A 56,884-nucleotide genomic window follows, 5' to 3' on the forward strand; every position below is an offset into this window, starting at 1 on the left:
GCCGTAGGCCTCGTTCTGCACGATCATCGCGACCTTGGTGTGGCCGCCGTCGAGGACGAGCGAGCCGAGGGCCGCGCCCTGGACGGTGTCCGGCGGGGCGGTGCGGGCGAAGAACGGACCGTAGCCCGACAGGTCTGCCGCGGTGTTCGCGGGCGAGATCTGCATGACCCCGGCCTCGGCGAACGTGTCGACGACGGCGAGCGAGACGCCCGACGAAGCCGCGCCGATGACGGCGGAGACGCCCTTGCCGATGAGGTCGGTCGCGGTCGAGCTCGCCACCGAGGTGTCGGTGGTGTCGCCGGAGTCGCCCCACTCGATGGAGACGTCGTTGCCGAGCACACCCCCGGCCTCGTTGATGTCCGAGACGGCGAGGCCGACACCGGCGATCTCGGGCGGGCCGAGGAACGCCAGGGTGCCGGTCACCGGGAGGATCGTGCCGATGGTCAGCGGCTCCGCGTCGCCACCCTCGGCGGCGCCGGTGGCCTCCGTGGTCGTTTCCTCGGCGGGGTCGTCGGAGGCGCAGGCGGTGAGGCCCAGGCCGAGGACCGCGGCGAGGGCGATGCCCTTCGCGGCCGTCATGCGTCGAATCATGTGTTTCCCCTTCGGGGTCGTGACCTGCACGGCACTCAATGCCGCATGTAGTGGCGCTGAACGTAGCCCGGTTGTGTGACGTGGATGTGACGCAGCGGCCTCCTGGCCCAGATCGTGACGAACCTGTTATCCACGTCACACGTCGTTCACGTCACTCTCGCCGGATCTGTCAGGAGCGAGCGGCATCGTCACCTCCTGGCGGGTGGCCGGGTGCGAGGAGCGCGAGCGCCGATCCTCCGGACCGCACGGTCCCGGCCACCGGGGGTCACCCCGCGGGGTTGCGGACGCGCCACGCCCGACGGGCGGGCACCCCGCCGGGCGACCCCGACGTCGTCGAGGCTCCCGCGCGACCGCGGCCCGCGAGGCGGCGCAGAGCCCCGCACCCGCAGCCCTCGCGCCCGCGTCCCGGCGGCGCGCTCGTGGCTCGGGTCCCGTCGTCCGGCCCGCGCCGTGCGGTGCTCGCCGCCGTCCGTCGTCGGACCGGCCGGGCCACGTCGGCCGACCCGGCGGCTCCGGTGCACCGCGCGTGGCGCACCCCCCTGACCAGGCGTTCCAGCGGTTCCGCCGCCGCGAACGCCCGCGCGGGCAGGGCCCCACCCGGGCCTACGGGTCCGGTGGGAGTCGCTTCCGCGCGATCGTCGCGGGCCACGCATCTCGCCGGGCCGGGAGGTGACGAGCCCCCGCCGGCACGCGGCCGGACGGCGTCGCGGCCGGGACGTCGCCCCCGATCGGGGCTCCGGAGGGTGGCGTGACCCGCGCTCCCGCGGGCGACCAGCGCCGCACCACCCACCGCGCGCCGGCCTCCGCCTGTCGACGCGCCCGGACGATCGGGCACCGCCGTCCCGAGGCCACGTCGCACGCGGGACGGCGTCGCCCGTGACGACGCCGTCCCGTCCCGCCACGGCTCCCCGCGGAGGGCCAAGGAGATCCACGACACCACCGGCGACGGGTGATACCCGGCTTTTCGTCCCGACATTCGGCCGTCCGTGCTGGTGCGACGTCCCGCGCTCGCGTACCGTGGTGGTCGTTGCAGTGTGTTGCTCGTACCGGACGGACCCCCGTCCTGCGTCGGCGAGGTGGCGTCGTCAGGATTGACGCCGCCAGTCGGCGGACCTTGGACCCTCAAGAGTTTGACGACGAACACCGTGATGCGCGCCTCCGACGGGCGGAGGCGCCACCTCTTGAAGGAGTACCCATGGCCACCGGAACCGTGAAGTGGTTCAACAGCGAGAAGGGCTACGGCTTCATCGCCCCCGAGGACGGCACCGCTGACGTGTTCGTCCACTTCTCCGCCATCCAGTCCCAGGGCTACCGCACCCTGGAGGAGGAGCAGAAGGTCGAGTTCGACGTCACCCAGGGCCCGAAGGGCCCGCAGGCGGAGAACGTTCGCCCTCTCTGACGCTCCTCCGACGTCACCCCTGAGGTGACGTCCACCGAGCCACGCACGGCCCGCGCCCTCCGCCACTCGGCGGGGGGTGCGGGCCGTCGTCGTTGCTGCGCCGGGTGCTCGACCGCCCGGGAACGCGGTCGAGCACCCGGCCGTTGAACAGTCATGGGATTCCTCGACCGACTCCTCGGCAGGTCCGACGACCGCCACCCGTCCGTGCCCGGCATGACGGGCGGCTCCGTCCCTCGCGGCTACTCGTCGCCGACGCAGGCTCCGCGGTGGCAGCAGGGCGCGCCTGCTCCGGCGGCGCCCCGCGACCCCGACGACGTGGCGATCGACCGCTACCGCTACCTGCTGCGCACCGCGCCGCCGGACGCCGTCGAGCAGGCGCACGCCGAGGCCTTCGCCCAGCTCACGCCCGAGCAGCGCCGTAAGGTCCTGGCCGACCTCGGCGCCACCGTGCCGCCGGCGGAGCGCGCGACGTCGGACGACCCGCAGTCGCTCGCCCGCATGGCGACCCGCGCCGAGATGCGCAGCCCCGGCACGCTGGAGCGCACCTTCCGCGGCGGCCCGGGCGGAGCGCCCGGCTTCGGTGCCATGGTCGGGTCGAGCCTGCTCGGGACGGTCGCGGGTGTCGTCATCGGCTCCGCCGTCGCGAACATGCTGTTCGGTCCCGCGTTCGGCGACCCGACGACCCCCGTGGCGGAGGACGACGCCGCGGCCGCCGGTGAGGGTGACCCCGGCGCCGAGGATCCGGGCGCCGCGGACGCGGGCGCGGACGTCGGTGGTGACGTCGGAGCAGCGGACGCAGGCGCCGGCACTGACGACAGCCTGTTCGGCGGCTTCTTCGGCGGTGACGGCGGCGGAGACTTCGGAGGCGACTTCGGCGGCGGCGACTTCGGCGGCTTCTGACCGTCGCCGACCCCCGGAGTCAGCGCTGACTCACGTCGATGAGCGCTGACTGGCGGGATCCCGCGCTGACTGGCGCCATCGTGCGCTGACTGGCGGGATCCCGCGCTGACTGGCGAGATCCCGCGCTGACTGACGCCATCGTGCGCTGACTCGCGGGGATGAGCGCTGGCTGACGCCATCGTGCGCTGACTCACGAGACCCAGCGCTGACTCGCGGGGAAGTGCGCTGACTCGGCGTCGAAGGTCGGTGGAGGGGGTCGCGCGTCGTCGTCAGACCCGAAGTGGAGGGCCCCCTGGGGCCCGTGAACGCGACGACGCGCGACCCCCCTCCACCGACCGGAGCCCGACAGCGCGACCGACCGGAACCCGACGACGCGACCCCTACGGGGTGATGACGGGCGGGCGGGTGAGCAGGGCGTGGAACGCGCCGAGCTGGTGGAGGTCCGCGACGGAGGTCGGCAGGTAGTCGGTGAGGTGCGGTGAGCGGACGACGACGGCGCACCACTTGCCGCGGGAGACCGCGACGTTGAGGCGGTGACGGTCGAGGAGGAACGCCATGCCGCGCGGGACGTCCTGCGGGGAGGACGCGGCCATGGTGAGGATCGCGACGGGTGCTTCCTGCCCTTGGAAGCGGTCGACGGTGCCGACGGGGACGTCGGCGAGCCCGGCGGCGGCGAGGGCGCGGCGCACAGCCCAGACCTGCGCGTTGTAGGCGGCGACGACGATGACGTCGCGTGGTCCGAGGGGTCGGGGGTGGGCGCCGGGTCCGGGGGTCCAGGGGCGGCCGAGGACGGCTCGGACCTGGGCGACGACCTCGGCGGCCTCCTCGGTGGAGGAGACGGCGCGGCCGGTGTGCTCGACGAGGATCTCGTGGACGCCGGGGGCGATGCCGTCGAGGTGGCGTCCGGCGGCGGTGGGGTGGGCGTGGAGGCGTCCGGAGTAGGCGAGGTCGGACACGGCGGCGCAGAGGGCGGGGTGCATGCGTCGGGAGGCGGGCAGGAAGTAGCCGAGGGCGGTCGGGAGGGTCTCGTGGCCGTCGGCGAGCCAGCCGAGGGCGGAGCCGGCGACGGCCGGGTCGGGGTGGGTGCCCTGGGAGACCTGGGGGAGCTGTTGGGGGTCGCCGAGCAGGAGGAGGCGCTGCGCGGCGCGTGCGACGGCGACGGTGTTGGCGACGGAGAACTGTCCGGCCTCGTCGATGACGAGGAGGTCGAGGCCGGCGGCGGGCCAGCGGTCGTGGGCGAAGTCCCAGGCGGTGCCGCCGACGACGCAGCCGTGGGCTTCGTCCTGGGCGGTGTCGGCGAACGCGGCGAGGGCGTCGGCGGTGACGACCTGCCAGGGGACGTCGTCGGGGCTGCTGCCGCCCTTCTTGGCGATCCGGTCGGCGGGTGTCCCGGCGGCGATCAGGCCGTGGAGGAGGTTCTCGACGACGGCGTGGGACTGCGCGACGACGCCGACGCGCCAGCCGTCGGCGACGAGGGCGGCGACGACGTCGGACGCGAGGTAGGTCTTGCCGGTGCCGGGTGGGCCCTGGACGGCGAGGTAGGACCGGTCGAGGCGGCGGACGGCGTCCTGGACGGCGGCGACGAGGTCGGGTTCGCCGTCGGGGCCGGTGGTGGGGACGGGGAGTCCGCCGCGGACGCGGGGGTCGCGGCGCTGGAGGAGGTCGGTCATGGGACCGGCGGGGAGCCGTTCGGCGGGTGGGACCCCGGCGGCGGTGGCGGTCCGCCAGGCGGTGAGGGCGGTCTCGGCGGCCTCGGCGGTGGCGCGCTGCTGCGGGTCGGCGGGGACGAACCCGTCGACGGTGATGCCGGAGGGGAGCTGGTGGTGGGGTTCGTCCTTCGCGCCGACGGCCTCGCGCAGGGTGAGGACGTCGACGTCGCGGCCGCCGTGGGTCTCGCGGCGGACGTCGGTGACGGTGACCTTGTTGTGGGCGCCGCGGACGGCGCGTGGGCCGATCTCCCCGATGACGGGCGGGCCGGGGGCCTCGTAGAGCAGGTAGGTCCGGACGCCGGGGCGCAGCTCGGACCCTTCGACGGCGGGGGCCCGGACCTCGAGGACGCGGGAGGGGGTGCGCTTGCCGGGTTCGACCTCCCAGTCCCGCAGGACGCGGCCGGGTTCGAGGGCGGCGGACGACCGCCGGCCGGGCCACTCCTCGGGGGGCAGCTCGAGGCGCGCGTAGTGCGCCTGCCAGTAGGCCTTGTTCTCGCGGCGGTGGTAGCCGACGGCGGCGCCCAGGAGGCTCAGGGCGCGGACGGCGGCACGGTCGGCGGGGGTGTGCGGGTGCTCGTGCTCGACGACCTCGCGCACGCGCGCCTCGAGCGCGGCTCGTTCGTCGGGCGGCGGCACCACGGTGACCTCGAGCGGTGCGGCGACGGCGACCTCGACGGGGCCGACGACGGTGTCGTGGGCGGCGCGCAGCCAGTCGAGCAGGCGCAGGGTGGACAGGCAGTCGTACCGGTTGTAGTCGAGGATCTGGGTCCGGTGGCGGGCGGCGGCCTCGTCGTCCCCGGCGGCCAGGAGGTCGACGTACTCGGCGTACTCGACGACGGACGTCGCGGCGTCGGTGACGCCGGCGCGCGCCGCCTCGTCGCCCATGTAGAGCGGTTCGAGCTTCTTGATGGAGCGGGAGCGGTGCGAGATCCGCAGGCCCGTCCGGACGGTCGCGTAGAGGTCGACGAGGACGCCGGAGCGCAGGAGCTCGTCGACCTCCTCCTCGTGGACGCCGTGCCGGGCCGCGATGGAGAGCAGGTGGGTGCGCTCGTACGCGGCGTAGTGGTAGATGTGCATGTCGGGCCAGCGGCGCCGCCGCTCGGCCATCTGGTCGACGAACGTGACCAGCGCGGCGGCCTCCTCGGTCATCGTGTCCGCCCACAGGCTGTGGAAGGTGGGGCGGCCCTCGGCGTCGAGGTCGCGCGTGACCCAGCCGAACAGGTAGTCGATGCCGGAGACGGCGGGGCCGACGTCGCCCGGCGGCACCCACAGGGGGTCGCCCTCGAAGTCGAAGAAGACGTCGCCCTCGCTGGGCGCGGGGAGGCGTTCGACGGCGCGCGGGTCGGTGAGCGCCCAGCGCAGCTCGGTGGGTCCGTCGTCCCCGTCGACGACGACCGCGCCGTCGCCCGGGTCGGTGCCGAGCTGGAGCCCGGCCTGGCGCCGCAGCCCCGCGAACCGGTCGGGACCGATCCCGGCCGGTGCCTCGGTGGCGTCGGCGAGCTCCTTCATCGTGGTGATCCCCGCCTCGGCCAGGCGGGCGCGCTGCGGGCCGTACACGCCCGCGACCAGCAGGACGTCCGCGTGGGCCTCGGCCGCGGCCGCGCAGTCCGGGCAGGCGCCGAGGCGCTGGCAGGCGCGGTGGCCGGGCGCGTCCCACGCCACGGGCTCGCCCGCCTCGACGTGCCGGTCCACGAGGTCGAGCAGCCGCGCGCGCCGCGCGCGCAGCACGGGCAGGACCTCCGCGAGGAGGTGGTTCGTCCGCTCCCCCGTGCCGAGCACGAGGTGCACGTGCTCGGTCGGGTCCACCCCAGCCTCCTGCAGCAGCTCCGCGTACGCCGCGACCTGGAGCACGGCCCGCACCTTCTCGCGGCGTGCCAGCTTGGTGTCCCACACCGCGTACCGGGGGCGCCCGTCCCCTGCGACGCCGTCGCGTACGAGGAAGTCGGCGCGGCCGAGGAACCCCCCGTCGAACAGCGTCCCCTGGGAGACGACGTCGGCGCCGGCCGCCATCGCGGCGAGCGTCCGCTCGTGCGCGGCCACCAGGTCGTGGACGGCCGTCCCGGCCGGGGGCTCCGGCTCCACGACACCGTCGCCGAACCGCTCGACGAGGCCGTCCAGCACCGTCCGCTCGTGGGCCGCCCCCAGGTCGACCGCGCGGCGCAGCATCTCGTCCGGGGCGCGGGGCACCGGCGGGACGCGGCCGAGCACCTCGTCGAGGCGGCGCAGCAGGGCGTGCTCGCACTCGGCGGCGACCACGAGGTCGCTCGCGGAGAAGACCAGGCGCGGACGGGCCCCCGGCCCGCCGACCGGCCCGCCGGCGTCGTCGTGCGCACCGAGGAGGAACATGTCCCAGGTCTACCAGCGGCGTCCGACATGGACCTTCGGGGAGGGTTTCCGCCATAGTGGACCGCGCACGCCGCCGAAGGAGAATGATGACCGCGCGCTTCAACCCCCCGCCAGGCTGGCAGGTCCCCCCCGGATTCCGGCCCGACGCCGGGTGGTCGCCCGACCCCTCGTGGCCGCCGGCACCCCCCGGCTGGGAGTACTGGGTCGAGGACGAGCCCGCCGCCGCCCGCACCACGGTCCTCACCGGGGCGGCCGCACCGCCGCACCCCGCGGACCCGTCCGCCACGTCGATCCTGTCGCCCGTCCAGGCACCCCCGAGCGGACCCACCCGGTCCGCGGTGTCCGCGCGGTCGTCGGCCACCCCCCTGCCGACGCCCCCGCCGCCCCCCGCTCCCCCGGCGCCCCCGCGCGACGCCCACCCCACGGAGCGGTCCACCGCGCCGCTCCCGCCGGACCGTCCGCAGTCCCGCGCCGCCTCCCGTGCCGACGGCGCGCCACCGCGCCGCCGGCGGACGCCCACCGGCGTCGTCGCCGGCGTCGCCGCCGCGTGCCTCGCCCTCGGCATCATCATCGGCGCCGTGTTCTCCATGGGGCAGACGTCGGACGCCCGGCAGGCCGTCGCCGACGCGGAGCGCGAGGTCGCCGCCGCCGCGGACCAGCAGGAGAAGATCGACGCCGACCGCGCCGCGCTCGACGAGCGCGCCACCACGCTCGACGAGCGGGAGGACGACCTCAAGGAGCGGGAGACCGCCGTCGCCGAGCAGGAGGCGTCGCTCACCTCCCGCCAGCAGGAGCTCGACGACCAGGCCGCCCAGCAGCAGGAGCAGCAGGAGCAGCAGGAGCAGGCGCAGAACGGCCAGTGGTTCTACTGGAGCTGTGACGACGCCCGCCGCGCCGGCGCCGCCCCCATCCAGAACGGTCAGCCCGGCTACCGCGGCGGGCTCGACCCCAACAACAACGGCCTCGCCTGCGAGGACGGCGAGTAGGAGCCGACCCGCCGCCCCGCGCCCCCGAACCCGGTCGGCGACGCGGGGCGGTGCCGCGTCACGGCACCAGCGCGACCTGCGCCGTCGTCCCGTCGGCGTACGTGACCTGCACGTCGTCGCCGAACGTGTCGTCGCCCGGCGCCCACAGCGCCCACCAGCCGCCGTCGACGGACGCCGCGACCTGTCGGCCGTCGTCGAGCACGGCCGTGACCTCGACGACGTCGGCCCCGGCCCGGCCGTACGCGGACGTCACCGCCCCCTCGGCGTCGTCGCCCGTCGACCAGGAGGCCGTGCCGCTCACCGCGACGACGAGCTCCCGCGCGGCGGGCTCCGGCAGGGCGGCGCCGACGCTGCTGGACGCGTACACGTCCGCGGGCCCGTCGTCGACGGCGGTGACGAAGCAGTCGCCCGCCGCGTCGTCGCCCGCCAGGACGACGTACGTGTAGTCGCCGCGGGTCTCCGCGAGCACGGGCGTCAGCGGCACCTGGGTGACGGTGGCGTCCGCGCCGTCGCCCACGATCGCGGTCGCCGACGTCGGGCAGGCCGCGTCGAGGGCGGTCGCGACCGGGTCGCCGACGGCGTCCGGCACCGGCGTCCACGTGGCGTACGCCGGTGCGGCGCCCAGCACCGAGCTGAGGGACACCGCGACGCCGACGGCGACCGCCGCGCCCGCCGCCGTCGCGGCCACCACGCCCGGCCGCGTCCGGCGACGCCCGCGCACGGCCCGCTCGGTCGCGAGGATGTCGTGCAGGGCCGCGTCGTCGGTGCTGCCGGGCGCGCGGACGTGCCGGGCCGGGTCCAGGCCCGAGAGCTGGTCCATCAGGGGCGACCTCATCGGGCCTCCTTCTGCAGGTTGCGCAGCACGTCCGCCGTCCCGCTCGGCACCTCCGACCAGGCGAGCAGCCGCTTGCGGGCCCGCGTCAGCCGCACCGAGAACGTCGACGGACGGCAGCCCAGCACGGACGCCGCCTGCACGGTCGACAGGCCGTCCCACGCCACCAGCGCGATGACCTCCCGGTCCGCCGGGTCCAGCAGCTCCCACGCGCGGCGCAGGTCCGCGCGCTCCGCCGCGGCGTCGTCCGTCCCCTGGTGCTCCGCCGTCGGCTGCTGCTCCAGGCGCACCCCGAGCGCCCGCCAGCGCCCGTGCGTGCGGACCTGGGTGGCCAGCACGTTGCGCGCCACCCCGAACAACCACGGTCGCGCGTCCGTCGGCACGTCGTCCACCCTCCGCCAGGCCACCAGGTACGTCTCCGAGACGACGTCGTCGACGAGGTCCGCCGTGGCGCGCCGCGCCACGAAACGCACCACGTCCTCGTGGTGGTCGACCCACAGCCGCGTCAGGAACCGGCGCGCCTCGGCATCGTCCACGATCGTCCTCTCGGTCCTTCACCGGGACATTGCCGGCAGGGGCAGGTCTGCTACACCGTACTGGGAGACAGTTGCCCCGAGCCATACGTTCGCTACCCTCGGGGGCACCGTGCCGCGGCGCCGCGGCCCCGACGACAAGAGGAGCTCGGCATGCGCAGGAACCTCGGACAGCGGCTCGCGGCGGGACTCGCGGTGGCCGCGCTCGCCGCCGCCGCAGCGGTCGGCACGGTCGCCCCGGCCGGTGCCGCGGCCGACAACCTGCCCGGCGTCCCCGCCCCCGGCAGTTCCGACGCCACCTGGCAGGAGTGGGCGCAGCAGGAGCGCGCGGAGGCGGAGGCCACCGACTGGGCGGCCGACGCCCGCACCCGCGGCTGCACCCTCGTCGAGGCGACCGTGGTCGACGAGGTCGACCCCGCCTACAACGCCGCGATGGGCGCCCCCGCCGACCTCGTCACCCACCGCGTGGACATGGTCGAGGACTGCCCCGAGACCCCCGCCGGCACCCTGGCCGGCACCCTCGACGGCGGCCTCACCCGGTCCGACCGGGTCGCCACCACCGCCATCGGCAGCGGCACGCAGTGCGCGACCACCCACGGGCCCGGCACGATCTGCGTCTACTCCAGCAGCGGCCGCATCTACGGCTCCTGGCGGTACTCCGGCGACGGCTCCGTCAGCGGGTTCCTGCGGATCTACCGCATCCCCACCTCGTCCGACGACTGCTACCGGGGCGACACCTGGCTCACCGGCCCGTCCGTGACCTGGTCGAGCGGCATGACGCGCTCCATCTCCAAGACGCGCACCACCTACTCGGGCTACTCGGCGCACATCTGGAAGAAGGTCACCATCGGCCACACCGACTGGGGTCGGGCCTGCGCGAAGCTCTGACCTGCTCGGTCGTGTCGTCAGGAGGGCGCGACACGGGCGGGGACGTCCGAACGAGGTGTGCGGGTGGGGACCTGCGGTGCGCCGCTCCCAAGCCGTAGCGGAGGCCCCCCAGGGCCCGTTCGAACGAGGTGTGCGGGTGGGGACCTGCGGTGCGCCGCCGTCAAGCCGTAGCGGAGGGCCCCCTGGGGCCCGTTCGAACGAGGTGTGCGGGTGGGGACCTGCGGTGCGCCGCCGTCAAGCCGTAGCGGAGGGCCCCCCGGGGCCCGTGAGCGAGGCGGCGCACCGCAGGTCCCCACCCGCACACCGCCTCACGGCCTCACCCGTCACAGGACGTGCGCGAGGAAGTCCTTCAGGCGGGGCTCGGACGGTGCGTCCAGCACCTGGGCGGGGGTGCCCTGCTCGACGACGACGCCGTCGTCCATGAAGACGACGTGGTCGGCGACCTCGCGGGCGAACCCGATCTCGTGGGTGACGACGACCATCGTCATGCCGGACCGTGCGAGGTCCTGCATGACGGCGAGGACCTCGCCGACGAGCTCGGGGTCGAGGGCGGAGGTCGGCTCGTCGAACAGCATGAGCTCGGGGTCCATGGCCAGCGCCCGGGCGATGGCGACGCGCTGCTGCTGGCCGCCGGAGAGCTGCGCCGGGTAGTGGTCGGTGCGGTCGGCGAGGCCGACGCGCTCGAGGAGCTCGAGGGCGCGTTCGCGGGCCGCCGCCCTGGACAGCCCGCGGACCTGCACGGGGGCCTCCATGACGTTCTCCAGCGCGGTCATGTGGCCGAACAGGTGGAACCGCTGGAAGACCATGCCGACGCGGGAGCGCTGCTCGGCGATCTTCTTCGGGTGCAGGCGGTGCAGGACGTTCTTGTCGTCGCGGCGGTAGCCGAGGAGCTCGCCGTCGATCCGGACCTCGCCGGCGGTGATCTGCTCGAGCTCGTTGAGGCAGCGCAGCAGGGTGGACTTGCCGGAGCCGGAGGGGCCGAGGACGACGGTGACGGTGCCGCGGGGCACCTCCAGGTCGACGCCGCGCAGGACGTGGACGGCGCCGTCGCCGTGGCCGAACACCTTGTGGACGCCGGTCACCTGCACCATGGGCTGGTCCGTGCCCGACGTCGGGGTGGGGGTCTCGCTCACGGGGTCACCTCCGCGAAGGGGTCGTCGTGGGTGGTGCCGGCGGCGCGGATGGCCTCCTGGCGGCCGAGGCGGCCGCCGCGCCGACCGTGCGGTCCGCGTCCGCCGCGTCCGCCGCGTCCGGCGTGGGTGCCGCCGTCGAACCCGCGGCCGTAGTACCGCTCGAGGTAGTGCTGGCCGACCATGAGGACGGACGTGATGAGCAGGTACCACAGGGCCGCGACGATGAGCAGCGGGATGGGCTGGAACGTGCGGGTGCCGATGGCGCTCGTGGCGTAGGTGAGCTCGAGCGTGAACGGCACGGCGACGACGAGGGACGTCGTCTTGAGCATGGAGATCGTCTCGTTGCCGGTGGGGGGCACGATGACGCGCATCGCCTGCGGCAGGACGACGCGGCGCAGGATCTTGCTCTCCTTCATGCCGAGGGCGCGGGCGGCCTCGGACTGGCCGGGGTCGACGGACCCGAGGCCGGCGCGGACGATCTCGGCGAGGTAGGCGGCCTCGTTGAGGGCGAGCCCGATGAGGGCGGCCCAGAACGCCGTGATGACGTCCCGGGTGTCGAACACGAAGAACTCGGGACCGAAGGGGACGCCGAGGCTGAGCCGCGGGTAGAGCACGGAGATGAGTCCCCAGAAGACGAGCTGGGTGTAGATGGGGGTGCCGCGGAAGAACCAGATGTAGGTCCACGAGACCCAGCGCATGACGGGGTTGTCGCTGCGCCGCATGACGGCGAGCAGGATGGCGAGGACGACGGCGATCGCCATCGACCCGAAGGTGAGGACGAGGGTCCAGCCGACACCCCGGACCACGTTGACGTCCCGCAGGTACAGCCAGACGGTGTCCCAGCGGAAGTTCGGGTTGGTGACGAGCGCGTGCGCGACCATGGCGGCGAGCACGGCGACGACCGCCCCGGAGACCCAGCGGCCGGGCCGGGGTACGGGCCGGGCGTGCAGGGGCTCGGGCAGCGTGCGTCCGGTGGTGTCGGCGGCCATGTCAGAGACCCGGGTCGAGCTCGGCGGTGGTCAGGGCGCCCTCGGCGTTGCCCCACGTGTCGAGGATCTGGGCGAGGGTGCCGTCGTCCATGAGCTGCTGGAGGGCGGCCTGGATCGCGGCGGCGAGCTCGTCGTCGTCCTGCGCGACGACGACGCCGTACGGCGCGGCGTCGGTGATGTCGCCGAGGGTCTCGATGGACCCGCCGGCCTGCTCGACGGCGTAGGCCGTGACCGGGGAGTCGGCGTACATGCCCTGGACCTTGCCGCCGACGAGGTTGGTGGTGACCTCGGCCTGCGAGTCGTACGGGAGGACCTCGATGGCCTCGGTGCCGTCGGCCTCGCACTGCGCGGACAGCTCGTCGAGCTCGCCCTGCTGCACGGTGCCGGTCTGGACGCCCATGGTGGTGCCGCACAGGTCGGCGGTGTCGACGCCCTCGGGGTTGCCCGTCTGGACGGCGAACTGCGAGCCGGCGTCGAAGTAGCTGATCATGTGCGCGACCTTCAGGCGCTCGGCGTCGATGGTGAAGCCGGAGATGCCGACCTCGTACTTGGTGCCGACGGCGGGGATGATCGCGTCGAACGTGGAGGACTCGACCTGCGAGGTGAGGCCGAGGGTCGCGGCGACGGCGGCGGCGATGTCGACGTCGAACCCGACGGGGGTCTTGCCGTCGGCGTCGAGGAACTCGGCGGGCGCGTAGGTCAGCTCGGCGCCGACGGTGAGGACGCCGTCCTCGGCGACGGCGTCGGGCATCATCGCGGCGAGCTCCGGGTCCTCGGCGACGGAGGCCGGGTCGAACGCCTCGGCCTCGGCGGCACCGGACGCGGTGGACGTCGAGCCGAGGTCCTCCGAGGCGGTGGTGCAGCCGGTCAGCAGCGTGACGACGGCGAGCGCGGACAGCGGCAGGGCGTAGCGGGTGCGCATGGCGTTCTCCCAGGGGTCTCGGGGTGTGCGCCGTGGGTTCCCGGGTCCGAGAAGCGGCGCGCCTATGCAACAGTATGAATACATATTCGGCGCGGGATCAAACCGGTGCCCGTGGGATCCGTCACGCCGCCGACCGCGACGGTGCGCATACCGGCACGAAAGGGCCGGACCGGCAGCATGCTGCCGATCCGGCCCCTCGTCGACCGACGCGCAGGGCGTGGTGCCCGGACCCCTGCGCGCGGTCGTCAGACGGGAAGCGCAGGGCGCGCAGCGCCCGTGAGCGCGACCGTGCGCTGGGGTCCGGGCACCACGACCGACGGGACCAGAGCGCCGTCCGTCCGTCACGCACGGCTCACGTGTCGTGGCGCAGGATCTCCGTGTCCTCGCGGTGGTCGTCCTCGCCGCCGGCGGGGTAGTCGTCCCGCTCGGGCCGGGCGCGCAGGGCGAGGATCGCCACGACGAGCCCTCCCCACACGATGACGAGGGCGACGATCATCATCAACAGTGCCGAGGTGTTCATCGCGACGCCTCCTTCATGACGGCCGGGTCCTGGGGCGGGTAGGCGGGCCAGACGGTGAACGCCTCCCGGCCGCGCCAGCGGGGCAGGGTGAACAGGATCGCGCCGACGAACAGCAGCAGCACGGAGCCCCAGCCCGTGATCAGCAGGTAGGTGGTGTCGTAGTCGCCGTAGGGCTTGTCGATGCGCTCGATCACGTACTGCACGAGCATGATGACGAGCATGACCGGCACGATCACGCCGACGCAGACGTACCACCAGCGCCCGACCTGGGTCGTGGAGACGGCGTTGAGGTGGTACCGCAGCTCGGGCGCCTTGCGGTAGACCCAGACGACGAACACGCACATGAACACGGCGGACCCGACGATGCCGAGGTTGTTGACGAACGCGTCCACGGTGTCGAGCAGGATGAGGCCGGTGGTCGTGGAGAAGCCGAGGACGGACACGACGCCGAGGGTGATGCCCATGCCGAGGGTCGCGGCCCGGCGGGAAAGCGCGAACTTCTCCTGGAGCGCCGCGGACACCACCTGGAGGATCGAGACCAGGGAGGTGAAGCCCGCCATGACGAGCGACCCGAAGAACAGGGCGCCGAAGAAGGCGCCGGCGGGCATCTGGGACACGATCGTCGGGAAGGTGACGAACGCGAGGAGGACGCCCTGGAAGTTGAGGTCGGCGACCGTCACCCCCTCCTGGGCGGCCAGGAAGCCGAGGGCGGAGAACACGCCGAGCCCGGCGAACAGCTCGAAGCCGGAGTTGGAGAACGCGACGACGAGGCCGGGGCTCGTCATGTTGGCCTTGCGGGCCCGGTACGACGAGTACGTGATCATGATGCCGAACGCGACGGACAGCGAGAAGAAGATCTGGCCGTAGGCCGCGATCCACACGCTGGCGTCGCCCAGCCTGCTCCAGTCGGGCGTGAACAGGACGTTGAGGCCGTCGACGGCGCCCTCGAGGAACAGCGAGCGCACGACGAGGATGCCGAACGCGACGACGAGCAGCGGGATGAAGACGACGTTGGCGCGCTCGACGCCCTTGACGACGCCGGCGGCGAGGACGGCGATGACGGCGACCCAGACGATGACGAGCGGGATGAGCACGGCGGCGACGAAGTCGAAGGTGAACCAGGGGTCGGCGCCGCCGACGTCGGCGAGCTGGAGGTGCTCGCCGACGAAGAAGGAGGCGGCGTCGTCGCCCCAGTCGAGGCCGAACGAGTAGACGAAGAAGCTGCCGGCCCAGGCGACGACGACGGCGTAGTAGACGGCGATGAGGATGCAGATCATCACCTGGAACCAGCCGAGGGACTCGAGCCAGCCCTTGACGCGGCGGAAGGCCTGGGGGGCGCCGCCGCGGAAGCGGTGCCCGAGGGCGTAGTCGAGGAAGAGGATGGGGATGCCGGCGGTCAGCAGCGCGACGAGGTAGGGCACCATGAAGGCGCCGCCACCGTTCTCGTAGGCGACGCCGGGGAAACGCCAGATGTTTCCGAGGCCCACGGCGGAGCCGATCGCCGACAGGATGAATCCCACCTGTCCGGTGAACTGCTCGCGCGGGGCGGCCTTGTGTTCAGCACTCACGGGGCACACACCTTTCGTGCTGCGTCGTCGCCGGTCAAACTGCTCGCCCTCGATCATGCGTGACGCAGGTCACGCTGGCACGTCGAGGTGCACGTCAGGGCTCTGTGACGGCCGCCACGCGGCGAGAAACTCGCCCTGACGCCCGTCTCACGATGTGGTCACCCCAGGAGTTCGCGCAGGTAGCCGCCGTGCAGGCGACCGTCGGGGTCGAACCGCGCGGCGAGCGCCCGGAAGTCCTCGAAGCGGGGGTAGAGCTCCCGCAGCGCGACGGGGTCGAGCGCGAACAGCTTGCCCCAGTGGGGCCGCGCGCCGAGCGGCAGCAGGGCCTCCTCCAGCAGCGGCAGGACGGCGGCGACGTCCTCGCCGCGGGGGTGCCACGTGAAGTGCAGGGCCACGGAGTCCTCGTCGAACGGGCTGAGCCACAGGTCGTCCGCGGCGACCGTGCGCACCTCCGACGTCTGGAGCAGGGGCGCCACCCGCGGGGCGAGCCGGCGCAGCGCCACGATCGCCTCGACGGCGTGCCGACGCGGCAGCAGGTACTCGGACTGGAGCTCGTCGCCGGCCGACGGCGTGAACTCGAGCCGGAAGTGGCTGAGCCGCTCGTGCCACGGGCCCGCCACGCCGAGCTGCGGCGTGCACGCCACCGGGTCGACCCCGGGCAGGGGGTGCAGCTCGGTCGTCGCCCAGCCCAGGCCCGGCAAGGGCTCGGGGCGCTCCCCGACGCCGTCGTCCACCCGGGACTTGAACCAGACCTGGCGCACGGAGCGTTCGGCCCACGACGTGAACAGGCTGACCGAGTACGCCGCCCCGGTGAGGGTGTCGAACGACCCGAGCACCGTCTCCCACGGCACGTCGACGGCGACGTCCTGCCGGACGGCGAACGTCGGGGACGTCGCGAGCTCGACGCGGGTGACGACGCCGAGCGCGCCGAGGGAGACCACGGTGCCGCCGAACACGTCCGGGTGCTCGGCGCGCGTCACGCGACGCAGCTCCCCGGCGGTCGTCATGACCTCCAGGCCGACGACGTCGCCCGCGAGGCAGCGGTTGGCGTCGCCGGAGCCATGGGTGGCCGTGGCGACGGCCCCTGCGACGGAGATGTGCGGCAGGGAGGCCAGGTTGCCGAGCGCGCGGCCCTGGGGGTGCAGCGCGCGCGACACCTCGCCGTACCGCAGCCCGGCGTTGACCGACACGACGCCGGTGGCGGGGTCGAGGTCCACGGCGGGGCGGCCGTCGTCGAGCCGGTCCACCTGGACGTGCACGCCCGTGGTGTCGGCGACGTCGTTGAAGGAGTGCCGCGACCCGAGCGCCCGGACCGGTCCGGAGCCCTCGAGGGCGGTGGCCAGCTCGTCGAGCGTGGCGGGTCGGCGCAGGTCGGTCGCGGAGTACGTGAGGTTGCCCGCCCAGTTCAGCATCCGACTAGCCTGCCACGCGTCGCCGCAGGTGGGCGGTCAGGTCCGCGGTCGCGTCGGCGAGGGCGACGCGCTCGGCGGGCGTCGGGTCGCGCTGCCACTGCACGTCGAGCACGAGGGGGCCGTCGTCGGGGAGGCGGGCGGGCCAGCGCCAGCGGGCGGCGCGACGCCCGTCGAGCAGCAGGGTGTGGAGGAACGCGCCCGTCCGGTCGGGCTCGGGGGCGCGAGGGTCCGCCAGGACGTGCCGGGACTCGCCGTAGGAGCAGACGATCTCGTCGTAGGCGCACAGGAGGTCCGCGACGGGGGCGCCGTCGGCCGCGCGCCGGTCCTGCCCGGCGACGGCGGACGTCGTCACGAGCGTCAGCCCGTCGAGCCCGTCCGCGCCGGGCACCTCGACGACCTCGCCGACGTCGAGCAGCACCGCCAGCCCGGCCCGCAGCTCGGTCAGGGTGAGGCCGCTCCACTGCGCGAGGTCCTTGACGGTCGCGTACGCCCGCCCGGGCAGGTACCGGCGCCACAGCTCCAGGACGGCGGACGGCCGGTCGAACGTCGCGCCGAGCGGCCCGTAGCCGGGCGGCACCCGGTCGTCGAACAGGGCGTAGGTGTGGCGGCCGTCGGCGGGCGGCCCGCTGACGACGAGGCGCCGCAGCTCGGCGTGCATGAGCACGTGGGTGAGGACGATGCCCGGGGCGTCCGGGGCGAGCACGCCGCGTGCCACGAGCGCGGCGGCGAGGTCGTCCCGGGTGCGCGGGCCGGCGGCGAGCAGGTCCAGCAGCGCGCCGATCGCGGGCTCCGGGCTCCCGAGCCCCCAGGACCGTTCGGTGGACGCCATGACGCGCCCCACCCGGGGCGCGGTGAGCTCCAGCAGCCAGCGGACGTCGTCCCGCGCCACGAGGTGCCAGGTGGGCCGCAGGACGTGGGTACGCAGCACGCGCCCGTCGTCGAGCACCGCGAGGTCGGGCCCGCCACGCCGGGCGGGGGCGAGCCGCCGGTCGAGGCCGTGCAGCGTGGGCCGCAGCTCCTGGCCCTGCACGGCCAGCAGGTACCGGACGGCACCCGCGACCTCGGGCAGGTCGGGGTCGCGCAGCCGCTGGGCGTGCAGCCGCGCGGCGAGGACCCGGGCGGCGTCGACGCTCATGCCCCCACCCTGCCACCGGCCACCGACGGGCGTGCGGCGACGGGCGTCGTCGTCCCGCACGGGCCACGGACGGCACCCGCGCGGGCCGACGACCGGTCAGGCGAGCGCCAGGGCCACCGTGACGTACGAGTGCGCGGGCAGCTCGACCTCCAGGCCGCGGGGGTGCGGGCGCACCGTGCCCAGCGGCGCGGGCGCGACGGCGTCGGGCCGGTCCGCGGTGTTGTGCGACGACGTCTCGGGCGCCGCGAGCACGGTGGCGACGTGCCCGGTGACCTCGCGCCCGCGCAGGTCGAGCACGAGGGTGCGGGGGGCGTCGGCGTCAAGGTTGGTCAGGGAGACGAGCGCGGCGTCCTCCTTGACGGAGGCGGACGCGGACACCAGCGGGAGGGTGCCGCCGTCGACCTCGCGGGCGGGCACGTCGCGCAGGTGCACGGCGAGGGAGTCGGCGTCGTGGTGGGGGGTGTTCATCGCGAACACGTGGTAGGTGGGGGTGCGGACGAGCGCGCCGGTGTCCGGGTCGGTGAGCAGCATCGCCTGGAGCACGTTGACGGTCTGGGCGATGTTCGTCATGACGACGCGCTCGGCGTGGCGGTGGAACGCGTCCAGGTGGACGGACGCGACGAGGGCGTCGCGCAGGCTGTTCTGCTGGTGCAGGAAACCGGGGTTCGTGCCCGGCTCCACGTTCCACCAGGTGCCCCACTCGTCCACGACCAGCCCGACCCGGCGGGCGGGGTCCCAGCGGTCCATGACCTGGCCGTGCCGGGTGAGCAGCTGGTCCATGACGTTCGCGCGGTGCAGGGCGCGGTACCACTCGTCCTCGGTGAACTCGGTGGCCGACCCCTTGTCCTGCCAGGTGCCGGTGAACGTGTAGTAGTGCAGGGAGAGCGCCTGGAAGGGGGCGGCGGGCGTGCCCGCCGCCGCGGGGTCGTCGAGCGGGTCGAAGGACCGCATGAGGGTCTCGGTCCAGTGCAGGTCGTGGTCGGAGGCGCCCGCGGCGATGCGGTAGACCTCGTTGCCGGCGTGGTCGCGCACGTAGGTGGCGTACTGGCGGGCGAGCGAGGCGAACTGCTCGACGCGCAGGTTGCCGCCGCAGCCCCAGGCCTCGTTGCCGAGGCCGAAGAACGGCACCTTCCAGGGTTCGTCGCGGCCGTGGGCGCGGCGCAGGGCGGCCATGGGCGAGTCGTCGGCGCGGGTGAGGTACTCGATCCACTCGCTCATCTCCTGCACGGTGCCGGAGCCGACGTTGCCGCTGATGTAGGCGTCGGCGCCGAGCAGCTCGCACAGGTCCATGAACTCGTGGGTGCCGAACGCGTTGTCCTCGACGACGTCGCCCCAGTGCGAGTTGACCATCCGCGGCCGGTCCTCGCGGGGGCCGATGCCGTCGCGCCAGTGGTAGTCGTCGGCGAAGCACCCGCCGGGCCAGCGCAGGTTGGGGATCCGCAGGGCGCGCAGCGCCTCGACGACGTCGGTGCGGATGCCGCGCACGTTCGGCACGTCGGAGTCCTCGCCGACCCAGAAGCCGCCGTAGATGCAGCGGCCGAGGTGCTCGGCGAAGTGTCCGTAGACGTGGCGGGAGATGCGGGGGCCGGGGAGGTCGAGGTCGATGACGGCCGTCGTCGTGTCCATACCGGCCACTTTATCGATAAACCCGAGAGTCGGGAAGCGGTAGCGTGAACCCTGTGAGACCCACCATGAGCGACGTGGCCCGCGCCGCCGGCGTGTCCGCGATGACCGTCTCCAACGTCCTCAACGGACGCCGCCCCGTGGGCGACGCCACCCGTGCCCGCGTCGAGGCCGCCGCCGCCGAGCTCGGCTACGAGCTCAACCTCACCGCCCGGCACCTGCGCGCCGGACGCACCGACACCGTCGCGCTCGTCGTGCCGCGCCTCGACCACCCCTACTACGGGGAGCTCGCCGCCCGGCTCTCCGGACTGCTCGAGGCCGACGGCCGCCACCTCGTCGTCGAGCAGTCCGGCGCGAGCCGCCAGGGCGAGCTCGCCGCCCTGGCGCAGGCGCGCTGGCAGCTCTACGACGGCGTCCTGCTGTCCGTCGTCGGCATGACCGCCGCGGACCTCGACGCCGTCCGCACGTCCGTGCCCCTCGTGCTGCTCGGGGAGCAGCAGATGCCCGCCCGGCACGACCACGTCCTCATGGACAACGTGGGCGGCGCACGCCTCGCCACCGCGCACCTGCTGGCCCGCGGCTGCCGCCGCGTCGCCGTCGTCGGGGGCTCCGACCCCTCCCCCACCGCCGGGATGATGCCCGCCCGCACCGCCGGCTGGATGGCCGCGCACCAGGCGGCGGGGCGCACCCCCGACCTCGCCCTGGTCACCCCCGCGCCCCACGTCGACCTGGCCGCCGGGCGCGCGGCCGTCCGGCGGCTGCGCGCCGACGGCGTCGCGTTCGACGGGGTCTTCGCCGTCACCGACACCCTCGCCACCGGCGTCCTCGCCGGCCTCGCCGAGGCCGGGCTGCGCGTGCCCGACGACGTCCAGGTCGTCGGGTTCGACGCGCTCACCTCGAGCGAGTTCACCGTGCCCGCGCTGACCACCGTCGACCCGGGTCACGACGACATGGCGCGTGCCGCGCTGCGGCTCCTCGCCGGGCAGACCCGCCCCGGCGACCCGCGCCGCGCCGGCGAGCACGTCGTCGCGCCCGTCCGGCTCGTCGAGCGCGGCACCACCCGGCCGCGGACGTGACGAGCGCCCGCCCGGCGGACCGGGCGGGCGCTCGTCGCGCGGGCGGGCGAGGTCAGGCGCCGGCGGCCTGCTCCTCGCGCAGCACGGGGATGCGACCCCCCATGCCGATCATCTCCAGCACCTCCGTCACCGCCTCGGACGGTTCCAGCAGGTGCACGGGCGCGCCCGTCTCCTGACCCAGCATGTACAGCTGCAGGATGAACGCGACGCCCGACGAGTCGAGGAACGTCACGTCCCGCGCGTCCACCACGAGCGGCGTCTGCGCCGGTCGGGAGACGACGGCGGTCATGGCGTCGCTCGCCGCCTCACGCAGCGCGGCGTCCACCTCGCCCCACAGGGTCAGGTAGGTCGCATCCTCCTGGTGCTGGCAGGAGATCCCGGATCCTGCGTCCGGGTCGGCCTCGAGTTCCGAGGTGCGGTCGGTGTCCATCGGGATGGCTGCTCCAGTCGTGCCGTCGGCGGCAGGGCGGCTGTCGCCCCCCGGTTCCGACAGCCACTGATCGAGTGTTCACCCGCGGCGGCGATCCGTCCAGTGGGACACGTCGACGCGACGGGGCGGTGCCACGTCAGTCCTGTGAAGGTTCACGGTCGGTCACGTCCGCCACCTGCGCACCGAGGACGCGCAGGAGGTCGTCGGCGTCCATCGCCGCCGAGACGCCGTGACCACCGGCTCCGACCGACACCGTACCCCGTCCGGCGACGGTTGCGTCGGCCACCACCGGCCACGGTCGTGTCGAGCCGAACGGGGTGATCGTCCCCCGCTCGTACCCGGTCACCTCGCGGGCCACGGCGGCGTCCGGCATCGACAGCCGGTTGACGCCCAGCAGCGCCCGCAACCGGGGCCAGGAGATGGTCCGGCCGCCGGGCACGAGGACGAACAGGTAGTCGTCCACGCCCCGCCGCACGACCAGCGACTTGAGGATCTGGTCCGGCTCCAGGCCACGTGCGGCCGCCGCCTCCGCCAGGGAACGCACCGGCCCGTGCCGGGTGATCCGGCTCGGCACGCCCGCGGCCTCCAGCGCCTCGCGGGCGCGCCGTTCCGGCTCGGTCTCGGTGGTCATCCGTCCTCCCGCAGCACCCGGTCGGCGAGCTCCCGGACGTCGGGGTCGTCGTCGTGCTCCGTGCGTTCCGTGCGCCAGTACTCGGCGCCGTCGCGCGTCCGTGAGACGAGCCCGAGGTCCACCATCGCGCGGCGCAGGCCCACCGGGTCCCGCGCGAGGACGGCCAGCCGGTCGGTGAGCTCCCGCTCCGTCACCGGGTCGAGCAGCCGCGGCAGGGCGATGGTGGCGAGGTAGCGGGTCACGGCGACCTTGTCCCGCCACCGGCGGGGCGTGCGCTCCAGCCGGCCGTCGGAGAGGAACCGTCGGGGGTCGCCGACGGGGGCGCCCTCGGTCACTCTCCCTCGCCCGTGCCGTCCTCGACGTCGTCGCCGTCGGACTCCGACCGGCCGGCCGTCGTGCCCGCCGTGACGTCGCCGGTGCTGCCGGTGCCGTCGTCCGGGTCACCGGTGTCGCTCGGCGACGGCGTGGGCTCCGGGTCGGGGGACGTGGACGGCGACGGGTCGGTGCTCGGTGACGGGCTCGGCGCGGGCGTCGGGTCGGTGCTCGGCGACGGGCTGGGCGTCGGGGTGGCGGAGGGCGACGGCGACGGGCTGGGCTTCGTCGACGGGCTCGGCGACGGCGTCGGCGTGACCGACGGGGTCGGCTTCGGCGTCGGCTCGGGGGTGGGCTTCGGCGTCGCCGTCGGCTTCGGAGTCGGCGTCGGGGTGGCCTGGGCCGTCGGCTGCTTGCCGCCGTCACCCTTCGTCCCGGCGTCGTCCTTGCCCTTGCCCTTGCCGCCCGCGTCCTTGTCGGCGTCCTCGTCCCGGTCGTCGCCGGCGGGCCGCACCGTGGGCGTCGTGCCGCCGGTCGTGCCGGTGCCGCCGCCACCGGCGGTCCAGCCCGACCCGTAGTCGGCCGGGGCGCGGTCCGGAGCGGGACCGGCCGCGAAGAACTCGAAGTGCCACGGCTCCGGCTTGCGCCCGTCCGGGCGTGCCCAGGTGGGGTTGTCCCAGCCGTAGTCCGGGCCGTGCACGCGCAGCCACGCGTACTCGGCGGACGTCCCGCTCGAGATCGGGGTCGACAGGTCGAGGGCGAGGCCCCAGCCGTGGTTCGACGTGCCCGGCACCGCAGCGAGCGTCGGCTTCGCCGCCCGCACCGCGACCTGCGCGTCGTACGAGCGGTACGAGTCCGTGATGGGGATGTCCGTGCCGAACTCGGCCCGGTAGGCCGTGTTCAGCGCCTCCAGCTGCACCGCCGCGTCGCAGCGCAGCAGGTGCCACGTCGCCCAGGGGACCTGGCACAGCACCGACGCCGGGATGCGACCGTTCGCGTACCCCGCCGTCGTCCCCGCGTAGCGGCTCACCACCGACTGCAGCGCGTCCGCGAGACCCGGGGCGGCGAGCCCGATCGGGAGGCCGTCCGCCGTCACCGGGAGCCCCTCGTCGTTGACGAACGTCCCGTCCGGCAGCTGCGTCACCGCGGGTCGCAGGTCCAGCACGTACGACGCGGTGGCGGGGTCGAGGAGCGTCGTGAGGTTCGTCGCGGCGATGACGACGTCGTCGAACGTCACCGCCTCCTCCGTGTGCTCGTGGCCGGAGGACTCGTCGTCGGCGGGGCCGTCGGTCGCGACGCCCGGCGCGGCGGTCCCGTCCGCGGCGTCCGCCGTGCCGGTCGGCGGACCGGCGTCGGGGCCGGCCGCGAGGTCGTCGGCCAGGGAGTCCGTGAGCGACGACGACCCACCACCGAGGTCCGGCTGGACCACGCGCGAGATCGTCGAGGCCGCGCTGAAGGTGTCCGTGGCGTCGTCCTCGGAGCCCGCGCCCGTGCCGGGCGGCGGCCCCAGCGGCGGCACGTCGAGGTCGGGCACGTCCTGCGTCCCGGCGCCGCCCGTCGTCCCGGTGCCGTCCAGGGTGCCGAGGCCGTCGAGGGTCCCGGTCGCGCCGGGATCGGCCTCCGCCGGCGGGCGCAGCGGGGACGGCCCGGTCGGGTCGGTGGCCTCGGGCGCGGCGTCGTCGGCTCCCGGGACGCCCGCACCGGCGGCGGTCCCCGACGGACCGGCGACGTCGGCACGCACCGTCGGGAGGCCGACCCGCGGCTCGACCAGCGCGTCCTGCTGGGACACGTACGTGACCAGCAGCAGACCCAGCTCGGCCGCGGCCTGCCGGACGTCGGGCGCCTGGGACCGGCCCGCGTCGGCCGCGGCGGCCTCGGCCCGCTCGACGGCGTCGAGGACCTGCGCGACGGTGCTCGGCCCCGACGCGGCCGCGGACCCCACGACGGGCACGTCCGGCGTCCCGTCGACGGGCAGCGGCTCGGTGAAGTCGGGGTGGGTGCCGAACGAGCTCCACGGCACCGCCGCCGCGGACAGCGACATGAAACCGCAGGCCAGGGCGATCGTCAGACCACCGGCGACGAGGGTGCGCCGCACGGGGTGGTGGTCGCGGACGGGCGTCACGGCCGGGCCGGACGGCGCGGTGACGCCGAGCTCGTCCGGAGCGTCGTTGTCGTCGACCGTCACGTCAAACCTTTCCCGGAGCACCCGTGCTGGCGGTCGCATCTTCGCACACGAAGGTGTCGCCCATCACAACTGTGCGGGACGCGGCCGCGAACCGCCAGCCCTGGAGCGGCTGAACCCGTGCAGACTGGTGGCATGGACCGGCGACCTGCGGACACGCCCGCCCGCATCGACCTCAACAGCGACCTGGGCGAGGGGCTCGGGCCCTGGCGGCTCGGCGACGACGAGCGCCTGCTCGACGTCGTCACGAGCGCCAACGTCGCCTGCGGCTTCCACGCCGGCGACCCGGCGACGATGCACCGCACCGTGCGGGCCGCCGTCGAGCGCGGCGTCACCCTCGGTGCGCACGTCGCCTACCGGGACCTCGTCGGGTTCGGCCGGCGACGGATGGACGTCCCGAGCGAGGAGCTGCGGGCCGACGTCGTCTACCAGCTGGGGGCCCTCCAGGCCGTCGCCGCGGCCGAGGGCGGCCGGGTCGCCTACGTCAAGCCCCACGGCGCCCTCTACAACACCGCGGCCGTGGACCCCCGCGTCGCGGCCGACGTCGCGGCGGCCGTCGCCGCCGTCGACCCGTCGCTCGTGCTGCTGGGCCTGCCGGGCAGCGTCGCCCTGGACGCCGCGGCGGACGCGGGCCTGCCGGTGGCGACCGAGGCGTTCGCCGACCGCGGGTACACGCCCGAGGGCCGCCTCGTGCCCCGGGGTGAGCCCGGCGCCGTGCTGCACGACCCCGAGGAGGTCGCCCACCGCATGCTGCGGCTCGCCACCGACGGCGTCGTCGAGGCCGTCGACGGCACGGTCGTGAGGGTCCGCGCCGACTCCGTGTGCGTCCACGGCGACACCCCCGGCGCCGTGCGGATGGCCGTGCGGGTGCGCGCCGTCCTCACCTCCGCGGGCGTCGACCTGCGCCCCTTCGTGGACGCCTGAGCATGCGGATCCTCGCCGCGGGCGACGACGCCGTCCTCGTCGAGTGCGCGTCCGCCGCCGAGGCGGTGTCGCTCCACCGGTCGCTGACGGACCGGCCCGTGCCCGGCGTTGGACCGACGGTCCCCGGCGCACGCACCCTGCTCGTCCACCACGACCCCGCCCGGCACGACCGCGCCGCGCTCGCGGCGCTGCTCGCCGCCCGTCGCGCCGCCGACGACGCCGCTGCCAGGGCCGCCCCCGGGCGGGTCCTGGAGGTGCCGGTGGTGTACGACGGCGAGGACCTGGGCGACGTGGCGGCGCTGCTGGGGACGTCGGTGGACGAGGTGGTGCGGCGGCACGCGGCGGCGACGTGGACGGTCGCGTTCATGGGGTTCGCGCCCGGGTTCGCGTACCTCACGGGGTCGGACCCGAGGCTGGTGGTGCCGCGCCGGGACACGCCGCGCACCCGGGTGCCGGCGGGGTCGGTGGCGCTGGCGGGCGCGTACGGCGGTGTCTACCCGCGCGAGGGGCCGGGCGGCTGGCAGCTCGTGGGGTGGACGGGGTTCCCGCTGTGGGACCTGGACAGGGAGCCGCCGGTGGCGTGGGCGCCGGGCGACCAGGTGCGGTTCCGGCCGGTGCGGGAGGTCGCGGTCGGGCCGCGGTCCGCTCCGGCACCGCGGGGCGGGGCGGGGCGGTCGGCGGACGAGGGGGCGGGCGGCACGTCGGGCGGCATGTCGCGCGGCACGTCGGGCGGCGGCGCCGCGGTCGAGGTCGTGGACCCGGGCGTGCAGGCGCTCGTGCAGGACGCCGGTCGCCCCGGGCTGGCGGACCTGGGCGTGGGGGCGGCCGGCGCGGCCGACCCCCGCAGCCTGCGGGCCGCGATCCGGGCCGTGGGCGGGCGCCCCGACGACGCGGCGCTGGAGTCCCACGGCGGTCTGCGGCTGCGGGCGCGTGGTCGCGTGGTGGTGGCGGTGGCCGGGGCGGCGGCGCCGGTGAAGGTCAGGTCGGCGGACGGGGAGCCCCGCGCGGTGGCCCCCGGGCGGGCCGTGCTCCTGCGCGACGGGGACGAGCTCGCGGTGGGGGCCGTCGCGCGGGGGCTGTCGCTGCACGTGGCCGTGCGGGGCGGCGTCGCGGTGCCGCCCGTCCTCGGGTCGCGGTCCACGGACCTGCTGGGCGGCATCGGGCCCGCACCGCTGGTGGCGGGCACGGTGCTGCCGGTGGGCGCGGCGGCGGGCGACGCCGTGGCCCTCGGCGACGTGGGCGCTCCCCTGACGGGCGACCTGCCCGCGCCGGGCGACGTCGTCCAGCTGCCCGTGACGCTCGGTCCGCGGGACGACTGGTTCACGGCCGACGCGCTGCGGCTGCTGCTCGCCCAGGAGTGGGAGGTGACGGCACTGGCGGACCGGGTGGGCACGCGGCTCCACGGCGCCGTCCCGCTCGAGCGGCGCCCGGAGGCGCAGGGGCGCGAGCTGGCCAGCGAGGGCGTCGTCACCGGCGGGGTCCAGGTCCCGCCGAGCGGGCAGCCCGTGCTGTTCGGGCCGGACCACCCCCTGACCGGCGGGTACCCGGTCGTCGCGGTGGTCACGTCCGTGGGCCGCCGGCTGCTGGGCCAGCTCCCCACGGGGGCGCGGCTGCGGTTCGTCGCGGCCGACCGTGACCAGAGTGTGGAGGAGCCGGCGGACGTGGACACACGATCTCGACAGGATCTGTGACGGACGACGCAGCGCGGATCGTTCCGGAGCGGGCACAATGTCCGGCATGACGTCGACGACGACCTCCCCCCGGGTGAACGGCACCTCGCGCCTCGCCGCGGCCGGCCTGCTGGCCCTCGCCATGATGCTCACGGGGTGTTCGACGGCCGTCGACGTCCAGCAGTTCATCGCCGACGCGCAGAGCCAGGCCGAGGCGATCGACGAGGACATCCAGGAGCTCGAGGAGCAGGTCACCGGCGTCCCCGCCGAGCTGCAGACCCAGGTCACCGACGCCGTCGCGTCCGCGCAGGCCGCGACCGACGAGGCCCGGACCGCGCTCGACCAGGCCGCCACCGCCGAGGACGGCGCCGTCGTCGCCCTCGAGGACGCCCAGGTCGCCCTGGAGGCCGCGAGCGCCGAGGTCAGGCACGTCACCGAGCAGGCGCGGGAGAACGGCGCCGACCAGGTCGCGGACCTGCTGGCGCAGCTCCAGGAGCAGATCGACGCGCTGCGCGGCGAGACGGAGAGCGCCGCCGGCTGACCCGCCCGCGTCGTCCCCGCCGCTCCGTCAGGGGTGCGCGAGCCACTCCCGGGCGGCGGCCACGAGCAGCGCGACCCCCAGGTCGAGGGTCGGCTCGGGCACGGGGGCGAAGAACGGCGAATGGTTCGGGGCGACGCCGTCGGGCAGGTTCCCCATGCCGGTGGCGGTCGACAGGTCGAAGCCCTCGAAGAGCGCGGTGTCGAACCCCCCGAGGTTCCAGTAGACGAGCGGGACTCCCGCGGCGGTCGCGAGGTCGCCCACGTCCTCCGAACCGGGCAGCGGCGGCATCGCGATCAGCGCGGGGGTGCCCCCGGCGGCCTCGATCGTGCCGCGGTGCGCCTCCAGGGTGCGCGCGAGGACGGCGCCGGTGCGGTGCGAGGCGTCCGGGTCGTTGACCATGAGGTGGAACGTCGCGATGCCCTCGTGCTCGGGGTCGAGCGGTGCGCCCGACGCCGCGGCCTCGGCGGCGACGATGCGGTGGATCGCGGCGAGCACCCGCTCCCGCACGCCCGCGTCGAACGTGCGCACGTTGACCAGCAGCTCGGCGCGGTCCGGGATGATGTTCGCCTGGGTCCCGGCGCGCACCGACCCGACGGTGACGACCGCCTTCTCCCCCGCCCCGACCTCGCGGGACACGATGCCCTGTAGCCGCTGGATGGTCGCGGCCGCCATGAGGACGGGGTCGACGGTCGCCTCCGGGCTGGAGCCGTGGCCGCCCCTGCCGTGCAGGGTGATGCGCTCGGAGTCCGTGGCGGCCATCGCCGTGCCCGGCGTGAGGTTGACGACCCCGACGGGCAGCGGCATGACGTGCTGGCCCAGCACGACGTCGGGCGTGCCGACGCGGTCGAACAGGCCGTCGTCCACCATCGCGCGGGCGCCGCCACCCACCTCCTCCGCGGGCTGGAACAGCGCCAGGACCGTGCCGGACCACTCGGTGCGCCGGGCCGCGAGCTCCGCCGCGGCCCCCAGCAGGCACGTGACGTGCACGTCGTGGCCGCACGCGTGCATCGTGCCCGTGGCATGGCCGTCCGGGGTGACGGCGGTGTCCGTGGACGCGTACGGCAGCCCCGTGCGCTCCGTGACGGGCAGGCCGTCCATGTCGGCGCGCAGCAGCACGGTCGGCCCGTCGCCGCTGCTCAGCACCCCGACGACGCCGGTCCCGCCCACGCCCTCGTGGACGTCGTAGCCGAGACCGCGCAGGCGCTCCGCGACGATCCCCGCCGTCCGGCGCTCGGCGAACGCCAGCTCGGGGTGGGCGTGCAGGTCCGTGTAGATCGCCGTCAGCTCGGCGGTGCTCAGTGCGCTCACCCGCCCATCCTCTCGCCGTGGGGACTCGCGGCGGGGCATCGAGGCGCGGTGTTGCGTACGTTCGGCGCCTCCCCGAGGGTGGGACCCGTGCCCGACGACCCGCCCCTCACCCTCCGCATCGGTCCCGACGAGCTGGTCGTGCGTGACCGGTACGAGTCCGCCAGCATCGTCAACGACATCCTCATCGGCGTGTGGTTCGTGGTCGGCAGCGCCCTGTTCTTCGGCTCGGCCACCGAGACGGCGGGCACGGTGCTGTTCCTCGTCGGCAGCGTGCAGATGCTGCTGCGCCCGGGGATCCGGCTGGCGCGTCGCGTCCACCTCCGTCGCATCGGCAGCGTGCACGCCGAGACCGCGCGCGACTTCTGACCACCGCGGTCCTCCCGGTGTCGGCGGCCCCTGGACCGGTGGACGCCTCAGTCGGGGTCGGTGGGGTCCAGCGGCGCGTCGGGGGCCAGGTTGACCACACCGCGCCGCCAGTGACCCACCACCGTGGACCGGTCCGGCCCGACGCCGCGCGCCCGCCAGTGGCGCCGCACGGGCACGAGGTCTCCCGCCTCGCCGTACGCCACGATGAGCTCGTCCGGCTCCGGGACGCCGAGGGACCGGACGGCGTCCGCGAGCTGCCCCGGGCCGTCGGTGCGGTACAGGATCTCGACGTCGGCGCCGTCGAGCTCGTCCTCGACGAACGCCTCGTCGACGTCGTCGCCGATCTCCACGATCGCCGTCACCCGGACGTCGGGCCCGACGGCCGCGACCCACCGCGCGGCCGCGGGCAGGCCGGTCTCGTCCACCGCCAGCGTCAGGCGGCCGATCCCCGCGGGGACCCCGAGGCTCGTCCCGGGACCGACGAGCACGACCTCGTCCCCGGGGGCCGCGCGGCCCGCCCACGCCGAGGCCGGGCCGTCGTCACCGTGCAGCACCCAGTCCAGGTCCACCTCGGTGACGCCGTCCACCGTGCGGGCCGCACGGACCGTCAGCTCCCGCGAGATCGACACCACCCCGGCCGGGCGCTGGACCCCGCCGTCCGCCGCGAGCGTCGGCGCGTGCAGCACCCCCGTCGCCGGGTCCGGCAGGAACACCTTGACATGGTCGTCCGGCCCCGGGGCACGCAAGGCCCCCAGCGACGACGACGACGCCGGGTCCGCCCCCTCGACGTCGCGCAGCGTCGTGCGCACGATCGTGCCCGCCACCCGCCGCACGGCGTGGACGCGCGCACGGCGCGGGATCAGGTCGAGGTCGGTGCGGGGTCGGGTCGTCACCGCTCGATTCCACCACGAGGAGCACGCACCGTCCGTGTCCTGGCGCCGCGACGACCTGCTCCGCCACACTGTGCCCATGAGCGACCGTCAGCAGCCCTACGAGGGGTACCAGCCGCCCGCGTACACCGGCTACACCGGCCAGGACACCCCGCCGGCGCCCGCCTGGACGGGCACCCCCGGCGACCCGTACGCGAGCGCCCCCGGGCCGCACGCCACCTACCCCGCGGCCCCCGGCTACGGCGCCCCCGCCTACCCGCAGCAGCCGACCGACCCGCCCGGCCGCACCCTCGGCATCGTCGGGTTCGTCCTCGCGTTCGTCATGCCCCTCGCCGGGATCGTCGTGTCCGCGCTGTCGCTGTCCGAGTCCCGCAAGGCGCAGGCGCCCAACGCGCTCGGCACCTGGGGGCTGTGGCTGTCCATCGCGTTCACGGTCGGCGGGCTGCTGCTGTTCCTCGGCTACTTCGCCCTCGTCTTCGCCACCGCGGGGCTCGCCCTCACCACCTCCTGACGACGCCGCGACGGCACGGACGGGGACGGCGCGCCACGACCGTCCCGCGTCGGCTGCGGATAACGGTTTGCGCGCCCTGGGAGAATGGTTCGCCGTGAGCACCGACCCCTCCCCCGCCGTACCGTCCCGCACGGGCGACGACGCCTCCGCCCGCCGCCGCGAGGACGGCGCACGCCCGGCAGCCGGCGCAGGCCAGGAGGACGGCCGACCCGCCGGACGGGGCGACGGCCGACGCCGCCGCGGACGTCGTCAGGGTCAGAGCGGCCGGCGCGGCGGGCCCGCCCGGGTCAGCCGCGAGCAGCTCGACAGGGCGGCCGCCATCCGCGCCGCCGTCGAGGTGCCGCCCATCACCTACCCGGAGCAGCTCCCCGTCTCCGCGCGCCGCGCCGAGATCGCCGACGCGATCCGCGACCACCAGGTCGTCGTCGTCGCCGGCGAGACCGGCTCCGGCAAGACCACACAGCTGCCCAAGATCCTCCTCGACCTCGGGCGCGGCCGCGCCGGGCAGATCGGGCACACCCAGCCCCGCCGGATCGCCGCCCGCTCCGTCGCCGAACGCATCGCCGAAGAGCTGGGTGGCGAGCTGGGCGGCGTCGTCGGCTACCAGGTGCGGTTCACCGACACGTCCAGCGAGGACACGCTCGTCAAGGTCATGACGGACGGCATCCTGCTCGCCCAGATCCAGCGCGACCCCGACCTCCTCGCCTACGACACCATCGTCATCGACGAGGCCCACGAGCGGTCCCTCAACATCGACTTCCTGCTCGGGTACCTGTCGCGGCTGCTGCCCCGCCGCCCCGACCTCAAGCTCGTCATCACGTCCGCCACCATCGACTCCGCCCGGTTCGCCGCGCACTTCTCCCCGTCGCACCTCGCCGAGATCGGCGGAGCCCCCCAGGCCGTCGTCGACGTCCTGCCCGACGCCGCGCCCGTCGTCGAGGTCACCGGACGCACCTACCCCGTCGAGATCCGGTACCGCCCCCTCACCCCCGACCCCGACCCCGCCGCCCCCGCGAAGAAGAAGGGGGAGGAGAAGGACCTCGTCATCGGCATCGTCGAGGCCTGCGACGAGCTCATGCGCGTCGGACCCGGCGACATCCTCGTGTTCCTCTCCGGCGAGCGGGAGATCCACGACGCCGCCGACGCCCTCGAGGGCCACCTCAAGGAACGCGTCCGCGACGTCAAGCACCCCCAGCACGTCGAGATCCTCCCCCTGTACTCCCGGCTGTCCGCCGCCGAGCAGCACCGCGTCTTCCAGTCGCACCCCGGCCGCCGCATCGTGCTGTCCACCAACGTCGCCGAGACGTCCCTGACCGTGCCCGGCATCCACTACGTCGTCGACCCCGGCACCGCCCGCATCTCCCGCTACTCCAAGGCGACCAAGGTGCAGCGGCTCCCCATCGAGCCCGTCAGCCAGGCGTCCGCCAACCAGCGGTCCGGCCGCTCCGGGCGCGTCGCCGACGGCGTCGCGATCCGCCTCTACTCGGCCGAGGACTTCGCGTCCCGCCCCGAGTTCACCGAGCCCGAGATCCTGCGGACCTCCCTGGCGTCCGTCCTGCTGCAGATGATCTCCGTCGGCGTCGTCACCACCCCCGACGACGTCGCGAAGTTCCCGTTCGTGGAACCCCCGGACACCCGCGCCGTCCGCGACGGCGTCCAGCTCCTCACCGAGCTCGGCGCCCTCGGCCGCCGGCACGGGCGCGACGGCACGGCGTCGAACGACGTGCACCTCACCGACATCGGCCGCACCCTCGCCCGCCTCCCCATGGACCCCCGCCTCGCGCGCATGGTCATCGAGGGCGCCCGCCTCGGCGTCGCCCACGAGGTCGCGATCATCGCCGCCGCCCTGTCCATCCAGGACCCGCGCGAACGCCCCACCGAGTCCCGCGAGCAGGCCGACCAGCTCCACCGCCGGTTCACCGACCCGACGTCCGACTTCCTCACCTACCTCAACCTGTGGGAGTACCTGCGCGAGCAGCAGCACTCCATGGGTTCGTCGGCGTTCCGCCGCCTGTGCAAGGCGGAGCACGTCAACTTCCTGCGCTTCCGCGAGTGGCAGGACGTCGTCGCGCAGCTCCGGTCCATGGCGAAGCAGCTCGACATCGACATCTCGTACCAGCCCCGCACACGTCCGGTGGTGTCCGAGGGTGTCGACGCGCCGCCTCGCTCACGGGCCCCAGGGGGCCCTCCGCTACGGCTTGACGGCGGCGCGTCGACACCCTCGGACACCACCTCGGCGACGCAGCCGGACGGTCGACGATCCGCTCCCCCGGCCGGTGCTGCGACAGACGGTGGGGAGACGCAGGACTGGCGGCGCGTCTGGGACGGGGACACCGTGCACCGGGCACTGCTGAGCGGCATGCTGTCGCAGATCGGCATGCAGGACACCGGCGAGATCAAGGCGTCGTCGGTGGCGCACCTGCGCGGCGAGGCGCGCGCCCGCGCGCTGCGGCAGGCCGCGAAGCGGGCCCGCAACGAGTACCTCGGTGCCCGCGGGGCGCGGTTCGCGATCTTCCCCGGCTCGCCGCTGAGCAAGAAGCCGCCCGAGTGGATCATGGCCGGCGAGCTCGTCGAGACGTCCCGGCTGTGGGCGCGCGACGTCGCGAGGATCCAGCCGGAGTGGGCCGAGGCCCTGGCCGGGGACCTCGCCAAGCGCACCTACTCCGACCCGCACTGGTCGACGAAGCAGGGCGCCGCCATGGCCACCGAGAAGGTGCTGCTGTACGGCGTGCCCGTCGTCGCCGACCGGCCCGTGCTGTACGCCCGGGTCGACCCCGAGGCCGCACGCGAGATGTTCGTCCGCCACGCCCTCGTCGAGGGGCAGTGGACCACGCACCACCGGTTCTTCGCCGAGAACCGGCGCCTCCTCGCCGAGGCGGAGGAGCTCGAGGCCCGGTCCCGGCAGCGCGGCCTCGTCGCGTCCGAGGACGACCTGTTCGCCTTCTACGACGAGCGCGTCCCCGCCGACGTCGTCAGCGCCCGCCACTTCGACACCTGGTGGAAGCAGGCGCAGCGGGACACCCCCGATCTGCTCACCTTCACCCTCGACCAGCTGGTCGACGCCGACGCCGTGGACACCGCCGCGTTCCCCGAGACGTGGACCCAGGGCGAGGTCACCCTGCCCCTCACCTACCAGTTCTCCCCCGGGACCGACGCCGACGGCGTCACCGTGCACGTCCCCGTCTCCATCCTCAACCGGGTCTCCCCCGCCGGGTTCGACCGCATGGTCCCCGGCCTCCTCGACGAGCTGTGCGTCGCCACCATCCGTTCCCTGCCCAAGGCCGTGCGCCGCGAGCTCGTCCCCGCCCCGGACGTCGGCACCGCCGTCGCCGACTGGATCCGCGCGAACACCCCCGCCTGGGCGGACATGACGCGCGCCGGGGAGATGGCGCCGCCCTTCCACGTCGAGTTCACGCGCGCCGTCCGCGCCCTGCGCGACGTCGTCATCGACGACGACGTGTGGGACGCCGAGCGCGTCGAACGCCTTCCCGCGCACCTGCGCATGACGTTCCGCGTCGAGGGCGCGCCCGCCGCCGACACGGCAGCGAACGGACGCCCGGCCAAGGGCCGGGGCCGACGTCCGGGCGGTGGCCGCGGCCGCGGCGCGCCGGCATCGAGCGAGCCCGTCGTCCTCGGCGAGTCGAAGGACCTGCTGTCCCTCCAGAAGCGGTTCGCCGCCCAGGCGGAGGCCGCCGTCCGCGCCGCGGTCAAGGGCGCTGTCGGGCTGGCGCTCGACGAGGCGCGGGCTGCGTCCTCCGGCGCACCGGGCGTGACCGACGAAGCGACGAAGGTGGCGGGTGCGGGTGTCGGTGCGCCGCCGTCAAGCCGTAGCGGAGGGCCCCCTGGGGCCCGTGAGCGAGGCGGCGCACCGATGGCCGCACCCGCCACCGACCCCACCAGCGTCGTCCGCGAGGAGGCAGGGCTGACGACGTGGCCGTCGTCGCTCGTCGACGGCGTGCTGCCCGACGCGGTGTCGACGGACCTCGGGGGCGGCGTCGTGGTGCGCGGGTACCCGGCGCTCGTCGAGGAGGCAGGTGCCAAGGGCTCCGGATCCGGCGCCGCGCCGTCGGTGGCGCTGCGGGTCCTGGCGGACGTGACCGAGCGGGACGTCGTGCACGCGCGCGGGGTGCGACGCCTGCTGCTGTCCGAGACGGCGCTGGCGACCGGCCGCGTGTCGTCGCGGTGGTCAGGGAACCAGGCGCTGACGCTCGCGGCGGCGCCCTACCGGAACACCGACGCGCTCGTGGCGGACCTCCAGCTGGCTGCCGTCATCGCGCTGACCAGCCCGGACGCCGACAAGGCACCGGGGACGCCGACCGGCGGACCGGACGCTGTACAGATCAGGGACGCCGAGTCGTACAAGGCGGCGCTGACGTTCGTCCGGCAGCACCTGGAGGACGAGGTGCACCGGGTCGTCGGGCACGTCGTCGCCGCGCTCACGGCCTGGCGCACCGTCGAGGGCGAGGTGCGGGCGTCGTCGTCCCTGGCCCTGCTCAACACGCTGCAGGACGTCCGCGAGCACGTCGCCACCCTGGTCCACGCCGGGTTCGTGTCCGCGACGCCGCCACGGCGGCTGCCGCACCTCGTGCGCTACCTGCGGGCCGACTCGTACCGGCTCGACAAGGCGCAGGCCAACCCGGTCCGCGACGGCGAGCTCGCCTGGCGCATCCGGGACGTGACCGGCGTGTACGAGCAGGCGCGTGCCACGTACGCGGCCGGGGCGCCCGACCCCGCCCGGGCCGCCGAGCTGGCCGACGTCCGCTGGCTGCTGGAGGAGCTGCGGGTCTCCCTGTTCGCGCAGCAGCTCGGCACCGACGGCTCCGTCAGCGAGAAGCGCATCCGCAAGATCCTCAGCCCCGGCGGCTGGTGACCGCCGCCTGCCGCCGGGCCGACCCGGCGGCAGGCCCGCCGGTGGGCACGCCGACCCAGGTGGTCACCGGGAGCGCACTACGGTGACGCCATGCCGTTCACCCCCGCCCACGCAGCCGTCGTGCTGCCGCTCCGGCGGCTCGGCCTGCCGCTCAGCGCCCTGGTCGCGGGTGCCACGGTGCCGGACACGCCGATGTTCCTGCCCGGCCGCCCCGGCTACGACGTCACCCACAGCCTCTGGGCGGTGCTGACCCTGGACGTGCTGCTGGCGTCGTTCGCGGTCTGGCTGTGGTTCGCGATGGTGCGGGACGCGTACGCGGACGTCACGCCGTGGGTACGGGACCGGGTCCCGGCGCGGGCGCGGCTCTCCGCCCGGCAGTGGACCCTCGTGCCGGTGGCCGCCGTGCTGGGCGCGCTGACGCACGTCGTGTGGGACTCGGCGACGCACGAGGGTCGGCCCGTCGCGGAGACTGTGCCGTGGCTCGCGACCGAGCACGCCGGGATCGCGGGTGCGCAGTGGGCGCAGTGGGCGTCCGGCGTGCTGGGCCTCCTGGTCGTCGTGGCGTACACGGTCCGGTGGCTCGCCAGGGAGCCGGTCGCACCGCGGGCGTCCCGGGTGTCCCGGCCGCTGGCCTGGTTCCTCGTCGCCCCGGCGGCGGCCGTCGTCGCGGGGACCGTCGCCCTGGCCGGTGCGGACGCCCTGCACCACGGTGCCGTGGGCGCCGCCGTCGCGGGCGTCCAGGGGCTGGTGCTCGCCGCGGCCGTGACGGGGGCGTGCTGGCACCGTGTCGTGGCGCGCGCCAGGAGGCCCCGGCCGGCGGGGGTCGCATGACGCGACGTCCGGACGCCTCCGGCGGGTCCGCGTCGACACGGCATCCGTCCAGCGCGCGGCGCGCGGCCGGTCAGATGGGCCGGACTTTTCGTGCGGCGCGTCAGGACCTACGGTCGAAGGACGACCTGGACAGCACGCCGCCCTGCGCTGCGGCCGGGGCCCTCGCCGACAGGAGGCCACCATGCGCATCACCGCCGAGCAGGGCGACATCACCACCGCCACGACCGAGGCGATCGTCAACGCGGCGAACTCCACGCTGCTGGGCGGGGGCGGGGTGGACGGCGCGATCCACGCCGCGGCCGGTCCGCGGCTGCTGGCGACATGCCAGGAGCTGCGCCGCTCCACGCTGCCGGACGGGCTCGACGTCGGGGACGCCGTCGTGACACCGGGCTTCGACCTGTCCGCGGCCTGGGTGGTGCACACGGTGGGCCCGAACCGACACCGCGGGCAGACGAGTCCGCGCCGCCTCGCGTCCTGTTTCACACGGTCGCTCGACGTCACCGCGGACGCGAAGGCCCGTACGGTCGCGTTCCCCGCTGTGGGCGCCGGCGTCTACGGCTGGGATCCGGCCGACGTCGCCCGGATCGCCGTCGACGCCGTCCGCACGTGGCACGGTGAGAACCCGGCCGCGATCGACGAGGTCCGCTTCGTGCTGTTCACCGCCGACGTCCTGGCGATGTTCGAGGCGGCGCTGACCGCCTGACGACCTGGCGGCGACGAGTGTCGCTCTCAGTTCTCCCCGTGGCGCGACCGCAGACGGCCCAGCGCCAGTCCGGCCACCACGAGGAACGTGAGCAGGACCGCGGTCACCGCGGTCACCATCGCCGCCTGCGCGGAGACGACGGCGGCGCCCACCGTGGCCACGCCGCCGAGGACGAGGACGAACGCCGCGGCCCGGTAGGCGGGCCCGAGCGCGGCCCGGAAGCGCTCGACGCGCCCGTCGAACCGCCCGCCGGGCGCCGCCAGGGGCAGCGCCGCACCCAGGCAGACCAGGAGGACGCCGACAGCTCCGGCCACCGCCTGCTCCAGGGGGAAGTCGTCCCCGGTGTGCTGCGAGACGAGGCCGACGTGCAGGACGAGCAGGACGATCGACAGCCCGCCGAGCGTCCAGCTGAGGACGCGTCGCGCCCGCTCCGGATCGCGCTCCTGGCCGAGCGGCGTGCGGTGGAGGAGCTCGTGGTCGAGGCGGGGGACGACGGACAGCAGGGCCGTCAGCCCGAGCAGCGCCAGCGGGAGGGCGACGGCCGTGACTGCGCGGCTCGACACGCTCTCGCCGTGCCGTCCGTCGGCGGCGCGCGTGACGATCTCGGCGGACATCTCCGGCCAGGCGACGATCGAGGTCGTCACCATCGCCGCGACGGCGGCCAGCGCGATCGCGGCCCCGGGCCAGGGGATCATCAGCCACGGCGGTGCGGTGTCGCCCGGGGCGTCCGGGGTCCTGTGCGTCGTGCTCATCGGATCGGCTCCTCTCGCTCGTCCGTGGCGGACGAGGCGTCCTCGGGGTCGTCGGGGCCCGTGGCCTCCTGCTCGCGGCGCAGGGCCATGAGGGCCAGGATCGCCTCGTCCACGAGGCTCATCCGGAGTCGGTACTGGATCTCGGTACCGCGTCGGCGGGACTCGACGAGCCCGGCCTGCCGGAGCACCTTGAGGTGCCCAGACAGGGTGCTGGGGCCGATCGCGAGCGCCGCGCCGATGTCGCCGGCGCGGACGAAGTCCCGGTCGCGCAGGTAGCGCAGGATCTCGCGCCGCCCGCTGTGCGCGAGCGCGGCGAACAGTCCGCTCGCCGCTTCTTCGTTATTTCGCGTCACACCGAAATAGTACAGGAGGGCCGGACCAGCCCCTCGCTCGCGCATCGGCGACCAGTTTGTTAGGTTTCCTTCCATGACTCCTCGGCGCCGTGCCGGCAGGGGCCAGGCCGTGCTGCACCCGAATGCGGATACGAAAAGGCTTTTCATTCCTCGAATGATCGCAGAATGAGATCGGGTGGATATCGGCAGCGTCCGAGGATAGTGTCCGGAATGCCTCACCCAGGGATGGGCCGGTCGGGTCGGAGAAGTCGTCGACAAGGGACCACCGTCCCGCAGCAGCATTCTTCGTGCTGCCCTCCTCTCCTTTTCCACGGCGCGTCCGGCCCATGCGAGAAGACCATCGTCGCCAGGACCGGAGAGCCACCGATGAGCACCGTCGAGATCAGCGTCGTCATCCCCACCTACAACCGTTCCCTCCTCCTGCGGCACACGCTCGACGCGCTGCGCCGTCAGACCCTCGACCGCGACCTGTTCGAGGTGATCGTCGTCGACGACGGCGGCAGCGACGACGCCGAGGCCGTCGTCGCGGAGTTCGCTGACGTCCTCGACGTCACGTACTTCTGGCAGGAGGACGCCGGGTTCCGCGCGGGCAAGGCCCGCAACATCGGCACGGCCATCGCGTCCGGGAGGTACGTCGTGTACGTCGACACCGGCGTGCTGCTCGCGACCGGCACCCTGGCCGCCCACCTGCGGATCCACCGCGATTCCACGTACCCGACGGCGGTCGTCGGGTACGTGTACGGCTTCGAGGTCGACCCCTCGATGGACGGCGTCATGGCCGCCGTCGACCACGCCGACGCCGACGCCACCATCGCGCACCTGCACGCCGCCGGGGCGCTCGACGTGCGCGAGCGCCAGTACGCCGAGCTCGGCGACGCGATCGGCTCCTGGCCCGCGCCGTTCGACGTGTTCTGGACCTGCCACGCCTCCGCCGAGCGGTCCGAGCTGCTGCGGGCGGGCCTGTTCGACGAGTCGTTCACGAGCTGGGGCGGGGAGGACGTGGACCTGGGCGTGCGCCTGTTCCAGCTCGGCGACCGGTTCGTCATGGACCGGTCGGCGCGGTCGTTCCACTGGCCGCACGCGAAGGAGGTCAGCGACCTCAAGGAGTCGTCGGCGACCGCGGCGGAAAGAATTCACCGCAAGTACGACCTGTGGACCACGAGCTTTTACGGAAAGGACCTCCAGAACGAGAAGTACTCGCTCAACAAGGTGATCCTCATGGACGTGGAGCGCAAGAGCGGGAATCGTCCCGCGTCGTCGGCGACGGCCGGCCCGGAAGGGTCGGACGCCTGATGCCGGTCTACTACGAGAACCACTACCTGACCCGGCCCGACTGGCCGGTCACCGGCGGCTCGGTGGCCGCCACCCTCACCGCGCACGGCGTGACGGTGGGTGACGGCACGGTGTTCTGCGACGTCCCCCGGGTCGCGTTCACCCACGCGACGGACCTGGAGGCGGGCGTCCCGGCAGCGGGTCGCCGGGCCTTCCGCGGGGCGATCACCCTCGGGGCGGGCTGCTACGTCGAGTCGGGGGTCGCCCCGGCGTTCCCCAGCCAGCCGGTCAAGCTGTCGTCGATCAAGGTGAACGACGGCCCGCCGGGACGGATCGTCGTCGGCGACCGGGTGGTGCTCCAGGGTGTCGCCGTGGTCGCGTACGACCTGGTGGAGATCGGGGACGACGTGATCTTCGGGCCGATGGTGACGGTGATGGACTCGAGCGGCCACCCGCTGCGGGGGCGGGGCGAGCCCGGCGAGGCGGCCCGCACCCGGTCGGCGCCGGTCCGGATCGGGGCGGGCGCGTGGATCGGCGCGGGCGCCACGATCCTCAAGGGTGTCGAGATCGGCGCGGGCGCCGTGGTGGGCACGCAGAGCGTCGTCCACGAGTCCGTCCCGGCGGGCGCCGTCGTGGTCGGCAACCCGGCGCGCGTCGTCAAGCGGCTGTGATCGGCACGCTGACGGGCCCCACCGCCCGCCAGCTCTGGCGCATCGCCGTCCCGGTGACGCTCCAGACGGTCGTGTTCTCCTCGAAGAGCATCGTGGACGCCGCCATGCTCGGCTCCCAGGCGGAGGTCGACGTCGCCGCGATCGGCATCGCGGGCCGGGCGACGTTCGTCGTGACGATCTTCCTCGTCGGGTTCACCATCGGCGGCGCGCAGGTCGGGGCTCAGGTCTGGGGGCGCCGGGACGCCGACCGGGAGCGGCCGCTGCGCCAGACGGTGTGGCTGACCTGGGCGACGGCGAGCGTGTGCGGGCTGCTCGCCTGCCTGGCGTTCCTCACCGTGCCGGAGCAGGTGGTCGCCCTCGGGACGGACTCGCCGACCGTGGTCGGGCGCGGCGCGGAGTTCCTCCGGGTCGTCGCACCGACGTTCCTGCTGTTCTGCTGGACGTCGTCGGTCGCGGCCGGGCTGCGCGTCATGCGGCAGCCGGGCGTCGCGACCCTGTGGGCCGTGGCGGGCGTCGTGCTGAACGTCGGCCTCAACGCGGTGCTGATCTTCGGCCTGCTGGGGGCGCCCGCGCTCGGCATCGTCGGCGCGGCGTACGGCACGCTCGCGAGCGCCGTCGTCGAGACGGCGGGCCTGGCGCTGCACCTGCGGCTGCGGCGGCACGCCCTGTCCCGGTTCCCGCGGGCGGAGCTGCGGGCGATCCGCGCCCCGCAGGTGCGGCGTCTGCTGACGCTGTCCCTGCCCGCGGCGGGCAACAGCACCCTGTGGGCGCTGGGGTCGTTCGCGTTCTACGCCCTGGTGGGCAGCACGGGCCTGTCGGCCGCGGCGGCGCTGGCGGTGCTGTCCCCCGTCGAGTCGCTGGCGCTGGCGTTCACGATCGGGCTGGCGAACGCCGCCGCCGTGGTCGTGGGCGGCAGCATCGGCGCGGGCGACCTCACCGGCGCGTACCGGCAGGCGCGGCTGCTGGTCGCGGGGAGCGTCGTCGTCGGGCTCGGCACCGCGGTGCTCACGTGGGCGCTGAAGTCACCGCTGCTCGCGCTCTTCCCCGAGCTGTCACCCGCCACCCGCGACCTCACGGGCGACATGTTCGACCTCATGGCGGCCGGGTTCGTCCTCAAGAGCGTCGGCATGGTCATGGTGCTCGGCGTGCTGCGCGCCGGCGGCGAGGTGCGGTTCTGCCTGCTGCTCGACGCCGGGGCGCAGTGGGGACTGCTGCTGCCCGTCGCGTGGCTGCTGCGGGACGTCGCCGGGGCGTCCGCCCTCGTCCTGTTCGCCGTGCCCCTGCTGGAGGAGGCCGTGCGGATCGTCGTCGCGGGCGCGCGCATCCGGTCGCGGCGGTGGTTGCGCGACCTGGTCGTCACCTGACCCGGACGTCGCCCCCGCGACCCCGCGGACGCGACGAGCGTGCCGGGAGACTCCTCGTCCACAGGCTGCGAGGAGCTCCTGGCACGCTCGTCGTACGGACGGACCGGTCAGCGCTTCGGGTAGCCCGCCTGCGGCTTGTCGGTGTCGAGGTCCTCGACGTGCTCGAAGTGGATCTTCTCGTGCTTGGCCGTGCGGCGGTACAGCCAGGTGAAGAACGACAGCACGAGGCCGACGGCGACGAGCGCGCCCGCGATGAGGTACTGCTCCTGCTGCTCGGCGCTGCGCGCCCAGGGCCCCGCGAGGAACGCGCACGTGAGCGCCCCGACGACGGCCAGCGGCGTCCACGTGCGGAAGTGCTGGTGCTCGACGGGCCGGCGGCGCAGCACCAGCAGGGCGACGTTCACCACGGTGAACACGACGAGCAGCAGCAGCGACGTCGTGCCACCGAGCAGCGCGATCGCGTCGGACCCGGCCTCGGTGCCGCTCTGGCGCACCACGTAGGTGATCAGGCCGTAGGAGATGAGCGTGGTCACGACGATCGACACCCACGGCGTCTGCCGGGTGCGGTGCACGCGGCCGAACGCGCGCGGCAGCACCCCCTGGTTGGCGAGCCCGTACAGCAGGCGCGACGCCATGAGCATGTTGATGAGCGCCGAGTTCGCGACGGCGAACATGCCGATGAACGGGAAGATGACGTCGAACGGCAGGTTCGGGGCGCCCGCCGCCACCACCTGGGTCAGCGCGGACGCCTTCGTCGGGTCGGTGAGGTCGCCGACGGGCACCAGCGCCACCGCGGTGATGGCGACCGCGACGTAGATGAGCCCGGTGACGGACAGGCCGGTGAGCATGACCCGCGGGAAGTCCTTGACGGGGTCCTTGCACTCCTCGGCCATGTTGACGGAGTCCTCGAACCCGACCATCGCGAAGAACGCGAGCGTCGTTGCGGCCGTGACGGCGAGGAACACCGACTTGTCGTCGCCCGACTCGAACACGACGACGCGCGAGAAGTCCGCACGCCCCTGGGTGACGCCCCACAGGCCGACGAAGATGACGAGCAGCAGACCCGACAGCTCCACGAGGGTGAGCACCACGTTCGCCTTGACGCTCTCCCCCACGCCGCGGAAGTTCACCAGGGCGACCAGCGTCATGAACCCCAGCGCGATGAGCAGCAACGGCGTCGAGCCGTCCGCCATCCCCAGGCCGAACCCGTCGTTGAGGAACCCGGCGAACGCGTTGGACGCCGTGGACGCCGACGTGATCCCCGAGCTCATCACCATGAACGCGACGACGAAGGTCACCAGGTGGATGCCGAACGCCTTGTGCGTGTACAGCGCCGCACCGGCCGCCTGCGGGTACTTGGTGACGAGCTCCAGGTACGAGAACGCCGTGATCGTCGCGACGACGAACGCGATGAGGAACGGCGCCCACGCCGCACCCCCCACCTCGCCGGCGACCTGCCCCGTCAGGGCGTACACGCCCGTGCCGAGGATGTCCCCGACGATGAACAGCAGCAGGAGCTTGCGCCCCATGACTCGCTTCAGCCCGGGCTCGGCGGGGTCGCCGCTCTGCTCGGGTGCCTCGGTCGTCCGGCTCATGGCCGACCTCCTCGTCCACCTGGTCCCGGATGTCGGGATTCCGTCGTCCATGAAACCCGCCGACGCGGGATCGCGCGCGTCGAGCGGTCAGCGACGCCGGCGGAACGCCGCGGCGGAGGCCGCCGCGAACACCGCCGACAGGCCCACGCACCAGGCGACGGCGAGCACGATCGTGTCGGTGAGGGCGTCACCCGTGGGAGCCCCGGGCGTGCCGCCCACGAGCAGGCCCCGGACGGACTCGATGACCGGGGTGACGGGCTGGTGCTCGGCGAACCCGCGCAGCCAGGTCGGCATGGACTCCACGGGCACGAACGCGCTCGACACGTACGGCAGGAACATGACGACGAACGTGAAGCCGCTCGCGGCGTCGGGCGAGCGGACGAGGACGCCCACCAGCACCGCCGACCACGTGATGGCGTGCAGGAACAGCACGAGGACGCCGATCGCGCCGAGCCACCCGGCGACGTCGGCGGTCGGTCGGAACCCGACGGCCCACGCGACGGCGAAGACGATCGCCGTGGTGAGGAGGTTCTTCACCAGGCTGGCCGCGACGTGCCCCGCCAGGACGGTCCACGCGACGACGGGCATCGACCGGACGCGGTCGATCATGCCGCCCGACATGTCGCGCTCGACGAACAGGGCGGTGCTGGCGGCGCCGAACCCGGCGGCGAGCAGGATGATGCCGGGCGTCGCGTAGGTGATGTACGACGTGCCGACGTCCATCGCCCCGCCGAACACGTACGTGAACATGAGCAGGATGACCACCGGCAGGACGGCCGCCGTGATCATGGAGTCGACGTCGCGGACCGTGAGGCGGACGGCACGCGCGGCCATGGCCCCGAGGTCGGCGACGAGGCCGCGCACGGCACCGACGGGGGCGTCGGAACGGGCGGGCAGGGTGAGCGCGGTCATGCCGCCACCTCCGTCGCGGTCCGGGCGGACGCGGGCGCGGCACCGTCGTCGTCCGGCGGGCCGTCACCCCCGGACCGGGCGGGGTCGACGCCGCGGGCGTGCCGGCCGGTCAGGGTGAGGAAGACGTCGTCGAGGGTAGGGGCGGTGAGGTCCCAGCGCAGCGGGGTGACGTCGGTGGCCTCCACCCGGCCGAGGAGCTCGCGCACCCCGCCGACGCTGCCGTCGGTGGGCACGCGCACACGGACCGCGCTCTCGGTGACCACGGGGACCCCGGCGGCCCCGAGCGCGCGCACGACCCGGTCGGCGTCGTCGGCGTCGGCCAGCACGAGGTCGAGCCCCGCCTCCCCGACGCGCCGCTTGAGCTCGCCCGGGGTGCCCTCGGCCGCGACCCGGCCGCCGTCGACCAGGGCGACGCGGTCGGCGAGCCGGTCGGCCTCCTCCAGGTACTGGGTGGTGAGGAACAGGCTGGTGCCCTGCGCGACGACCTCGCGCACGACCTCCCACAGCGCGAGGCGGGAGCGGGGGTCCAGGCCGGTGGTGGGCTCGTCGAGGAACAGCACCTCGGGACGCGTGACGAGTCCGGCGGCCAGGTCGAGGCGGCGGCGCATGCCGCCGGACCACGTGCCGACCTGCCGGTCGGCGACGTCGGCGAGGTCGAACGCGTCGAGGAGGTCGAGGACGCGTGCCTGCGCGGTGCGCTGCGGCAGGTGGGAGAGCCGGGCCATCATCGCGAGGTTCTCGCGGCCGGTCTGCTTGTCGTCGACGGCCGCGTGCTGGCCGGTGAGGCTGATGCGCTCGCGGACGTGCCGCGCCTGGGTGACGACGTCGTACCCGGCCACCGTGAGCCAGCCGGAGTCGGGCGGCAGGAGGGTGGCGAGGATGCGGACGGTGGTGGTCTTGCCGGCACCGTTCGGGCCGAGGAGGGCGAGGACCTCGCCGCGGTGCAGCGTGAGGTCGACGCCCCTCAGGACGGTCTTGCGCCGGCGGCCGGTGCCGTAGGCCTTGGTGAGGGCCTCGGCGCGGACGACGACGTCGGCGGGGTCGGTCATGGTGACTCCTTCGATCTGCGTCGGCAACAAACTGTTTATGGTCTACGCGTTACTGTGGATGCTATACACAGTGCGTGGGGGCGCGTCAAGAGCCGCGTCTCGCGCCACGTCGCGGCCCCGCGACGGACACCCACCCCCGGGGCAGGGCACGATGGACCCGATGAGCACCGACCCGACCGACCTCACGATGCAGCGCCTCTGGGGCCGCCAGCCCCGCCCCCGGCGCGGCCCCAAGCCCGCGCTCAGCGCCGAACGGATCGTGGAGACCGCCTTCGAGCTCGCCGAGGCCGACGGGCTCGACGCGGTGTCGATGGCACGCGTCGCCGAGACCCTCGGCTGCTCCCCCATGGCGCTCTACCGCCACGTCAGCAGCAAGGACGAGCTGCTCGTGCTGCTCACCGACCGGGTCGCGGCGCTCCTGCCCGACCTCACGCCCGGGCTCGGCTGGCGCGCCGGGCTCGAACGGTGGACCCGCCTCCAGATCGAGCTCGTCGTCGCGCACCCCTGGTACCTCGACCTGCCCCTGGCCACCGCGCTCCCCGGCCCGCACCGGCTGCGCTGGTTCGACCAGGCGCTCGAGGCGCTGTCCGGCGTCCCCCTGCCGTTCGACGAGAAGCTCGGCATCCTCGGGCTGCTCGCCCAGCACGTCCTCGGCGAGGCGCAGGTGCAGGTCGACACCCGCCGTGCCGCCGTCGCGACGGTGCGGGCCACCACCGGCGTCGCACCCGACGTCCCCGACGCCGACCTCGACCCCGACGCCGTCGACCGCGCCAACCTCTACTACGACTTCGAGAAGCTCCTCACCAGCCTGGCGACCCCCGAGCACTACCCCCACCTGTTCGCGGCCGCCGCGGCGTGGGACCCGCAGGACGCTCCCCCCGCGAGCCCCACGGACGACATCGCGTTCGGGATCGGCGTCGTGCTCGACGGGATCGAGGTGTACCTCCGGCGCCGCACCGGCGGGGCCGTCGACAGCCCCGTCCCCGCACCCGCCGATCCCGACCGACCCCCCACCACCTGACGAACCGGACCCTTCCATGGCGCAACATCGCAGGTCACAGGCTTGCGCGTGTCACTGGAGCCCGGCCGTCCCGATAGGGCAGGGTGGGGTACGAACGGCCCCGCCTACGCAGGGCCGCCCGGCGACGGAGGTGCCCGCAGGTGCGACGGACGGTGGTCACAGGGATCGGGGCGGTCACGCCCCTCGGCCTCACGCTCGACGAGACGTGGCAGGGGTTGCGCACCGGCCGGTCCGGGGTGGGCGCCCTCGACGCCGACTGGCCCGCCGACGTGCCGGTCCGGATCGGGGCGCTCGTCGACGACCGGTTCGCCGACGCCCTCCAGGTGCGCGAGCAGCGGCGCACCGACCGCGGGGAACAGCTCGCGCTCGTCGCCGGCCGGCAGGCCTGGGACGACGCGGGCGCCCCCGACGTCGAGCCGGAACGCCTCGGCGTCGCGATCGGCACCGCCAACGGCGGGTTCGGCACCACGCTGCGCCAGCACCTGCTCCTCAAGGAGCAGGGGCACCGCGCCGTCAGCCCGCACGCCGTCACCATGGTGATGAACAACGGCCCCGCCGCCTGGGTGTCGATCGACCTGGGCGCGAAGGCCGGGGCGCGCGCCCCCGTCAGCGCCTGCGCCGCCGGCGTCGAGGCGATCCTCGCCGCCCGGTCCATGATCCGCGACGGCGACGCCGACGTCGTCGTCTGCGGCGGCGTCGAGGCCACGGTCGTCGACCTGTGCGTGTCCGCGTTCGCCCGCTCCCGCGCCATGTCGACCCGCAACGACGAGCCCGAACGGGCGTCCCGACCCTTCGACGTCGCCCGCGACGGCTTCGTCATGGGCGAGGGCTGCGTGCTGCTCGTCCTGGAGGCCGAGGAGCACGCCCGCGCGCGCGGCGCCCGCGTCCGGGGCGTGGTCGAGGGCGGCGCCCTCACCTCCGACGCCCACGACATCGTCGGCGGCGAGCCCGGCAACCAGGCGCGCACCGTCGGCCTCGCCCTCCGCTCCGCGGGCCTGACGCCCGCCGACGTCGGGTTCGTGCACGCCCACGCCACCTCCACCCCCGCCGGCGACGTCAACGAGGCCCGCGCCCTGCGCGCCGTGTTCGGCGACCCCCCGCCCGTCACCGCCACCAAGGCGTCCACCGGGCACCTGCTCGGCGCGTCCGGACCGCTCGGCGTCCTCGCGGCGCTCGGTGGGCTGGGTGGTCTCGCGAGTCCCGGGAGCCGCAGGGGGCCGACCGGCACCGCAGGGCTCGACGCTCCGGGGGCGTCCGGGGACGCCGTCGTCCCGCCGACCCTCAACCTCGACGACCTCGACCCGCAGATCGACCTCGACGTCGTCACCGCCGCCCGCCCGACGACGGCACGGCACGCCCTGGTCGACGCGTTCGGGTTCGGCGGCCACAGCTCCGCCCTGGTGCTGTCACGGGACTGACCCCGACCCCCTGGACGCAACGAGCGTGCTGGGTCGGTACCTCAAACCGTGGTTTGAGGTACCGACCCAGCACGCTCGTTGCAGCAGAGAGGGGGGACAGGCGTCAGCTCAGGCCGAACGCCCGCACCACCTCCTGCGTGACCGCGTTGCCCGCGTCGTCGTGCGCCGTCGTGCGCAGCGACACCGACCCGCCACCCTTCGGGGTGCTCAGCTGCGCGGTCCAGTCGTCACCGGAACGCTCGACGGTCACGGGCGACCACGTGGCGCCCTCGTCGTAGGACACCTCGAGGGCGACGTCCGTCACGGTGCCCGCGCCGACGGCGCCCACCGGGTGCGCGACCTCCAGGCCGACCGTCGTCCGGCCGCCGGCACGCACGGTGCCGTCGAGACCCGTCGCGACGTCGTAGCCGATCCCGAGCAGCGGCAGCGTGCCGACGTCGGCACGGTCGGTGACGAACGTCCACGCCGACGCGGTGCGTGTCGACCAGGCCCACGTCGTGGGCTCGACGGTCGTGTCGAGCTCGTAGCGGTACGTCTGCGGCCCGGCGGCGTCGGTCCGGGACCACGAGATCGACTGCGACGCTCCGGAGCGCAGCAGCGTGTCCCCCAGGTAGAGGCGCGACGCGATCTTGCGGCCCGACCCGAACGAACCGGTGAGCTCGCCCGGACCGGACGCCGTCGGCGTGTTCATCTTGAGGATCGTGCCGGTGTTGTTCGCCAGCCAGAAGCCGTCGCCCTGGCGCGGCGCGGTGACGCCGAACCAGTCGATCGTCTGGGTCTGCCCCGCGGTGTAGCGGGTCTGGAGGTCACGCACCTCCCGACCGTTCGCCGCGTCCACGGCGGCGAACCACGCGGCACCCGCACCCACGGCTGCCGGGCTGAGGTAGGTGACGTGCTCGGAGGCCGACTCCCAGGCCTGGCTCATGCCGAGGCACTTGAGCAGGAACGTCGAGCAGTCGTAGCGCAGGAGGTTGAGCGGGCGCGCCTCGGTGTCCGCGAACCGGTCGGTGACGACCGCGAGGTCGCCCGTGCGGGGTGCGACGACGAGGTCCGCGGGCGCCGAGCCCTCCCACGTGCGCTGGTAGTCGTACGCGTAGCCCGGGTAGGCGTCGGCTGTGCCCCGGATCGACGCGGTGCCGGCGGACAGCAGCCGCTCGCCGTCGGCGGCGCTGACCGACACCGTCGGCACGGTGCCGCCGGCGAGGTCGAACAGGGTGCCCGGGCCGTCGTTGACGACGACGAGCAGGGCGGCCCCGGCGTCCCGTGCCGCAGCGGCACGGGCGAGCGGGGTGACCGTCGCGCTCCTCGTCACGACCAGCGCCTTGCCGGCCGCGTCCACGGCCGCGACCTCGGCGGGCGTGCCCGTCCCGGCGGCGACGACCTCCAGGTCGACCTTCCCGTCGAGGCGGGTGCTGCGCGACTGGTAGACGGTGTCGAGCGTCCACGACGACGGCGTGTGCGCGCGGACCTCGAGCAGCGGCGCGAGACGGGACCAGCGGGCCGTCAGGTAGTACGGCCCGTCGGGGACGTCCCCGGTGGGCAGCACCCACGCCTCCGCGCCGGGGGCGACGGGCGTCGACATGCCGAACGGGATGCCGCCGGAGGGCGCGTGGTACCAGTCGACACGACCGGCCTGCGCGACGCTGGGGCGCGGGGTGTCGAGCCGCACGGGGGTGGCGTCGCGGGCGTCGAGCACGACGTGCACGTCCCCGTCCTCGACGGCGACGTGCGGCTCGGCCAGCCAGTACAGACGGTCGGTGCCGTCGTCGTCGGCGTAGCGCAGCTTGGTGGACACCGCGAGGGTGCGCGGCTCCACGCGCTTCGTGGCGATGCGGCCGTCGGCGTCCGCCTGCTCCGTGCGGAACACGCCGTTGGTGTAGTCGTAGACGAGCACCTCGGCGCCCGCGACCGGCGCACCGGACGTGCCCAGGACGGTGACGTCGACGTCGTACTTCTCGACCTCGCGGCTCAGGCCGGTGCCGGTGCGGGCCACGACGGTGCCCGCAGCGTCGGTCGCGACGACCTCGCCCAGGTAGTGGCCGGTCACGGGGGCGTCGGCGAACGACGCGGTGGCGTCCACCGTGGCGGTGCCGTGCGCGGGGACGACGACGTGGTCGGCGGAGAGCCGCACCACGTCGGCGGGACCGTCGGAGGTGGTGGACAGGTCGAGCGCGAGCTCGGCGTCCGTGTCGTTGAAGTAGGTGATGGTGCGGGTCTGCGGCGTGGGATCCGGGTCGCCCCAGGTGGCCAGGCCGAAGAAGACGGACCCGGTGGCGGACACGTCGTCGAGCGTCGCGGGGACGTCGAGGCGGCCCGTGCCGACCTCGTACAGGCTGCCGTCGACCTCCGTGGCGGACGACATGAGGGCGTCCTTGAGGCGCTGCGCGCCCCAGTCGGGGTGCTCGACGGCGAGCAGCGCGGCGGCGCCCGCGACGTGCGGCGTCGCCATGGAGGTGCCGCTCATCGTCGTGTAGTAGCCGGACCCGCGGGTGTGGTGGGAGCGGGCGGCGGTGATGTTCACGCCGGGGGCGGCCATGTCGGGCTTGAGGCCCTCGTCGAGGCCGCGCGGGCCCTGCGACGAGAAGGAGGCGAGCCGGTCGTCGTCGTCCGTCGCGGCGATCGTCAGGGCGGCGTCCGCCGTGCCCGGGCTCGTCACGGTGCCGGGGGCGCCGGAGTTGCCGGCCGCGACGACGAACAGCACGTCGTGCTCCGCGGACAGCGCGTTGAGGGACTGCGCCATCGGGTCGGTCTGGTCGGTGAGGGCGTCGTCGCCGAGGCTCATGCTGACGACGTCCGCGTCGGCCTCGGTGGCGGCCCACTCCATGCCGGCGATGATCCACGAGTCGAGGCCGTAGCCGTTGTCCGCGAGGACCTTGCCGACCGCGAGCTCGGCGCCCGGCGCGACGCCGGTGTTCTTCCCGTCGCTGGCCGCGCCGGACCCGGCGACGGTGGAGGCGACGTGGGTGCCGTGCCCGGCGCCGTCGGCGACCTCCTGGCCGGGGACGAACGAGGCGGTGGTCACGACGGCGTCGGCGAGGTCGGGGTGGTCGAGGTCGACGCCGGTGTCCAGGACGGCGACGCGGGCGCCGGTGCCGTCGTTGCCCGCGGCCCACGCCTCGGGCGCGCCGACGAGCGGGACGGAGACGTCGAGGGTCGCGGAGACCCGACCGTCGAGCCACAGCTTGGTCCAGCCGCCCACGAGGGTCCCGGGCGCGGTGGCCGACCGGGTGCCGCGCGTGGTGGCGGCGCCGGTGACGGCGGCCCAGAAATCGCTCGCCTCGTCCGCGTCGGTGCGCAGCGCGGCGCCGTCGACCGACGGCAGGTCGAGGGTCTTCGTGCTGCCCGCGGGAGCCTTCGGGGTGCTGCGCAGCCGCGCGGCGTGCTGCGCGATGACGGGGATGCCGCCGGAGGCGTCGTCGTAGCCGTACTCGACGAGGTCGGTGACGTTGAACAGCTCCCGGTCCAGCGCGTCGGAGGCGAGGTACGGCAGCGCCGCGTCGGGCACGACGTAGGTGTCGCCGTCGACGACGAGGGTCTGCGCCGGCGCGGTGGATCCCGGTGCGGGGTCGACCGTGATCGCCTCCTGGCCGTCCGTCGTCGTGGCGACGTGGACGACGTCGCCGGTGACGAGCGTGACCGTGACGGTCTCGCCGGTGGACGCGCCGGCGGTGGCCGCCGAGGTCGAGCCGTTGTCGGTGGGCGGGGTCGCTCCCCAGCCGGGGAGGACTCCCACCGCCAGCACGGCTCCCGCCGCGGTCGCGGCGATCCCGGCTCGGACGAGTGGTCGCATGGTGGCGCCTTTCGCGAGAACTGTTCGGTGCCTCGGGACACTTTCAGGCAACACGTGGCGGGCACAATGGCGGAGACTGGCGAGAATGCGCCATGACGGGAACCCGCAAGGACGGTCCCCGGGCAGGGAGGGGTGCGAGAGATGACGGACGGCAGCGTGCCGGGCGACGACGTCGGCGACCTCCTGGGCACCGCCGCCGGGCTGTCGGCCGACCTGCTCGCCGTCTACCGGCTGCTGGTCGCGACGCCGGGCGCGTCGGCGGGTCACGTCGCCGCGACCCTGGACGTCCCGCGGGGCGCCGCCCGCGAGCGCCTCGCCGCGCTCGCCGAGCGCGGGTTCGCCAGCGTCTCGGCGCGTCCCGACGACGGTGGCGACACCGGTGACGACGACGTCCGGTACGTGGCCGCGCCACCGTCGGTGGTGCTGGGCGGGCGCCTGGCCGCGCACGAGGTGGCGGTGCGGGCGCGCGCAGGCGGAGCTCGACACCCTGGAGGAGATGTACCGGCACGCGGGTGCGGAGGGTGGCGCCGACGACGTGGTGCAGGTGGTGCGCGGCGCGGCCGAGGTGGCGCACTGGTTCGCGCGGGTGCAGTCGGGCGCGCGCGGCGAGGTGCGGGCGTTCGTGCAGCACCCGGTGGCGGTGACCGGTGCGGACGAGAACCACGTGGAGGACGAGCTGGTCCGCCGGGGCGTGCGGTACCGGGTGCTGTTCGAGCAGGCGGCGCTGGACACGTCCCGGCGGGCTGGACGCGTCGCGGCCGGGCTGCGGGCCGGGGAGTCGGCGCGGGGTGATCGACGCGCTGCCGCTGCGCATGGTGATCGCCGACGACGGCCTGGCGCTGCTGCCGGTGCTCAGCGCGCCGGAGCGGGCGTCCGCGGCGGCGATGCTGGTACGGCCGAGCGCGCTCCTCACGGGCCTGATCGCGCTGTTCGACACCCTGTGGACGCGCGCGGCCCCGTCATCCTCGACGCGCCGTCCGGTGTGCCCGTCGTCGGGTCGTGGGCGGCCACCCCCGACCGGACCGGCACACCCGGACGGCGCGTCGGCAGGATGACGGGGGGCCAGCGCGCCGTGCCCCCCCCACAGGGTGTCCGAACAGGCGCCGGATCCAGGCCCGTGAGGAGCGCGCTTCCGGCCCGGTACCAGCCATCGCCCGCCCGCGGACGCCCCGCTCCGGCGCGCTGAGCAACCCGGCAGCAGCGCCAGGCCGTCGTCCGGCGGATCACCAATGCGCCAGCGGCAGCGGCGGTCGATCCACCCGGCGCCGACTCCCCGGCCCGCAGCGCCCGGCCGCGAACGGCGTCCCAGCCCGCCCGGGAACGGGTCCCAGCGCCGGCCCTGCTCGAACCAGCACCCGGTACCGCACGCCCCCGGCCGGACCAGCTCGCTCCTCCACGTGGTTCCTCGTCCCGCGATCCGGGTCAACCGCCACCGGGTGCTGCAACCGAAACGGGCCCCGCACCTCGGCCGCGCGCCGCGCCCGGACTGCACCCCGGCGCGAAACCAGTGCGCCACCTCGGCCGCGCCGCGCACCACCTGCACCACGTCGTCGGCGCCACCCTCCGCACCCGCGTGCCGGTACATCTCCTCCAGGGTGTCGAGCTCCGCCTGCGCGCGCCGCACCGCCACCTCGTGCGCGGCCAGGCGCCCGCCCAGCACCACCGACGGTGGCGCGGCCACGTACCGGACGTCGTCGTCACCGGTGTCGCCACCGTCGTCGGGACGCGCCGAGACGCTGGCGAACCCGCGCTCGGCGAGCGCGGCGAGGCGCTCGCGGGCGGCGCCCCGCGGGACGTCCAGGGTCGCGGCGACGTGACCCGCCGACGCGCCCGGCGTCGCGACCAGCAGCCGGTAGACCGGCGAGCAGGTCGGCCGACAGCCCGGCGGCGGTGCCCAGGAGGTCGCCGACGTCGTCGCCCGGCACGCTGCCGTCCGTCATCTCTCGCACCCCTCCCTGCCGGGGACCGTCCTTGCGGGTTCCCGTCATGGCGCATTCTCGCCAGTCTCCGCCATTGTGCCCGCCACGTGTTGCCTGAAAGTGTCCCGAGGCACCGAACAGTTCTCGGCGAAAGGCGCCACCATGCGACCACTCGTCCGAGCCGGGATCGCCGCGACCGCGGCGGGAGCCGTGCTGGCGGTGGGAGTCCTCCCCGCTGGGGAGCGACCCCGCCCACCGACAACGGCTCGACCTCGGCGGCCACCGCCGGCGCGTCCACCGGCGAGACCGTCACGGTCACGCTCGTCACCGGCGACGTCGTCCACGTCGCCACGACGACGGACGGCCAGGAGGCGATCACGGTCGACCCCGCACCGGGATCCACCGCGCCCGGCGCAGACCCTCGTCGTCGACGGCGACACCTACGTCGTGCCCGACGCGGCGCTGCCGTACCTCGCCTCCGACGCGCTGGACCGGGAGCTGTTCAACGTCACCGACCTCGTCGAGTACGGCTACGACGACGCCTCCGGCGGCATCCCCGTCATCGCGCAGCACGCCGCGCGGCTGCGCAGCACCCCGAAGGCTCCCGCGGGCAGCACGAAGACCCTCGACCTGCCGTCGGTCGACGGCGCCGCGCTGCGCACCGACGCGGACGAGGCGAGCGATTTCTGGGCCGCCGTCACCGGCGCCGCCACCACGCGCGGCACCCGGTCGGCCACCGCGCCCGGGACCCTCGTGGGCGGCTGGACCAAGCTGTGGCTCGACGGTCGGGTCTCCGCGACCCTCGACGTCTCCGTCCCGCTCGTCGGCGCGCCCGAGGCGTGGGCCGCGGGCAACGACGGCACCGGCGCCCGCGTCGCCGTCCTGGACACCGGCGTCGACCTCGACCACCCCGACCTCGCCGACGCCGTCGTGACCACCGCCTCGTTCGTCCCCGGCCAGGAGGTCGCCGACGGCGCCGGGCACGGGCACCCACGTCGCCTCCACCGTCGCCGGGTCCGGCGCGGCCAGCGACGGGAAGAACACCGGCGTCGCGCCGGGCGCCGAGCTCGCGGTCGGCAAGGTCCTCGCGGACAACGGCTACGGCCTCGACTCGTGGATCATCGCCGGCATGGAGTGGGCCGCCACCGAGGCCGACGCGGACGTCGTCAGCATGAGCCTCGGCGACGACGCCCCTCACCGACCAGACCGACCCGATGGCGCAGTCCCTCAACGCGCTGTCCGCGGAGCACGACGTGCTGTTCGTCGTCGCGGCCGGCAACTCCGGCGCCCCCGGCACCGTGACGAGCCCGGGCACGGCGGACGCCGCCCTGACGATCGCCGCGACGGACGACGACGACCGGCTCGCCTCCTTCTCGTCGCAGGGCCCGCGCGGCCTCGACGAGGGCCTCAAGCCCGACATGGCCGCCCCCGGCGTGAACATCACCGCCGCCCGCTCCCACCACACCCGCGGGTCCGGCTACTACACGACGATGAGCGGCACCTCCATGGCGACGCCGCACGTCGCGGGCGCCGCCGCGCTGCTCGCCGTCGAGCACCCCGACTGGGGCGCGCAGCGCCTCAAGGACGCCCTCATGTCGTCCGCCACGGAGGTCGACGGCAGCCTGTACGAGGTCGGCACGGGCCGCCTCGACGTCCCCGCGACGCTCGACGACGTGTCCGCCACCGGGTCCGTCTTCTTCGGCCTGCCACCTGGGGCGACCCGGATCCCACGCCGCAGACCCGCACCATCACCTACTTCAACGACACGGACGCCGAGCTCGCGCTCGACCTGTCCACCACCTCCGACGGTCCGCCGACGTGGTGCGGCTCTCCGCCGACCACGTCGTCGTCCCCGCGCACGGCACCGCCACGGTGGACGCCACCGCGTCGTTCGCCGACGCCCCGTGACCGGCCACTACCTGGGCGAGGTCGTCGCGACCGACGCTGCGGGCACCGTCGTGGCCCGCACCGGCACCGGCCTGAGCCGCGAGGTCGAGAAGTACGACGTCGACGTCACCGTCCTGGGCACGTCCGGTGCGCCGGTCGCGGGCGCCGAGGTGCTCGTCTACGACTACACCAACGGCGTGTTCCGCACGGAGCAGGCGGACGCCGACGGCCGCATCGCCACGAAGCGCGTGGAGCCGCGCACCCTCGCGGTGTCCACCAAGCTGGCGCTACGCCGACGACGACGGCACCGACCGTCTGTACTGGCTGGCCGAGCCGCACGTCGCCGTCGAGGACGGGGACGTGCACGTCGTGCTCGACGCCCGCGACGCCACCCCCGTGCGGCTCGACACCCCGCGCCCCAGCGTCGCGCAGGCCGGTCGTGTCGACTGGTACCACGCGCCCTCCGGCGGCATCCCGTTCGGCATGTCGACGCCCGTCGCCCCCGGCGCGGAGGCGTGGGTGCTGCCCACCGGGGACGTCCCCGACGGGCCGTACTACCTGACGGCCCGCTGGTCCCGTCTCGCGCCGCTGCTCGAGGTCCGCGCGCACACGCCGTCGTCGTGGACGCTCGACACCGTCTACCAGTCGCGCAGCACCCGCCTCGACGGGAAGGTCGACCTGGAGGTCGTCGCCGCCGGGACGGGCACGCCCGCCGAGGTCGCGGCCGTGGACGCGGCCGGCAAGGCGCTGGTCGTGACGAGGAGCGCGACGGTCACCCCGCTCGCCCGTGCCGCTGCGGCACGGGACGCCGGGGCCGCCCTGCTCGTCGTCGTCAACGACGGCCCGGGCACCCTGTTCGACCTCGCCGGCGGCACCGTGCCGACGGTGTCGGTCAGCGCCGCCGACGGCGAGCGGCTGCTGTCCGCCGGCACCGCGTCGATCCGGGGCACAGCCGACGCCTACCCGGGCTACGCGTACGACTACCAGCGCACGTGGGAGGGCTCGGCGCCCGCGGACCTCGTCGTCGCACCCCGCACGGGCGACCTCGCGGTCCCACCGACCGGTTCGCGGACACCGAGGCGCGCCCGCTCAACCTCCTGCGCTACGACTGCTCGACGTTCCTGCTCAAGTGCCTCGGCATGAGCCAGGCCTGGGAGTCGGCCTCCGAGCACGTCACCTACCTCAGCCCGGCAGCCGTGGGTGCGGGTGCCGCGTGGTTCGCCGCCGTGGACGCGGCGAACGGTCGGAGGTGCGTGACCTCCAGACCCGCTACACCGCGGGGCAGACGATCGACTGGTTCGGCGTCACCGCGCCGCGCCAGGGCGACGGCTTCTGGCTGGCGAACAACACCGGCACGATCCTCAAGATGAACACGCCGACGGCGTCCGGTCCGGGCGAGCTCACCGGTTCGTTCGGGTCGGGCCGCAAGATCGCGTCGCGCCTCGGGGACACGCTGCTGCGCTCCGGAGCGTCGCAGTCGATCTCGTGGTCCCGGACCGACGCCGCCGGGCCGCAGACGTACCGCTACGAGCTCGACACGACCGTCGAGCCCACGACGTGGGCCTGGTCGACACGCACCGCGTCGGCGTGGACGTTCGTCACCGACCGTGCCGTCGGCACGCTGCCGCTGCTCGGGATCGGCTACGACGTCGCGACGGGTCTCGACGGCACCGTGCGTGCCGGCGGCCGGACGACGGTCGGCCTGGAGGTCGCGCACCCGGTGGGCGCCGTCGGCGCGGGCACCGTGACGGACGTCGCCCTCGAGGTGTCCTACGACGAGGGCGCCACGTGGTCGCCCGTGACCGTCGAGCGTTCCGGTGACGACTGGACCGCGCAGCTGAGCACCCCGAAGGGTGGCGGGTCGGTGTCGCTGCGACACGACGGCACGACGACGCGGGCAACGCGGTCACGCAGGAGGTGGTGCGGGCGTTCGGCCTGAGCTGACGCCTGTCCCCCCTCTCTCTGCTGCAACGAGCGTGCTGGGTCGGTACCTCAAACCACGGTTTGAGGTACCGACCCAGCACGCTCGTTGCGTCCAGGGGGTCGGGGTCAGTCCCGTGACAGCACCAGGGCGGAGCTGTGGCCGCCGAACCCGAACGCGTCGACCAGGGCGTGCCGTGCCGTCGTCGGCGGGCGGCGGTGACGACGTC

45 protein-coding genes and 2 pseudogenes (1 of these 47 running past the window's edge) are annotated in these 56,884 nt (G+C 74.8%); 23 read left to right on the forward strand and 24 right to left on the reverse strand.

From position 1 onward, the window contains the following. Window positions 1-591, reverse strand: the 5' portion of a protein-coding gene (locus tag ATJ88_RS17730) for an ABC transporter substrate-binding protein (protein WP_098464973.1). Its footprint begins 708 nt before the window's first position; the window shows 591 of its 1,299 coding nt (coding positions 1-591); its start codon is at window positions 589-591; the stop codon falls past the left edge of the window. Window positions 592-1,786: 1,195 nt separating this feature from the next. On the opposite strand from ATJ88_RS17730, the gene cspE reads away from it, so the two are divergent. Continuing rightward, window positions 1,787-1,990 (forward strand): transcription antiterminator/RNA stability regulator CspE, encoded by a 204-nt coding sequence (cspE, locus tag ATJ88_RS17735; protein ID WP_098464974.1) that lies wholly within the window; start codon window positions 1,787-1,789, stop codon window positions 1,988-1,990. 153 nt (window positions 1,991-2,143) lie between these two features. After that, window positions 2,144-2,890, forward strand: coding sequence for a hypothetical protein (locus tag ATJ88_RS17740; RefSeq protein ID WP_098464975.1), 747 nt, complete (start codon window positions 2,144-2,146; stop codon window positions 2,888-2,890). Between the two features lie 380 nt (window positions 2,891-3,270). On the opposite strand, the gene ATJ88_RS17745 is transcribed toward ATJ88_RS17740, so the two are convergent. Then, the gene (locus ATJ88_RS17745) at window positions 3,271-6,945 is read right to left on the reverse strand and encodes a TM0106 family RecB-like putative nuclease (protein WP_098464976.1); all 3,675 of its coding nucleotides are present in this window, start codon (window positions 6,943-6,945) and stop codon (window positions 3,271-3,273) included. A gap of 86 nt (window positions 6,946-7,031) precedes the next feature. Here ATJ88_RS17745 and ATJ88_RS19085 point away from each other — a divergent pair, with 86 nt between their 5' ends. Next, window positions 7,032-7,931: an excalibur calcium-binding domain-containing protein gene (locus ATJ88_RS19085; RefSeq protein ID WP_141538729.1), complete on the forward strand. Its 900-nt coding sequence runs from the start codon at window positions 7,032-7,034 to the stop codon at window positions 7,929-7,931. A 58-nt stretch (window positions 7,932-7,989) separates the two neighbouring features. On the opposite strand, the gene ATJ88_RS18470 is transcribed toward ATJ88_RS19085, so the two are convergent. Both ATJ88_RS18470 and ATJ88_RS17760 read right to left on the reverse strand, forming a co-directional pair. Beyond that, entirely contained in the window at window positions 7,990-8,766 is a 777-nt protein-coding gene (locus ATJ88_RS18470; RefSeq protein ID WP_170023699.1) for a hypothetical protein, read from the reverse strand. Beyond that, window positions 8,763-9,299, reverse strand: coding sequence for an RNA polymerase sigma factor (locus tag ATJ88_RS17760; RefSeq protein ID WP_170023701.1), 537 nt, complete (start codon window positions 9,297-9,299; stop codon window positions 8,763-8,765). The genes ATJ88_RS18470 and ATJ88_RS17760 overlap by 4 nt, the downstream gene beginning before the upstream one ends. Before the next feature lie 150 nt (window positions 9,300-9,449). On the opposite strand from ATJ88_RS17760, the gene ATJ88_RS17765 reads away from it, so the two are divergent. Beyond that, complete coding sequence (locus ATJ88_RS17765) at window positions 9,450-10,184, forward strand: hypothetical protein (protein ID WP_098464980.1); 735 nt, start codon at window positions 9,450-9,452, stop codon at window positions 10,182-10,184. A 323-nt stretch (window positions 10,185-10,507) separates the two neighbouring features. Here ATJ88_RS17765 and ATJ88_RS17770 read toward each other — a convergent pair whose 3' ends face one another. The 8 genes from ATJ88_RS17770 to ATJ88_RS17805 form a co-directional block, all read right to left on the reverse strand. Next, on the reverse strand, window positions 10,508-11,275 hold the full coding sequence (locus ATJ88_RS17770) for an amino acid ABC transporter ATP-binding protein (RefSeq protein WP_098465464.1): 768 nt from the start codon (window positions 11,273-11,275) through the stop codon (window positions 10,508-10,510). A 38-nt stretch (window positions 11,276-11,313) separates the two neighbouring features. Further along, window positions 11,314-12,306: an amino acid ABC transporter permease gene (locus tag ATJ88_RS17775; protein WP_098464981.1), complete on the reverse strand. Its 993-nt coding sequence runs from the start codon at window positions 12,304-12,306 to the stop codon at window positions 11,314-11,316. Window position 12,307: 1 nt separating this feature from the next. Further along, the gene (locus tag ATJ88_RS17780; RefSeq protein WP_098464982.1) at window positions 12,308-13,228 is read right to left on the reverse strand and encodes an ABC transporter substrate-binding protein; all 921 of its coding nucleotides are present in this window, start codon (window positions 13,226-13,228) and stop codon (window positions 12,308-12,310) included. Between the two features lie 352 nt (window positions 13,229-13,580). Then, window positions 13,581-13,748, reverse strand: coding sequence for a methionine/alanine import family NSS transporter small subunit (locus ATJ88_RS17785; RefSeq protein WP_098464983.1), 168 nt, complete (start codon window positions 13,746-13,748; stop codon window positions 13,581-13,583). Beyond that, a complete protein-coding gene (locus ATJ88_RS17790) occupies window positions 13,745-15,373 on the reverse strand; it encodes a sodium-dependent transporter (RefSeq protein WP_098464984.1) in 1,629 nt (542 codons plus the stop codon). Before ATJ88_RS17790 ends, ATJ88_RS17785 begins: the two co-directional genes overlap by 4 nt. 101 nt (window positions 15,374-15,474) lie before the next feature. Continuing rightward, window positions 15,475-16,728, reverse strand: a complete 1,254-nt coding sequence (locus tag ATJ88_RS17795) for a D-arabinono-1,4-lactone oxidase (RefSeq protein WP_098464985.1) — start codon at window positions 16,726-16,728, stop codon at window positions 15,475-15,477. 4 nt (window positions 16,729-16,732) lie between these two features. Then, window positions 16,733-17,863, reverse strand: a complete 1,131-nt coding sequence (locus ATJ88_RS17800; RefSeq protein ID WP_141538732.1) for a winged helix DNA-binding domain-containing protein — start codon at window positions 17,861-17,863, stop codon at window positions 16,733-16,735. Between the two features lie 96 nt (window positions 17,864-17,959). Beyond that, window positions 17,960-19,489: an alpha-N-arabinofuranosidase gene (locus ATJ88_RS17805; RefSeq protein WP_098464987.1), complete on the reverse strand. Its 1,530-nt coding sequence runs from the start codon at window positions 19,487-19,489 to the stop codon at window positions 17,960-17,962. 53 nt (window positions 19,490-19,542) lie between these two features. Here ATJ88_RS17805 and ATJ88_RS17810 point away from each other — a divergent pair, with 53 nt between their 5' ends. Continuing rightward, on the forward strand, window positions 19,543-20,562 hold the full coding sequence (locus ATJ88_RS17810) for a LacI family DNA-binding transcriptional regulator (RefSeq protein WP_098464988.1): 1,020 nt from the start codon (window positions 19,543-19,545) through the stop codon (window positions 20,560-20,562). 52 nt (window positions 20,563-20,614) lie between these two features. Here the strand turns inward: ATJ88_RS17810 and ATJ88_RS17815 are convergent, their stop codons facing one another. The 4 genes from ATJ88_RS17815 to ATJ88_RS17830 all read right to left on the reverse strand — a co-directional run bounded on the left by ATJ88_RS17815 (window position 20,615) and on the right by ATJ88_RS17830 (window position 24,120). Beyond that, window positions 20,615-20,992: an STAS domain-containing protein gene (locus ATJ88_RS17815; RefSeq protein WP_098464989.1), complete on the reverse strand. Its 378-nt coding sequence runs from the start codon at window positions 20,990-20,992 to the stop codon at window positions 20,615-20,617. Window positions 20,993-21,128: 136 nt separating this feature from the next. After that, a complete protein-coding gene (locus tag ATJ88_RS17820) occupies window positions 21,129-21,623 on the reverse strand; it encodes an aminoacyl-tRNA deacylase (RefSeq protein ID WP_098464990.1) in 495 nt (164 codons plus the stop codon). Further along, a complete protein-coding gene (locus ATJ88_RS17825) occupies window positions 21,620-21,958 on the reverse strand; it encodes a DUF2087 domain-containing protein (RefSeq protein WP_098464991.1) in 339 nt (112 codons plus the stop codon). Before ATJ88_RS17825 ends, ATJ88_RS17820 begins: the two co-directional genes overlap by 4 nt. Continuing rightward, window positions 21,955-24,120: a M15 family metallopeptidase gene (locus tag ATJ88_RS17830; protein ID WP_098464992.1), complete on the reverse strand. Its 2,166-nt coding sequence runs from the start codon at window positions 24,118-24,120 to the stop codon at window positions 21,955-21,957. Before ATJ88_RS17830 ends, ATJ88_RS17825 begins: the two co-directional genes overlap by 4 nt. A gap of 132 nt (window positions 24,121-24,252) precedes the next feature. On the opposite strand from ATJ88_RS17830, the gene ATJ88_RS17835 reads away from it, so the two are divergent. Genes ATJ88_RS17835 through ATJ88_RS17845 form a run of 3 tightly spaced genes read left to right on the forward strand, consistent with a single transcriptional unit; the run spans window position 24,253 to window position 27,252 of the window. After that, on the forward strand, window positions 24,253-25,041 hold the full coding sequence (locus ATJ88_RS17835; protein WP_098464993.1) for a LamB/YcsF family protein: 789 nt from the start codon (window positions 24,253-24,255) through the stop codon (window positions 25,039-25,041). A gap of 2 nt (window positions 25,042-25,043) precedes the next feature. Beyond that, the gene (locus ATJ88_RS17840; protein ID WP_098464994.1) at window positions 25,044-26,732 is read left to right on the forward strand and encodes a 5-oxoprolinase subunit B/C family protein; all 1,689 of its coding nucleotides are present in this window, start codon (window positions 25,044-25,046) and stop codon (window positions 26,730-26,732) included. Between the two features lie 46 nt (window positions 26,733-26,778). Then, the gene (locus tag ATJ88_RS17845) at window positions 26,779-27,252 is read left to right on the forward strand and encodes a hypothetical protein (RefSeq protein ID WP_141538733.1); all 474 of its coding nucleotides are present in this window, start codon (window positions 26,779-26,781) and stop codon (window positions 27,250-27,252) included. A 27-nt stretch (window positions 27,253-27,279) separates the two neighbouring features. On the opposite strand, the gene ATJ88_RS17850 is transcribed toward ATJ88_RS17845, so the two are convergent. Continuing rightward, the gene (locus ATJ88_RS17850; RefSeq protein WP_098464996.1) at window positions 27,280-28,599 is read right to left on the reverse strand and encodes an amidohydrolase; all 1,320 of its coding nucleotides are present in this window, start codon (window positions 28,597-28,599) and stop codon (window positions 27,280-27,282) included. 48 nt (window positions 28,600-28,647) lie between these two features. Here ATJ88_RS17850 and ATJ88_RS17855 point away from each other — a divergent pair, with 48 nt between their 5' ends. Next, entirely contained in the window at window positions 28,648-28,926 is a 279-nt protein-coding gene (locus ATJ88_RS17855) for a YrhK family protein (protein WP_245852563.1), read from the forward strand. Between the two features lie 47 nt (window positions 28,927-28,973). Here the strand turns inward: ATJ88_RS17855 and ATJ88_RS17860 are convergent, their stop codons facing one another. Continuing rightward, window positions 28,974-29,819 (reverse strand): siderophore-interacting protein, encoded by an 846-nt coding sequence (locus ATJ88_RS17860; protein ID WP_170023703.1) that lies wholly within the window; start codon window positions 29,817-29,819, stop codon window positions 28,974-28,976. A gap of 76 nt (window positions 29,820-29,895) precedes the next feature. Here ATJ88_RS17860 and ATJ88_RS17865 point away from each other — a divergent pair, with 76 nt between their 5' ends. The 4 genes from ATJ88_RS17865 (at window position 29,896) to ATJ88_RS17880 (ending at window position 36,731) form a co-directional block, all read left to right on the forward strand. Further along, window positions 29,896-30,327, forward strand: coding sequence for a DUF2076 domain-containing protein (locus ATJ88_RS17865; protein ID WP_098464999.1), 432 nt, complete (start codon window positions 29,896-29,898; stop codon window positions 30,325-30,327). 94 nt (window positions 30,328-30,421) lie between these two features. Further along, a complete protein-coding gene (gene hrpA / locus ATJ88_RS17870) occupies window positions 30,422-35,197 on the forward strand; it encodes an ATP-dependent RNA helicase HrpA (RefSeq protein WP_098465000.1) in 4,776 nt (1,591 codons plus the stop codon). 90 nt (window positions 35,198-35,287) lie between these two features. Next, window positions 35,288-36,028, forward strand: a complete 741-nt coding sequence (locus tag ATJ88_RS17875) for a DUF4184 family protein (RefSeq protein ID WP_098465001.1) — start codon at window positions 35,288-35,290, stop codon at window positions 36,026-36,028. A gap of 181 nt (window positions 36,029-36,209) precedes the next feature. Further along, window positions 36,210-36,731, forward strand: coding sequence for an O-acetyl-ADP-ribose deacetylase (locus ATJ88_RS17880; RefSeq protein ID WP_098465002.1), 522 nt, complete (start codon window positions 36,210-36,212; stop codon window positions 36,729-36,731). 26 nt (window positions 36,732-36,757) lie between these two features. Here ATJ88_RS17880 and ATJ88_RS17885 read toward each other — a convergent pair whose 3' ends face one another. Both ATJ88_RS17885 and ATJ88_RS18475 read right to left on the reverse strand, forming a co-directional pair. Beyond that, entirely contained in the window at window positions 36,758-37,483 is a 726-nt protein-coding gene (locus ATJ88_RS17885; RefSeq protein WP_098465003.1) for a hypothetical protein, read from the reverse strand. Next, the gene (locus ATJ88_RS18475; protein WP_170023705.1) at window positions 37,480-37,836 is read right to left on the reverse strand and encodes an ArsR/SmtB family transcription factor; all 357 of its coding nucleotides are present in this window, start codon (window positions 37,834-37,836) and stop codon (window positions 37,480-37,482) included. Before ATJ88_RS18475 ends, ATJ88_RS17885 begins: the two co-directional genes overlap by 4 nt. A 366-nt stretch (window positions 37,837-38,202) precedes the next feature. Here ATJ88_RS18475 and ATJ88_RS17895 point away from each other — a divergent pair, with 366 nt between their 5' ends. Genes ATJ88_RS17895 through ATJ88_RS17905 form a run of 3 tightly spaced genes read left to right on the forward strand, consistent with a single transcriptional unit; the run spans window position 38,203 to window position 41,143 of the window. Further along, complete coding sequence (locus ATJ88_RS17895; protein ID WP_098465005.1) at window positions 38,203-39,129, forward strand: glycosyltransferase; 927 nt, start codon at window positions 38,203-38,205, stop codon at window positions 39,127-39,129. Then, on the forward strand, window positions 39,129-39,779 hold the full coding sequence (locus ATJ88_RS19090) for an acyltransferase (protein WP_098465006.1): 651 nt from the start codon (window positions 39,129-39,131) through the stop codon (window positions 39,777-39,779). Before ATJ88_RS17895 ends, ATJ88_RS19090 begins: the two co-directional genes overlap by 1 nt. Continuing rightward, a complete protein-coding gene (locus tag ATJ88_RS17905) occupies window positions 39,776-41,143 on the forward strand; it encodes an MATE family efflux transporter (protein ID WP_170023707.1) in 1,368 nt (455 codons plus the stop codon). The genes ATJ88_RS19090 and ATJ88_RS17905 overlap by 4 nt, the downstream gene beginning before the upstream one ends. Window positions 41,144-41,250: 107 nt before the next feature. On the opposite strand, the gene ATJ88_RS17910 is transcribed toward ATJ88_RS17905, so the two are convergent. From ATJ88_RS17910 to ATJ88_RS17920, 3 genes are all read right to left on the reverse strand, one after another. After that, on the reverse strand, window positions 41,251-42,738 hold the full coding sequence (locus ATJ88_RS17910) for an APC family permease (RefSeq protein ID WP_098465008.1): 1,488 nt from the start codon (window positions 42,736-42,738) through the stop codon (window positions 41,251-41,253). Between the two features lie 87 nt (window positions 42,739-42,825). Next, entirely contained in the window at window positions 42,826-43,650 is an 825-nt protein-coding gene (locus tag ATJ88_RS17915; protein WP_098461802.1) for an ABC transporter permease, read from the reverse strand. Further along, window positions 43,647-44,699 (reverse strand): ATP-binding cassette domain-containing protein, encoded by a 1,053-nt coding sequence (locus ATJ88_RS17920; protein WP_098465009.1) that lies wholly within the window; start codon window positions 44,697-44,699, stop codon window positions 43,647-43,649. The genes ATJ88_RS17915 and ATJ88_RS17920 overlap by 4 nt, the downstream gene beginning before the upstream one ends. A gap of 160 nt (window positions 44,700-44,859) precedes the next feature. Here ATJ88_RS17920 and ATJ88_RS17925 point away from each other — a divergent pair, with 160 nt between their 5' ends. After that, a complete protein-coding gene (locus tag ATJ88_RS17925) occupies window positions 44,860-45,720 on the forward strand; it encodes a TetR/AcrR family transcriptional regulator (RefSeq protein WP_211287423.1) in 861 nt (286 codons plus the stop codon). 140 nt (window positions 45,721-45,860) lie between these two features. Further along, on the forward strand, window positions 45,861-47,138 hold the full coding sequence (locus ATJ88_RS17930) for a beta-ketoacyl-[acyl-carrier-protein] synthase family protein (protein ID WP_098461807.1): 1,278 nt from the start codon (window positions 45,861-45,863) through the stop codon (window positions 47,136-47,138). 103 nt (window positions 47,139-47,241) lie between these two features. On the opposite strand, the gene ATJ88_RS17935 is transcribed toward ATJ88_RS17930, so the two are convergent. After that, window positions 47,242-50,928: a S8 family serine peptidase gene (locus tag ATJ88_RS17935; protein ID WP_098461808.1), complete on the reverse strand. Its 3,687-nt coding sequence runs from the start codon at window positions 50,926-50,928 to the stop codon at window positions 47,242-47,244. Between the two features lie 788 nt (window positions 50,929-51,716). Between ATJ88_RS17935 and ATJ88_RS17940 the strand changes: the two genes are divergently transcribed. From ATJ88_RS17940 to ATJ88_RS17955, 5 genes and pseudogenes are all read left to right on the forward strand, one after another. Beyond that, window positions 51,717-51,983, forward strand: a complete 267-nt coding sequence (locus tag ATJ88_RS17940; RefSeq protein ID WP_098465010.1) for a hypothetical protein — start codon at window positions 51,717-51,719, stop codon at window positions 51,981-51,983. 1,909 nt (window positions 51,984-53,892) lie between these two features. Further along, a pseudogene (locus tag ATJ88_RS19165) lies at window positions 53,893-53,988 on the forward strand (hypothetical protein); the annotation flags it as partial. Between the two features lie 73 nt (window positions 53,989-54,061). After that, window positions 54,062-54,430: pseudogene (locus ATJ88_RS19170) on the forward strand (S8 family serine peptidase); the annotation flags it as partial. 664 nt (window positions 54,431-55,094) lie between these two features. Continuing rightward, window positions 55,095-55,877, forward strand: a complete 783-nt coding sequence (locus tag ATJ88_RS17950) for a PA domain-containing protein (protein ID WP_098465011.1) — start codon at window positions 55,095-55,097, stop codon at window positions 55,875-55,877. Window positions 55,878-55,983: 106 nt separating this feature from the next. After that, the gene (locus ATJ88_RS17955; RefSeq protein WP_098465012.1) at window positions 55,984-56,673 is read left to right on the forward strand and encodes a hypothetical protein; all 690 of its coding nucleotides are present in this window, start codon (window positions 55,984-55,986) and stop codon (window positions 56,671-56,673) included. The last annotated feature ends 211 nt before the right edge of the window (window positions 56,674-56,884 follow it).

The sequence above is a fragment of the Isoptericola jiangsuensis genome (assembly GCF_002563715.1).
In the GTDB taxonomy this organism is placed as follows: domain Bacteria; phylum Actinomycetota; class Actinomycetes; order Actinomycetales; family Cellulomonadaceae; genus Isoptericola; species Isoptericola jiangsuensis.

What these genes read in the sequence shown, in the direction of transcription:
- ATJ88_RS17865 (WP_098464999.1), top strand. Translation starts at nt 29,896, where the DNA reads ATGAGCGACCGTCAGCAGCCCTACGAGGGGTACCAGCCGCCCGCGTAC.
- ATJ88_RS17815 (WP_098464989.1), bottom strand. Translation starts at nt 20,992, where the DNA reads ATGGACACCGACCGCACCTCGGAACTCGAGGCCGACCCGGACGCAGGA.
- ATJ88_RS17800 (WP_141538732.1), bottom strand. Translation starts at nt 17,863, where the DNA reads ATGAGCGTCGACGCCGCCCGGGTCCTCGCCGCGCGGCTGCACGCCCAG.
- ATJ88_RS17885 (WP_098465003.1), bottom strand. Translation starts at nt 37,483, where the DNA reads ATGAGCACGACGCACAGGACCCCGGACGCCCCGGGCGACACCGCACCG.
- ATJ88_RS17850 (WP_098464996.1), bottom strand. Translation starts at nt 28,599, where the DNA reads ATGCCCCGCCGCGAGTCCCCACGGCGAGAGGATGGGCGGGTGAGCGCA.
- ATJ88_RS17920 (WP_098465009.1), bottom strand. Translation starts at nt 44,699, where the DNA reads ATGACCGACCCCGCCGACGTCGTCGTCCGCGCCGAGGCCCTCACCAAG.
- ATJ88_RS17780 (WP_098464982.1), bottom strand. Translation starts at nt 13,228, where the DNA reads ATGCGCACCCGCTACGCCCTGCCGCTGTCCGCGCTCGCCGTCGTCACG.
- ATJ88_RS17820 (WP_098464990.1), bottom strand. Translation starts at nt 21,623, where the DNA reads ATGACCACCGAGACCGAGCCGGAACGGCGCGCCCGCGAGGCGCTGGAG.
- ATJ88_RS17880 (WP_098465002.1), top strand. Translation starts at nt 36,210, where the DNA reads ATGCGCATCACCGCCGAGCAGGGCGACATCACCACCGCCACGACCGAG.
- ATJ88_RS17745 (WP_098464976.1), bottom strand. Translation starts at nt 6,945, where the DNA reads ATGTTCCTCCTCGGTGCGCACGACGACGCCGGCGGGCCGGTCGGCGGG.
- ATJ88_RS17875 (WP_098465001.1), top strand. Translation starts at nt 35,288, where the DNA reads ATGCCGTTCACCCCCGCCCACGCAGCCGTCGTGCTGCCGCTCCGGCGG.
- ATJ88_RS17765 (WP_098464980.1), top strand. Translation starts at nt 9,450, where the DNA reads ATGCGCAGGAACCTCGGACAGCGGCTCGCGGCGGGACTCGCGGTGGCC.
- ATJ88_RS17910 (WP_098465008.1), bottom strand. Translation starts at nt 42,738, where the DNA reads ATGAGCCGGACGACCGAGGCACCCGAGCAGAGCGGCGACCCCGCCGAG.
- ATJ88_RS17775 (WP_098464981.1), bottom strand. Translation starts at nt 12,306, where the DNA reads ATGGCCGCCGACACCACCGGACGCACGCTGCCCGAGCCCCTGCACGCC.
- ATJ88_RS17805 (WP_098464987.1), bottom strand. Translation starts at nt 19,489, where the DNA reads ATGGACACGACGACGGCCGTCATCGACCTCGACCTCCCCGGCCCCCGC.
- ATJ88_RS18470 (WP_170023699.1), bottom strand. Translation starts at nt 8,766, where the DNA reads ATGAGGTCGCCCCTGATGGACCAGCTCTCGGGCCTGGACCCGGCCCGG.
- ATJ88_RS17845 (WP_141538733.1), top strand. Translation starts at nt 26,779, where the DNA reads ATGACGTCGACGACGACCTCCCCCCGGGTGAACGGCACCTCGCGCCTC.
- ATJ88_RS17840 (WP_098464994.1), top strand. Translation starts at nt 25,044, where the DNA reads ATGCGGATCCTCGCCGCGGGCGACGACGCCGTCCTCGTCGAGTGCGCG.
- cspE (WP_098464974.1), top strand. Translation starts at nt 1,787, where the DNA reads ATGGCCACCGGAACCGTGAAGTGGTTCAACAGCGAGAAGGGCTACGGC.
- ATJ88_RS17835 (WP_098464993.1), top strand. Translation starts at nt 24,253, where the DNA reads ATGGACCGGCGACCTGCGGACACGCCCGCCCGCATCGACCTCAACAGC.
- ATJ88_RS17740 (WP_098464975.1), top strand. Translation starts at nt 2,144, where the DNA reads ATGGGATTCCTCGACCGACTCCTCGGCAGGTCCGACGACCGCCACCCG.
- ATJ88_RS19090 (WP_098465006.1), top strand. Translation starts at nt 39,129, where the DNA reads ATGCCGGTCTACTACGAGAACCACTACCTGACCCGGCCCGACTGGCCG.
- ATJ88_RS17795 (WP_098464985.1), bottom strand. Translation starts at nt 16,728, where the DNA reads ATGCTGAACTGGGCGGGCAACCTCACGTACTCCGCGACCGACCTGCGC.
- ATJ88_RS17785 (WP_098464983.1), bottom strand. Translation starts at nt 13,748, where the DNA reads ATGAACACCTCGGCACTGTTGATGATGATCGTCGCCCTCGTCATCGTG.
- ATJ88_RS17790 (WP_098464984.1), bottom strand. Translation starts at nt 15,373, where the DNA reads ATGATCGAGGGCGAGCAGTTTGACCGGCGACGACGCAGCACGAAAGGT.
- ATJ88_RS17915 (WP_098461802.1), bottom strand. Translation starts at nt 43,650, where the DNA reads ATGACCGCGCTCACCCTGCCCGCCCGTTCCGACGCCCCCGTCGGTGCC.
- ATJ88_RS17895 (WP_098465005.1), top strand. Translation starts at nt 38,203, where the DNA reads ATGAGCACCGTCGAGATCAGCGTCGTCATCCCCACCTACAACCGTTCC.
- ATJ88_RS19085 (WP_141538729.1), top strand. Translation starts at nt 7,032, where the DNA reads ATGACCGCGCGCTTCAACCCCCCGCCAGGCTGGCAGGTCCCCCCCGGA.
- ATJ88_RS17935 (WP_098461808.1), bottom strand. Translation starts at nt 50,928, where the DNA reads ATGCGACCACTCGTCCGAGCCGGGATCGCCGCGACCGCGGCGGGAGCC.
- ATJ88_RS17925 (WP_211287423.1), top strand. Translation starts at nt 44,860, where the DNA reads ATGAGCACCGACCCGACCGACCTCACGATGCAGCGCCTCTGGGGCCGC.
- ATJ88_RS17770 (WP_098465464.1), bottom strand. Translation starts at nt 11,275, where the DNA reads ATGGTGCAGGTGACCGGCGTCCACAAGGTGTTCGGCCACGGCGACGGC.